This window comes from Vibrio sp. SCSIO 43135 (assembly GCF_023716665.1).
Lineage (GTDB): Bacteria > Pseudomonadota > Gammaproteobacteria > Enterobacterales > Vibrionaceae > Vibrio > Vibrio paucivorans.
The window spans coordinates 1,323,100-1,380,770 of the sequence record NZ_CP071860.1 but is presented as its reverse complement, the minus strand read 5'-3'; the positions used below and the strand labels follow the sequence as shown (position 1 = coordinate 1,380,770).

49 protein-coding genes and 1 pseudogene (1 of these 50 running past the window's edge) are annotated in these 57,671 nt (G+C 45.4%); 24 read left to right on the top strand and 26 right to left on the bottom strand.

What is annotated here, in order from left to right; all coding sequences use genetic code 11:
• Both malF and malG read left to right on the top strand, forming a co-directional pair.
• On the top strand, nt 1–838 hold the 3' portion of the coding sequence (gene malF / locus J4N42_RS20745) for a maltose ABC transporter permease MalF (RefSeq protein ID WP_252031899.1). It extends 737 nt beyond the left edge of the window; the window shows 838 of its 1,575 coding nt (coding positions 738–1,575); the start codon falls outside the window, past its left edge; its stop codon occupies nt 836–838.
• An 11-nt stretch (nt 839–849) separates the two neighbouring features.
• On the top strand, nt 850–1,740 hold the full coding sequence (gene malG / locus J4N42_RS20740; RefSeq protein WP_252031896.1) for a maltose ABC transporter permease MalG: 891 nt from the start codon (nt 850–852) through the stop codon (nt 1,738–1,740).
• A 349-nt stretch (nt 1,741–2,089) separates the two neighbouring features.
• Here malG and J4N42_RS20735 read toward each other — a convergent pair whose 3' ends face one another.
• The 4 genes from J4N42_RS20735 to J4N42_RS20720 form a co-directional block, all read right to left on the bottom strand.
• Nucleotides 2,090–2,335 (bottom strand): hypothetical protein, encoded by a 246-nt coding sequence (locus J4N42_RS20735; RefSeq protein ID WP_252031893.1) that lies wholly within the window; start codon nt 2,333–2,335, stop codon nt 2,090–2,092.
• 120 nt (nt 2,336–2,455) lie between these two features.
• Nucleotides 2,456–4,393, bottom strand: coding sequence for an acyltransferase family protein (locus J4N42_RS20730; RefSeq protein ID WP_252031890.1), 1,938 nt, complete (start codon nt 4,391–4,393; stop codon nt 2,456–2,458).
• A 177-nt stretch (nt 4,394–4,570) separates the two neighbouring features.
• Nucleotides 4,571–5,056, bottom strand: coding sequence for an acyl-CoA thioesterase (locus tag J4N42_RS20725; protein WP_252031887.1), 486 nt, complete (start codon nt 5,054–5,056; stop codon nt 4,571–4,573).
• A 202-nt stretch (nt 5,057–5,258) separates the two neighbouring features.
• On the bottom strand, nt 5,259–5,471 hold the full coding sequence (locus J4N42_RS20720) for a hemolysin E (protein WP_252031884.1): 213 nt from the start codon (nt 5,469–5,471) through the stop codon (nt 5,259–5,261).
• Nucleotides 5,472–5,730: 259 nt separating this feature from the next.
• On the opposite strand from J4N42_RS20720, the gene hcp reads away from it, so the two are divergent.
• A complete protein-coding gene (gene hcp / locus J4N42_RS20715) occupies nt 5,731–7,398 on the top strand; it encodes a hydroxylamine reductase (RefSeq protein WP_252031881.1) in 1,668 nt (555 codons plus the stop codon).
• Nucleotides 7,399–7,462: 64 nt separating this feature from the next.
• Nucleotides 7,463–8,506, top strand: coding sequence for an FAD-binding oxidoreductase (locus J4N42_RS20710; protein WP_252031878.1), 1,044 nt, complete (start codon nt 7,463–7,465; stop codon nt 8,504–8,506).
• A 126-nt stretch (nt 8,507–8,632) separates the two neighbouring features.
• Here J4N42_RS20710 and J4N42_RS20705 read toward each other — a convergent pair whose 3' ends face one another.
• Nucleotides 8,633–9,496: a MurR/RpiR family transcriptional regulator gene (locus J4N42_RS20705; RefSeq protein WP_252031875.1), complete on the bottom strand. Its 864-nt coding sequence runs from the start codon at nt 9,494–9,496 to the stop codon at nt 8,633–8,635.
• A 61-nt stretch (nt 9,497–9,557) separates the two neighbouring features.
• A complete protein-coding gene (locus tag J4N42_RS20700; RefSeq protein WP_252031873.1) occupies nt 9,558–10,832 on the bottom strand; it encodes an amino acid deaminase in 1,275 nt (424 codons plus the stop codon).
• Between the two features lie 176 nt (nt 10,833–11,008).
• Between J4N42_RS20700 and J4N42_RS20695 the strand changes: the two genes are divergently transcribed.
• The 7 genes from J4N42_RS20695 (at nt 11,009) to J4N42_RS20665 (ending at nt 19,770) form a co-directional block, all read left to right on the top strand.
• Complete coding sequence (locus J4N42_RS20695) at nt 11,009–12,442, top strand: N-acyl-D-amino-acid deacylase family protein (protein ID WP_252031870.1); 1,434 nt, start codon at nt 11,009–11,011, stop codon at nt 12,440–12,442.
• 85 nt (nt 12,443–12,527) lie between these two features.
• Entirely contained in the window at nt 12,528–12,920 is a 393-nt protein-coding gene (locus tag J4N42_RS20690) for a RidA family protein (RefSeq protein WP_252031868.1), read from the top strand.
• A 205-nt stretch (nt 12,921–13,125) separates the two neighbouring features.
• Nucleotides 13,126–14,640, top strand: a complete 1,515-nt coding sequence (locus J4N42_RS20685; protein ID WP_252031865.1) for a sodium:solute symporter family protein — start codon at nt 13,126–13,128, stop codon at nt 14,638–14,640.
• 80 nt (nt 14,641–14,720) lie between these two features.
• Nucleotides 14,721–15,671, top strand: a complete 951-nt coding sequence (locus J4N42_RS20680) for a sugar kinase (protein WP_252031862.1) — start codon at nt 14,721–14,723, stop codon at nt 15,669–15,671.
• Between the two features lie 51 nt (nt 15,672–15,722).
• A complete protein-coding gene (locus J4N42_RS20675; RefSeq protein WP_252031859.1) occupies nt 15,723–16,352 on the top strand; it encodes a bifunctional 4-hydroxy-2-oxoglutarate aldolase/2-dehydro-3-deoxy-phosphogluconate aldolase in 630 nt (209 codons plus the stop codon).
• A 194-nt stretch (nt 16,353–16,546) separates the two neighbouring features.
• Nucleotides 16,547–17,242, top strand: coding sequence for an oligogalacturonate-specific porin KdgM family protein (locus J4N42_RS20670; protein ID WP_252031856.1), 696 nt, complete (start codon nt 16,547–16,549; stop codon nt 17,240–17,242).
• 77 nt (nt 17,243–17,319) lie between these two features.
• Nucleotides 17,320–19,770 carry a family 20 glycosylhydrolase gene (locus J4N42_RS20665; protein WP_252031854.1) on the top strand — a complete coding sequence of 817 codons (2,451 nt, stop codon included), beginning with the start codon at nt 17,320–17,322 and terminating at the stop codon, nt 19,768–19,770.
• 189 nt (nt 19,771–19,959) lie between these two features.
• Here the strand turns inward: J4N42_RS20665 and J4N42_RS20660 are convergent, their stop codons facing one another.
• The 3 genes from J4N42_RS20660 to J4N42_RS20650 form a co-directional block, all read right to left on the bottom strand.
• Nucleotides 19,960–21,393, bottom strand: coding sequence for a glyceraldehyde-3-phosphate dehydrogenase (locus tag J4N42_RS20660; RefSeq protein ID WP_252031852.1), 1,434 nt, complete (start codon nt 21,391–21,393; stop codon nt 19,960–19,962).
• A gap of 327 nt (nt 21,394–21,720) precedes the next feature.
• Entirely contained in the window at nt 21,721–22,764 is a 1,044-nt protein-coding gene (locus tag J4N42_RS20655; protein ID WP_252031849.1) for a sulfate ABC transporter permease, read from the bottom strand.
• On the bottom strand, nt 22,757–23,194 hold the full coding sequence (locus J4N42_RS20650) for a hypothetical protein (RefSeq protein WP_252031846.1): 438 nt from the start codon (nt 23,192–23,194) through the stop codon (nt 22,757–22,759). The genes J4N42_RS20655 and J4N42_RS20650 overlap by 8 nt, the downstream gene beginning before the upstream one ends.
• Before the next feature lie 108 nt (nt 23,195–23,302).
• Between J4N42_RS20650 and J4N42_RS20645 the strand changes: the two genes are divergently transcribed.
• The gene (locus J4N42_RS20645; RefSeq protein WP_252031843.1) at nt 23,303–25,942 is read left to right on the top strand and encodes a hybrid sensor histidine kinase/response regulator; all 2,640 of its coding nucleotides are present in this window, start codon (nt 23,303–23,305) and stop codon (nt 25,940–25,942) included.
• A gap of 31 nt (nt 25,943–25,973) precedes the next feature.
• Here the strand turns inward: J4N42_RS20645 and J4N42_RS20640 are convergent, their stop codons facing one another.
• The gene (locus tag J4N42_RS20640) at nt 25,974–26,423 is read right to left on the bottom strand and encodes a dCMP deaminase family protein (protein ID WP_252031840.1); all 450 of its coding nucleotides are present in this window, start codon (nt 26,421–26,423) and stop codon (nt 25,974–25,976) included.
• 1,020 nt (nt 26,424–27,443) lie between these two features.
• Here J4N42_RS20640 and J4N42_RS20635 point away from each other — a divergent pair.
• Entirely contained in the window at nt 27,444–28,472 is a 1,029-nt protein-coding gene (locus tag J4N42_RS20635) for a lactonase family protein (RefSeq protein WP_252031837.1), read from the top strand.
• Between the two features lie 173 nt (nt 28,473–28,645).
• Here the strand turns inward: J4N42_RS20635 and J4N42_RS20630 are convergent, their stop codons facing one another.
• From J4N42_RS20630 to J4N42_RS20615, 4 genes are all read right to left on the bottom strand, one after another.
• On the bottom strand, nt 28,646–29,839 hold the full coding sequence (locus tag J4N42_RS20630) for a DEAD/DEAH box helicase (protein ID WP_252031834.1): 1,194 nt from the start codon (nt 29,837–29,839) through the stop codon (nt 28,646–28,648).
• Nucleotides 29,840–29,963: 124 nt separating this feature from the next.
• On the bottom strand, nt 29,964–30,584 hold the full coding sequence (locus J4N42_RS20625; protein WP_252031831.1) for a 3'-5' exonuclease: 621 nt from the start codon (nt 30,582–30,584) through the stop codon (nt 29,964–29,966).
• Nucleotides 30,585–30,645: 61 nt separating this feature from the next.
• Entirely contained in the window at nt 30,646–32,772 is a 2,127-nt protein-coding gene (locus tag J4N42_RS20620; RefSeq protein ID WP_252031829.1) for an ATP-binding protein, read from the bottom strand.
• A gap of 9 nt (nt 32,773–32,781) precedes the next feature.
• Complete coding sequence (locus J4N42_RS20615) at nt 32,782–33,273, bottom strand: putative pterin-binding protein (RefSeq protein ID WP_252031826.1); 492 nt, start codon at nt 33,271–33,273, stop codon at nt 32,782–32,784.
• Nucleotides 33,274–33,566: 293 nt separating this feature from the next.
• Between J4N42_RS20615 and J4N42_RS20610 the strand changes: the two genes are divergently transcribed.
• On the top strand, nt 33,567–35,117 hold the full coding sequence (locus J4N42_RS20610) for a ParB-like protein (protein WP_252031823.1): 1,551 nt from the start codon (nt 33,567–33,569) through the stop codon (nt 35,115–35,117).
• Nucleotides 35,118–35,311: 194 nt separating this feature from the next.
• Nucleotides 35,312–36,508, top strand: coding sequence for a MerR family transcriptional regulator (locus J4N42_RS20605; RefSeq protein WP_252031820.1), 1,197 nt, complete (start codon nt 35,312–35,314; stop codon nt 36,506–36,508).
• Nucleotides 36,509–36,619: 111 nt separating this feature from the next.
• Here J4N42_RS20605 and J4N42_RS20600 read toward each other — a convergent pair whose 3' ends face one another.
• Together J4N42_RS20600 and J4N42_RS20595 are read right to left on the bottom strand one after the other, a co-directional pair.
• Nucleotides 36,620–37,615 (bottom strand): AraC family transcriptional regulator, encoded by a 996-nt coding sequence (locus tag J4N42_RS20600; RefSeq protein WP_252031818.1) that lies wholly within the window; start codon nt 37,613–37,615, stop codon nt 36,620–36,622.
• A gap of 28 nt (nt 37,616–37,643) precedes the next feature.
• On the bottom strand, nt 37,644–38,417 hold the full coding sequence (locus J4N42_RS20595) for an SDR family NAD(P)-dependent oxidoreductase (protein WP_252031815.1): 774 nt from the start codon (nt 38,415–38,417) through the stop codon (nt 37,644–37,646).
• Between the two features lie 247 nt (nt 38,418–38,664).
• On the opposite strand from J4N42_RS20595, the gene J4N42_RS20590 reads away from it, so the two are divergent.
• Nucleotides 38,665–39,834: an alpha/beta hydrolase gene (locus J4N42_RS20590; RefSeq protein ID WP_252031812.1), complete on the top strand. Its 1,170-nt coding sequence runs from the start codon at nt 38,665–38,667 to the stop codon at nt 39,832–39,834.
• A gap of 106 nt (nt 39,835–39,940) precedes the next feature.
• Here J4N42_RS20590 and J4N42_RS20585 read toward each other — a convergent pair whose 3' ends face one another.
• Nucleotides 39,941–40,321, bottom strand: a complete 381-nt coding sequence (locus J4N42_RS20585) for a winged helix-turn-helix transcriptional regulator (protein ID WP_252031809.1) — start codon at nt 40,319–40,321, stop codon at nt 39,941–39,943.
• A 149-nt stretch (nt 40,322–40,470) separates the two neighbouring features.
• On the opposite strand from J4N42_RS20585, the gene J4N42_RS20580 reads away from it, so the two are divergent.
• Nucleotides 40,471–41,013 carry a nuclear transport factor 2 family protein gene (locus J4N42_RS20580; protein WP_252031806.1) on the top strand — a complete coding sequence of 181 codons (543 nt, stop codon included), beginning with the start codon at nt 40,471–40,473 and terminating at the stop codon, nt 41,011–41,013.
• A 91-nt stretch (nt 41,014–41,104) separates the two neighbouring features.
• On the opposite strand, the gene J4N42_RS20575 is transcribed toward J4N42_RS20580, so the two are convergent.
• Nucleotides 41,105–41,617, bottom strand: coding sequence for a GNAT family N-acetyltransferase (locus J4N42_RS20575; RefSeq protein ID WP_252031802.1), 513 nt, complete (start codon nt 41,615–41,617; stop codon nt 41,105–41,107).
• A gap of 254 nt (nt 41,618–41,871) precedes the next feature.
• Between J4N42_RS20575 and J4N42_RS20570 the strand changes: the two genes are divergently transcribed.
• Nucleotides 41,872–42,132 (top strand): DUF5062 family protein, encoded by a 261-nt coding sequence (locus J4N42_RS20570; protein ID WP_252031799.1) that lies wholly within the window; start codon nt 41,872–41,874, stop codon nt 42,130–42,132.
• Nucleotides 42,133–42,173: 41 nt separating this feature from the next.
• Here the strand turns inward: J4N42_RS20570 and dsdA are convergent, their stop codons facing one another.
• The gene (gene dsdA / locus J4N42_RS20565; RefSeq protein WP_252031796.1) at nt 42,174–43,502 is read right to left on the bottom strand and encodes a D-serine ammonia-lyase; all 1,329 of its coding nucleotides are present in this window, start codon (nt 43,500–43,502) and stop codon (nt 42,174–42,176) included.
• A 258-nt stretch (nt 43,503–43,760) separates the two neighbouring features.
• On the opposite strand from dsdA, the gene dsdC reads away from it, so the two are divergent.
• Nucleotides 43,761–44,693 carry a DNA-binding transcriptional regulator DsdC gene (dsdC, locus tag J4N42_RS20560; protein ID WP_252031793.1) on the top strand — a complete coding sequence of 311 codons (933 nt, stop codon included), beginning with the start codon at nt 43,761–43,763 and terminating at the stop codon, nt 44,691–44,693.
• A gap of 100 nt (nt 44,694–44,793) precedes the next feature.
• Here dsdC and J4N42_RS20555 read toward each other — a convergent pair whose 3' ends face one another.
• On the bottom strand, nt 44,794–45,666 hold the full coding sequence (locus J4N42_RS20555) for a DMT family transporter (protein ID WP_252031789.1): 873 nt from the start codon (nt 45,664–45,666) through the stop codon (nt 44,794–44,796).
• 139 nt (nt 45,667–45,805) lie between these two features.
• Between J4N42_RS20555 and J4N42_RS20550 the strand changes: the two genes are divergently transcribed.
• The 4 genes from J4N42_RS20550 to J4N42_RS20535 all read left to right on the top strand — a co-directional run bounded on the left by J4N42_RS20550 (nt 45,806) and on the right by J4N42_RS20535 (nt 48,776).
• Nucleotides 45,806–46,705 (top strand): LysR substrate-binding domain-containing protein, encoded by a 900-nt coding sequence (locus J4N42_RS20550; RefSeq protein ID WP_252031787.1) that lies wholly within the window; start codon nt 45,806–45,808, stop codon nt 46,703–46,705.
• Between the two features lie 233 nt (nt 46,706–46,938).
• The gene (locus J4N42_RS20545) at nt 46,939–47,772 is read left to right on the top strand and encodes an HNH endonuclease (RefSeq protein WP_252031785.1); all 834 of its coding nucleotides are present in this window, start codon (nt 46,939–46,941) and stop codon (nt 47,770–47,772) included.
• Between the two features lie 98 nt (nt 47,773–47,870).
• Nucleotides 47,871–48,326 (top strand): GNAT family N-acetyltransferase, encoded by a 456-nt coding sequence (locus tag J4N42_RS20540; RefSeq protein ID WP_252031783.1) that lies wholly within the window; start codon nt 47,871–47,873, stop codon nt 48,324–48,326.
• Nucleotides 48,327–48,491: 165 nt separating this feature from the next.
• Nucleotides 48,492–48,776, top strand: coding sequence for a YciI family protein (locus tag J4N42_RS20535; RefSeq protein ID WP_252031781.1), 285 nt, complete (start codon nt 48,492–48,494; stop codon nt 48,774–48,776).
• Between the two features lie 99 nt (nt 48,777–48,875).
• Here J4N42_RS20535 and cscK read toward each other — a convergent pair whose 3' ends face one another.
• From cscK to J4N42_RS20505, 6 genes and pseudogenes are all read right to left on the bottom strand, one after another.
• Nucleotides 48,876–49,802, bottom strand: a complete 927-nt coding sequence (cscK, locus tag J4N42_RS20530; RefSeq protein ID WP_252034117.1) for a fructokinase — start codon at nt 49,800–49,802, stop codon at nt 48,876–48,878.
• 69 nt (nt 49,803–49,871) lie between these two features.
• A pseudogene (locus tag J4N42_RS20525) lies at nt 49,872–50,992 on the bottom strand (carbohydrate porin).
• 105 nt (nt 50,993–51,097) lie between these two features.
• Nucleotides 51,098–52,525 (bottom strand): sucrose-6-phosphate hydrolase, encoded by a 1,428-nt coding sequence (locus J4N42_RS20520; protein ID WP_252031779.1) that lies wholly within the window; start codon nt 52,523–52,525, stop codon nt 51,098–51,100.
• A 68-nt stretch (nt 52,526–52,593) separates the two neighbouring features.
• Nucleotides 52,594–53,973, bottom strand: a complete 1,380-nt coding sequence (locus tag J4N42_RS20515; RefSeq protein ID WP_252031778.1) for a PTS transporter subunit EIIC — start codon at nt 53,971–53,973, stop codon at nt 52,594–52,596.
• A 298-nt stretch (nt 53,974–54,271) separates the two neighbouring features.
• Nucleotides 54,272–55,000: a GntR family transcriptional regulator gene (locus J4N42_RS20510; protein WP_252031776.1), complete on the bottom strand. Its 729-nt coding sequence runs from the start codon at nt 54,998–55,000 to the stop codon at nt 54,272–54,274.
• Nucleotides 55,001–55,230: 230 nt separating this feature from the next.
• Nucleotides 55,231–57,051, bottom strand: coding sequence for an ABC transporter ATP-binding protein/permease (locus J4N42_RS20505; RefSeq protein ID WP_252031774.1), 1,821 nt, complete (start codon nt 57,049–57,051; stop codon nt 55,231–55,233).
• A 247-nt stretch (nt 57,052–57,298) separates the two neighbouring features.
• Here J4N42_RS20505 and J4N42_RS20500 point away from each other — a divergent pair, with 247 nt between their 5' ends.
• Nucleotides 57,299–57,649, top strand: a complete 351-nt coding sequence (locus J4N42_RS20500; protein ID WP_252031773.1) for a hypothetical protein — start codon at nt 57,299–57,301, stop codon at nt 57,647–57,649.
• The last annotated feature ends 22 nt before the right edge of the window (nt 57,650–57,671 follow it).

Genomic DNA, 57,671 nt, shown 5'->3' with positions numbered 1-57,671 from the left:
CTACCAGCCTGTAGATGAGAATGGACAGTTCGTCGGCTCTACTGTTTCTCCAGGCTTCGTCGTGGGTATCGGTACTCACAACTTTGAACGAGTTTGGAAAGACGATGGTATTAAAGAACCATTCATCAGTATCTTCTTCTGGACACTACTGTTCTCGGCAATCAGCGTGGCATTAACCGTGATTATCGGTCTAGTCCTTGCGAGTGTGGTTCAGTGGGAGGAGCTGAAAGGCCGTGCTGTATATCGCGTACTGCTGATCCTGCCTTACGCCGTTCCAGCGTTCATCTCGATTCTTATTTTCAAAGGTTTGTTCAACCAAAGCTTTGGTGAAGTCAACATGGTACTTGAAGGCCTGTTTGGCATTAGCCCAGCGTGGTTCTCAGACCCATTCCTTGCCAAGTTAATGATCATCATCGTTAATACGTGGTTAGGTTTCCCATACATGATGATTTTATGTATGGGCCTATTGAAAGCTATCCCAGAAGATTTATACGAAGCGTCGGCTATCGATGGTGCAAACTTCATTGATAACTTCCGCAAGATCACTATGCCATTGATGATAAAACCGCTAACACCGCTATTGATTGCTAGTTTCGCGTTTAACTTCAATAACTTTGTGCTTATTCAGCTATTGACTCAAGGTGGTCCGAATATGATTGGTACGTCTGAGCCTGCTGGTTACACAGACTTACTGGTTAACTACACCTACCGTATTGCATTCGAAGGTGCAGGTGGTCAAGACTTCGGTCTAGCAAGTGCAGTTGCAACGCTTATCTTCCTATTGGTTGGCGCTCTCGCACTACTCAACTTACGCGTGACTAAAGTAGCTCAGGATTAAGGAGACATAACATGGCAATGGTACAAGGTAAGTCATTAAAATACCGTGTTTGGGCTACTCACATCGCAATGTGGGCGTTCCTAGCGCTGATTATCTTCCCACTATTGATGATCATTGCGATCTCGTTTCGTGAAGGTAACTTCGCTACGGGTAGCATCATCCCAGAGAACCCATCATTGGATCACTGGAAACTGGCATTGGGCATTTCGGTCACTAATGCTGATGGTTCGGTAACACCACCACCGTTCCCTGTTCTGACTTGGCTGTGGAACTCAGTGAAAGTTGCGGGTATCTCATCGATTCTGATTGTGGCGCTTTCTACGACATCGGCTTACGCGTTTGCACGTATGCGCTTCAAGGGTAAGAACACCATCTTAAAAGCGATGATGATCTTCCAGATGTTCCCTGCAGTGTTGGCTTTGGTGGCGATTTATGCGTTGTTTGACAAGTTAGGCCAATACATTCCGTTCCTAGGTTTGAACACTCACGGCGGCCTAATCTTTTCGTACTTGGGTGGTATCGCTCTACACGTATGGACGATTAAAGGTTACTTTGAAACGATTGATAATTCGCTAGAAGAAGCAGCTGCACTGGATGGTGCGACACCGTGGCAGGCGTTTAGATTAGTACTGCTACCACTTTCAGTGCCTATTTTAGCAGTAGTGTTTATCTTGTCATTTATCATGGTAGTGGGCGAGGTTCCTGTAGCATCTTTACTACTTTCTGATGTAAACTCATATACATTAGCGGTTGGTATGCAGCAGTACCTCTACCCTCAGAACTATCTATGGGGTGATTTCGCAGCTGCAGCAGTATTGTCTGCACTACCTATCACTATCGTATTTTTACTTGCGCAGCGTTGGCTTGTCGGAGGACTTACCGCCGGCGGTGTGAAAGGATAATAACGATAAGGGGCGACCGTAAAGGTCGCCCCATTTTGTTCTCAGCTTAACACTTTTGGTTTGGCCGCCGACTCGTTAAGCGTGAGTGCAGATCTGGCGTTACGCATAGCTGGCTGTTAGCTAGATTCCTTACTAATTTCCACTACTAACAGTTTTTGTAACCAAAACCCGAGCTTAGCTTGGGTTTTTTTATGTCTGTTAGGTAACGCTGTTCAGTATAAGCCGTGCGGTAAAACAGCATAGTGGGTAAAAATGGCTGTGCGACGAGGTGTTGAAAGGAATATGCAACCGACATCTCTGTTACATAAAACTGCGAGGTTTATATAAAATTGGCAGGGGAAATAACGGGTTAGAACTCTCGGCTAGAGGGTGCAACGCCAAGATACTGAAGTAATACATAGATACTTTCTTGCTGCAGGGCTACCTTACGGAATAGATCCGCGAACGTATCGTCTCCACCAAAACAGGTACGGATATAGTGATTGATCTCACTATCGTTATAACCTTCAACATACATAGTGCGCACCCACTGATACTCTACTGCTTTTAAATTGTTAATCGTGGCTTCACTTAAGGTGGTTTTTTCCAGACCCAAACTGATCTCCTTTCTCTTTCTTTGAAGGCTCTTATCCGCTAAACGTGGCAAGTCCACGTTGGTGTGCCGAATTAAAGCAAATGAAGATGAAAGAAAAATGACAATCGCTGCCGTGTAGCGTCAGGATGAATTATCTACCCGTGTTGGAAGAGAAGAGATAAACGGTAACAAGAGCTCAGATGAAACATACTGAGAGCCCTTAAGGGACAAATGACCGTAATCCCAAACGATAGGTGTATTCTCAGTATCGATTTTGGCTAAGCAGCCGGTCTGTTTGTCGCACAGAGAGTCGATCAGAGATAAATAGTGCAACTCCTTATCTGTTTGGTAACGCACACTGAGAGCCAGATTTGTTGCTTCGATATCACTCGCCAAAGTTTCGTAAGGGATATGTACCGTTGAACGGTCAAAATACTCGCCTTTTGCAAGTATTCTAGGCAGGCTAGGGCGCCATTGGGGCGTAGGGCCAACCAGCACGACCTCTTGTACCCCTAGAGCTTTAATCGCTTTTGCCAGTTGAGTGAAATCACTTTGTTCGTGAAAGTTGGCCTGTGCTAATACCACGACTTCTGGTTGATATCGCTTTATGAAATTAAGAGCAAATTGATTCGAGGCTTTACACGCTGCGAATTTAGTTCCTTTTAATGCAGAGTTTGCAGCTGCATTTAGGCTCGGTCGGCAAGAAGAAGTGGCTATTTGCAATAGGTTTAGGTCACTCGGTATGTGTCTCAAACCGTATGATATAGCCTGAGCATGAGAATCTCCCCAAAGTAGAACGTTGACTTTTCGGTCGCTAAAATCCGTGCAGTAGCTGGCCAATGATGTTCTGACTCTGTTTGGAGTGCTTTTGTAGTCGAAGAAATTGCATTCGTGACTGTAGGAAAGATATATCTTCTCTCGATAATCATGCGAGGCATAGCGATTAAGGAACTGGCTTTGAGCACTAGTAGAAACGACACGGATATCTGTTGTTATGCCTTTTTGATCCCATACAACAAAGCAGAGAACAAGGGCTGTGCTAAATATGAAGGTCGGTTTGGAAAATAATTGTCGCGTCCATTTGAGATCTTGGTGTTTTCTAAACCTACTTTCTACCAAGGTATAGCTCATGAACCCTAGTAGCACAGATAAAACAATACCGACGGGTATATACCAAGTTGTAGAGACATGTTCTTTGAGTAGTACTGCGATTGACCAATGCCATAGGTAAATAGAGTAAGAGCAAAGCCCAAGGTTTTGGAACAATCGATTGTTTGAAAACCAGTTGTTTTGGATATTCGCCGCGATAACCAGTGCCGTCCCGATTACAGGAAGTAGAGTGAAGTAGGAAGGCCATAGAGTCTCTTTACCTACTAGCAGATAGCTGGCAGCTATCATACACAGACCTACATAAAACAAGCTGTGCTGCTTGTACTTTGAGAGTGCAATTGGGAAGAGGAAAACAATACCCCCCGCTAGCATTTCCCATGCGCGAGTGGGCAATAAAAAATAGCTAGGTGTTGGCCACTTTGCAGAAGCGACAACACTCAAGGCGAAGCTTGAAATAGCAGCAAAAACTAGAAACCATTTAAAGGTTTTGATGGATAGGAAACGCAGAGCCAAGACAACAATGATTGGGTATATAACGTAGAATTGCCATTCGACAGATAAAGACCAAGTATGAAGTAATGCGTTGTATTGTGAGCCAGGGTCGAAATACCCCGAGTTACGCCAGTAAGTAAAATTAGAGGTAAACAGAAGGCTATTAAAAGCGTTTTTTCCTAGGTCGCGGTATTCAACGGGAATCAACATGAACCAGCCATAAATCATCAGGAATATGCAAAGTACGGCTAGGGCTGGAATAATTCTTAGGGCTCGAGAGTGATAAAATCCCAGCAATGAAAATCGTTCTGATTGGTATGCGGTAACGATAATGCTGGTCATCAAGTAGCCAGAGATAACAAAAAAGACATCAACACCAGCAAACCCACCTGAAAGAACGGGTGCATTGAAGTGAAACAGTACAACAGCGATAACGGCTATCGCGCGGAGGCTGTTTAGATCGTTTCTAAATGTCATCTGTGAGTCCTTTCGAAAAGAAATTCAAATCTAATCAGCGGGCTCTTGCGGTCTGAATAAAATGGCCCACCAAGTTGGTGGGCCAAATATTAGTATGTTCTCTCAACATGAGACATCGGGCAAAAAGGTGTTTTAGTAGCTACAAAGTATGGTTTTGGTATTAGGTAATGCAGCGGCTTACTTCAAATACTTAACATGTGCTTCCATCTCTTCGCCGATTTCCTTACGCATGTTCATTAGGCGTACGGCTGAATCGCGAAGTTGAATATCTTCGTCTGTTTCTGGAATCCATTCTGGCACTTTGGTCGGTTTTCCATTGCCATCGACAGCAACCATGATCACGATACAGTGCGTAGTTAAGCGGTTGTTGAGTTCTTTGGGATCACTCGCTTGAACATCAATCGCAATGTGCATAGAAGAGCTACCAGTGTAGATAACCTTACCGGTGACTTCGACCAAGTTGCCGACAAAAATAGGTTCTACAAATCGGATACCGCCAGCATAGGCGGTGATACAGTATTTACCACTCCAACCCGCCGCACAGGCGTAGGCCGCTAAATCAATCCACTTCATCACGGCACCGCCGTGTACTTTACCCCCGAAGTTAACGTCTCCCGGTTCCGCTAAAAATCGCAATGTAATATCGCGTTGTCCACTGCTCATAGTGTGTACATCCTTATTTGTTATCATTCTTGTTTGATAACAAAGTTGTCAAATAACTGCAACATATATATAGAAAGGTAGCCTATATCCGATTAAATATCGGTCAAGCGTAGTTTTTCAGTGGTATCGAGAGACGAAAAAAACGGCTGAACTCGTCAGCCGTTTAGTGGTTTGGGGGAACCTTAAGGAGCAGTCTAAGGTGTTACTTACGCACTTCTTCACATTCGCCTTCAATGACGTTGGCTTGTTGAGGTTGCTCGAACGGAGAAGCGTAACCTTGTTGCTTCATTTGTTTTTGAATACGTTTGCCAGTGATTAGCGCAGCAATTGCGAGTGGAATAGCCATCAACAAGCTGAAGATAAGTGCAAACATACCAGTGACAAGTGCAATGATACCTACAAAAAATCGACTCATAATCTTTACCTCATTTCGTTATGTATAGGCTAACAAAGTCAATATGAATGAAACATGAACAACTCATTGTGAGTCATAAAGACATAATGATGTGCTTTATCCCCTGATTTTTGTAGGTCTATTTGACCTTTGTAAAAATGTGGGAAATAGTCTTTTCATTAAAAATCAGCGAGTTATGTTTTGGCACGCAATATGCCATAGAGGGTTCAGAAATAATCATTGTAAGCCAAGTACTTACTATAATAATTGGAGCCCAAATATGTTCTGTATTCAGTGTGAACAAACTATTCAAACCCCGACTGTTAAGGGGTGTTCTTTTGCGCAAGGTATGTGCGGTAAAACGTCAGAAGTATCTGATCTACAAGACGTTCTCGTCCACTCCTTACAAGGTGTGTCTTTCTGGGCCAATTTAGGCCGTTCATGTGGTGTGATTGTACGCGAAGTAGATGAATGGGCACCACAAGCTTTCTTTGCCACTCTGACGAACGTTAACTTCGACCCTGAGCGCATTATCGAGTTTGCTCAGAAGTCACATCAATACAAGGTTGAGTTAGAAGAAAAAGTACGCGCAGCTGCTTTAGTTACTGGGTTCGAAATTCCAGAGTTATCACCTGCTGCGCAGTTTAACCTGCCGACTGAACCAGAAGCTTTGCTTGCACTTGCCCCTCAAGCGGCGGTAAACCGTGGTAAAGAGTCGCAGCATGAAGATGTCATCGGATTGCGTTTACTTTGCCTGTATGGGTTGAAAGGTGCTGCAGCTTATATGGAACACGCTCGTGTTCTTGGTCAAACTGACGAACAGATTCAAGGTGAATATCACCAAATTATGGCATTGCTTGGGACCGACCCGACAGACCTACAGCAACTGCTCGATACCTCAATGCAGATCGGCTTGATGAACTACAAAGTGATGGAGATGCTGGATAAAGGTGAAACAGACACGTTCGGCCACCCAGAGCCGACGGCAGTGAATGTAAAAACGGTAAAAGGGCACTGTATTCTTGTTTCAGGGCATGACCTACACGATCTAGAGAAGATTCTGCAACAAACTGAAGGTAAGGGCATAAACGTTTACACCAATGGTGAGATGCTGCCAGCACATGGCTATCCAGAACTGAAGAAGTATCCGCATCTAGTGGGTAACTACGGCAGTGCGTGGCAAAACCAGCAGAAGGAATTTGCTAACTTCCCAGGTGCGATTGTGATGACATCAAACTGCTTGCTTAACCCGAATGTCGGCCAATACGCTGATCGCCTGTTCACTCGCAGTATCGTTGGCTGGCCTGGTGTCGCTCACGTTGAAGGTGATGATTTCAGCCAAGTGATTGAGTGTGCGCTAGCGCAGCCGGGATTCCAGCACGATGAAATCGAGCAGATGATCACGGTAGGGTTTGGTCGTAATGCTCTGATGGAAGCGGCTCCGGCTGTTATCGACCAAGTGAAGGAAGGCAATATCAAGCACTTCTTCTTAGTGGGAGGCTGTGATGGTGATAAGTCAGAACGCAGCTACTACACCGACTTTACTGCTCAAGCACCAGAGGACACGCTTATTCTCACCCTTGCGTGTGGTAAGTTCCGCTTCAACAAGAACCAATTTGGCGACATTAATGGCATTCCACGCTTGTTGGATGTAGGTCAATGTAACGATGCATATTCTGCGATTCAGTTGGCGTTGGCACTCTCTAAGGAGTTTGATTGCGGGATCAACGAACTGCCGTTGACTCTTGTGCTTTCTTGGTTTGAGCAAAAAGCGATCGTAATCTTGCTGACGCTATTCGCACTAGGCGTGAAAGGTATTTACACCGGTCCGACTGCGCCAGCATTCTTGACTGATAACTTACTGAAAATTATCCAAGAGCAGTTCGATATGCGAGCGATTTCATCGCCAGAGCAAGACTTAGCAACTATTTTGGAAGCCGTAGCTTAACTCCCCAAAGTAAAGAGCCTCCCATGAGGCTCTTTTCTCCATGAATCATTGAGAGGTTTGCACTATGCAAGCGTGGCTAGACAACGAAGCGCTAGAACTTGTCTGTGTCCGAAAGTGGTATGAAACACCCGATACGGTCAGCCTAGAGCTGAGCAGTAGAAATTCCGATGTCAGGTTTGATTTCAAGCCGGGACAATTCATCACCTTAGGCGTCAATATGCCCGAGAAACTAGACTATCGAGCCTATTCGATAAGCTCTCGTCCGGGGGAAAAACAACTGAAGCTGACCATCAAACGTGTAGAAGGAGGACTCGTCTCCAACTACATGGTTGACCATTTCGATGAAGGTGATGAAGTGGACGTGCTAAAGCCGGCTGGGGCTTTTAATAGCGTAGATTGCCTGCCTTCTAAATCGAATAGAGTCACATTGGTGAGTGCTGGTTGCGGAATCACGCCTGTTATGGCGATGACTCAGCAATGGCTTGCGACCAATGAAAATATTGATATCGATTTTATTCATATGGCGCGCAGTAGAGAAGAAACCATCTACTATCATGAGTTACTTGCGCTGGAAGCAGAGCATGAGAATTTTCATCTTAGGTTGCTGCTTAAAGACGCGAGCAACACACAATGCCCACAAGGTCGATTAGATAAAAACTGGTTGTTGAAACTGAGCCCAGATATTCAAGAGCGTACAGTGTACCTATGTGGCCCAGTTGGGTTCATGCAGGATGTTGAGCGTTACCTCACTGAAATCGATTTTGACATGGCTAATTTCTACCAGGAAAGCTTTACCCCTAAAGCGTCAGAAATTATGGATTCGACAGCCGATACTGGTTCATCGAGTGTGAAAGTGGTGGTGCCTGATTTTGGCGTTGAATTCGCGGCTGACAAAGGCAGTGCTTTGATTGATTCGTTAGAGCAAGCCGGAGTACCGGTTATTGCGGCTTGCCGAAGTGGTATCTGTGGATCGTGTAAGTGTAAGGTGAACAAAGGTGAGGTGGTAAGCAGCAGTACTGAAACTCTCACCGAAGAAGAGATCGCTCAAGGGTATGTACTCGCCTGTTCGAGCCAAGTGCAGTCGGATGTCGAGGTGAGCCTCGGGTAGCTTTGTTTATTGGTGCACTTTGTTTATTGATGCACTTTGAAGCTCATAGTAGAAGTGAAAAAAGAGCCATTGCTTGTTCTAGAATCAGCAATGGCTCATGTGATTTTAGCAAATTATCTTAATGGGTTAGTCGCCCAAAGGCTGCCTGTCACCACCGCCTCGGTGCGAGTCTAACGCTACCTTAAGCCTTCTGAGTTTGTCTCTTGAACGGTTCTTATGATTCACCGCAAGGCCCATTGAAATCACATCGACAAGTGCCAACATGGCGTAACGAGACGCAGACGGCTTATAAATAAAATCCGTTTCCATGTGCTTAATGGGTAGGACAATATCAGCGGTTTTGGCAAGCGGCGTGTCTTGAGGGGTAATTGCGATGACTTTCAAGCCGTACTGTTTGGCAAGCTCTGCTGTTTCGGTAATCACAGGTGTGAAACCCGTCGCCGATATCATCACCATCACGTCACTAGCGTCCGCAGTCGCTGCTACCATGCGAGACATTAAGCCATCGTTATAGGCAACAACTGGATAACCTAAGCGGAACAAACGGTGTTGAAGTTCTTGTGAAGCGATAGTTGAGCCACCACCCATGCCAATAGCGATGATCTGTCTAGCATTATGTAACCAGTGGACTGCTGTCTCGACATCCTGTTCGTTAAACAGAGTTCGATTAATATCTAAGCTTTGCTTAATCGACTCATAAATACCTTGATAGCCCGTTTGATCGACTGGCTCTAAGATGAATCGTTGCCCAACGGTGAGGGTTTGAGCCAACTTAATTTTCATGTCGCGAACATTGCTACATCCGACTGCTTTGGCGAAGCGGGTGATGGTCGCTTCGCTGACCTCTGCACTCTCAGCGAGCTCAGTAATGCTGGCATTGGCTGCGAAATTAATGTCGTCCATGATCAATTTGGCGACTTTCTTTTCTGCATCACGAAGAGCCGGAAATCGTTCCGTTATCTGTGAAATGATGTCTACTTCTAAACTCAAGAATCCAGATCCTTTTTAGGGGGCTATCAAACTAGCCCCAGTATATCGTATTAATGGTGGGTTAAAAGCACGTCTCTACCCAGTGTGTTACTCGGTGCTGGTCATCACTGACTGCGATGTAACGCCATTTATCGAAAGTTAGGCACGGATGCGAAGTAGAAAAGGCAATAACATCGCCAACTTGAATGTCGCTGCTTTCATCAACTTCTACAAATGTGTGTTGATCCATTACGGCGGTTGAAGTGAGCCCATTTACAGAAATCGCTTCACCATTGCGATAGCCGCGTTCCGCGATAGGTAGCCCAGCATCGAACGCAACATCTCGCTTGCCTAGCCCAACCACTAACTTGGTTGGCTCCGGCCTAGAAATAACGTACGCCCAAACCTCAAGCGCGGATTCGAGATCGCCGCCTAATTCGCAGGCGTAACCTTGGTTATTCTGAGCACGCTGCATGACTTTACTTTGTGCATCTAGGTAAATGCCTGTGTCGTGAATCGCATAGCACCCAGGGCGGATGATCGCGACACAGTGAGTTAGGTTAGCCAAACATTCAGCAACAACGTCATACCATGCTGAGCCTGCGCCAGTAATGATTGGTTTTTCATGCACTAGGCCATCAAGAGACAGGCTTTGTACCAGGTTCAACGTCTGATTCAGGAATGCACGGATGTCTTGTTCAGCATTATCACCGTGAATGACGCCTTCATACACTTCGATACCGGCCAAACTAATGGAAGGCATACCTTGAATGGCATCGGCTAGCTCCATCACTTCTTCTGGGGTACGACATCCACAGCGACCGCCTTCAACCCCAAACTCGATCAGTACGTTAAGCGTTTGGTTTCGCTTAGAAAAGAACGAGTCCAGTTGGTCGAGGTTTGCCAACGAATCAACACAGCAATAGAGGTCGACATCAAAGTCATTCATTAATTGTTCAATGATGGCCATGTTGGTTTTACCGACTAACTGGTTGGCCATAATGATGTGTTTAGCACCAGACATAGCAGCAACTTCCGCTTGAGCTGGTGTAGCCACGGTGACTCCCCACGCTCCACCTTGGAGCTGTTGGTGAAAGAAACTTGGTGTCATGGTGGTTTTGCCATGTGGACACAGCTTCACTTGATGATGGTTGGCGAATGTTTGCATCCAACTGATGTTGTTGGTGAGTGCTGATTGTTTGATTACTGCGGCAGGTAGCGAAATTTCTTCATCAACAAGGCTGTAACTGTCGTGATTAGACTGTGATACAGCTCGCCCTTTTTGGCCTTTTTCGACTAATACAAAACTATCATTCTGATAGTTTCTAACATTTTCTTGGGTAGGGTTATGTTTCATTGTTGATTCCTAACATGGTTTAAGTTGTTGTATTTTAATGGTTAAAACTATCTATAACTTTGTTTGTGGTAGAAACTATCACACAATTTAAAATATTTTGTGTGTATTGTCACTGAAAACCGTAGGGGATCTTTTTAAGATGGCCACATCAAAACAGCGGGTTGAGAGAGTGATAAATGTTGTTCGATACCATAATTAAAAACGTAGAGGTGTTTGATGGCACCGGCGAACAAGCGTTTTGTGCAGATGTAGCAATCCGAGACGGAAAAATTGTCGAGATCGGCGAAGTCGATCACGAAGACTGTGGTCAACTTATTGAAGGTGCAGGCTTAGCTTTGGCACCGGGTTTCATCGATGTTCATACCCACGATGACACAAACGTGATTCGTTTCCCTGACTGCCTTCCAAAAATTAGTCAGGGTGTCACAACAGTGATCGTTGGTAACTGCGGTATCAGTGCGTCACCAACGGTATTGGCAGGCGATCCACCAGATCCAATGAACTTATTGGGTAAGAAAGACGATTTCAAATACCCAACCTTTGAAGCTTATGCAAAGGCGGTCGAACAAGCACAGCCAGCAGTTAACGTAGCGGCGTTAGTTGGCCATACCACACTGCGCAACCAAGTGATGGATGACTTACAGCGCACTGCGACTGAAGACGAAATTGCTCTGATGCAAACCAACCTAGATTTGGCGATGCAGCAAGGGGCGCTCGGTTTGAGCTCTGGTTTAGCCTATGCCAGCGCAAAGCAGGCAAACGCAAACGAAGTGATGCAATTGGCAACAGTACTGTCTGAGCATGGCGGTATCTACACCACTCACATGCGCACAGAATTCGAAGAAATTTTAAGTGCAATGGATGAAGCATTTGAGACTGGCCAATACGCAAAAGTACCTGTGGTGATTTCTCACCTTAAGTGTGCGGGTGCCGGTAACTGGGGACGCACTGTCGAAGTATTGGATCTAATGGATAAAGTCTCTGAGCATCAAGATGTGTCTTGTGATTGCTATCCGTATTCAGCCAGTTCTTCAACGCTGGACCTAAAACAGGTGACCGATGACTTCGACATCTTTATTACGTGGTCTGAAACCAAACCTGAGCATGCGGGCAAGACGTTAAAAGTCATTGCGGACGAAATGAACCTACCGCTGATGGACGCAGCTAAAGCCATCCAACCAGCAGGTGCGGTATATCACTGTATGGATGAAGACGATGTGAAGCGCGTACTTAAGTACAAACTGACCATGGTGGGTTCCGACGGTTTACCAAATGACCCTCATCCACACCCACGTTTATGGGGGACGTTCCCGAAAGTGCTTGGTCATTATTGTCGTGAAGAGCAGTTGTTCTCAATGGCTGAAGCCATTCACAAAATGACGGGCATGTCAGCTAAACGCTACAACCTAGCAGGGCGCGGTGAAATCCGCCAAGGTGCGTTTGCAGACTTAGTCTTGTTCGATCCAAACAATATTAAAGACACAGCAACGTTTGAAAATCCTATTTCAGTTGCCGATGGAATTGAAAGTGTCTTTGTAAATGGTGAGTTAACTTACCAAAAAGGAAAAGTTAAAAATAATCGCTCTGGTGTTTTTATTTATCGAAAATAATTGAATTAAATAAAAACAACAAATTAGTTTAAATAAATATATTGGAAATAAGACCAATATAATCTGTAAAGAAGTGGAGTTAAAAATGACTATTAAACGTTACGGTGTTGAAGGCGGTACTGGTACAGGTGGACAACATTTACCATTTGCACGTGCAACGGAAGCAGGTGGTTTCCTATACGTTTCTGGCCAAACGCCAATGACGGACGGTGAAGTTGTTGAAGGCGGCATCATCGATCAGTCTCGCCTAGCGATTCAGAACTGTGTCGACATCATGACTGAAGCGGGATACACACTAGAAGACGTTGTACACGTTAAAGTGGTTCTAACGGATTCACGCTACTTCCAATCATTCAACAAAGTGTTCAAAGAGTTCTTTGGCGCAAACCCACCGGCTCGCATTTGTATGGTGTGTGACCTTGTTGTAGATGTGAAAGTAGAAGTGGACGTAACCTGCTACCGCGAAGACCGTCGCTAATAATCATCTAAATCACAAATACCGATAAAGAGAGTGTTGGGGGATATATATCCCTGTTATTATCCACCAATACTCTCACCCTACATATTATAAATATTGCAGCAAATTCAATTAATACCGAAATAACTCGCTGCATATATATGGAATATAAAATAAATATAATTAAATTCAGGAATGAATTTCATATTTCACTGAGAGGTGTTCAATGAATAGCACGCTATTTCTTACAGGCTTTGGTCTGTATGTCTGTTTCTTAATTTGGTTAGGGTGGTTTGTTTCCCGTAACCAAAAATCTGGCGAAGATTTCTTATTGGGAGGTCGTGGCCTTCCATTATTCCTAGTACTTGGTACGACTGTTGCGACTATGGTGGGCACAGGTTCAAGTATGGGCGCAGTAGGCTTTGGCTATGCCAATGGCTGGGCTGGTGCTCTGTATGGAATCGGTGGTGCTATCGGTATCTTACTTCTGGCTCTTTGGTTTGCTCCAGTTCGTAAAATGAACTTTATGACCATGAGTGAAGAGTTGGCTTACTACGTGGGTGCGAATCGCATCGTGAAAAACATCGTTGGCTTATTGATCTTCATCGCTTCTATCGGCTGGTTAGGCGCGCACATTCTAGGTGGTGGTATGTACCTAGCTTGGATAGCAGATATCGACCTTAACCTTGCGAAAATCATTATCGCCGCAGCCTTTACTATCTACGTTGTTATCGGTGGTTACACAGCTGTAGTTTGGACGGATACGATTCAAGCCATCATCCTATTTGTTGGTTTCATTCTAATGGCTGTTCTGTCAGTTCAACACATCGGCGGCATGGATAACCTGTACGCAGCGATGGACCCAGCAGCGACTAGCTTCTTAGCGATTGAAAAACTTGGCATCATCCCAGCGGTTTCTCTGGCTGTGGTAATTGGTGTTGGTGTTCTGGCGACTCCTTCATTCCGTCAACGCATTTACTCAGGTAAAGATGTATCAACCATCCGTCGTTCATTTGTTGGCTCAGGTATTTTATACCTATTCTTCTCAATCATTCCTGCAATCATTGGTATGGCAGCGCATGCGATTGACCCAACGTTGGACAACCCTAACTTCTCGTTCCCATACATCGCGGCAACGGTACTGCCTGTAGGCATCGGTATGATTGTTTTGATTGCTGGCTTGTCTGCGACAATGTCTAGTGCGAGCTCAGACGCGATTGCGGGTGTATCTATCCTACTGCGCGACGTGTACGTCATGTTCACTGGCCGCGTGCCAAACAAAGAGTCAATGCTGAACTATTCTCGTCTAGCTCTTGTTGTGGTGATTGGTTTTGCACTTCTGTTCGCGCTGACGTCGAACGACATTATCGGCTACATCACTAAGATGATTTCAACGGTTATGTCTGGCATGTTCGTGTGCGGTATGTTGGGTCGCTTCTGGAGCCGCTACAACTGGCAAGGTGCGATTGCAACACTTGTGGGTGCATCGGTAGCGTCTTTCACAGTGATGCTAAATGCGGACTACACAGCATTCTGGGGTAACCCTGTGATTCCTTCATGTCTGTTTGCACTTGCCGCTGGTGTCGTAGTGAGTCTATGCACTCCTGCAAACGACGTGACGCCTGAAATGGCCAAAGCCATCCTTGACGATGAGCGCGCATTGATGGAAATGGAAATGTCTGAAACAGGCGTACTAGACGAAGACACGTCTTCTCAAAAGCCTGCAACTCAATCTAACTAACGATTAACTGTCTCCACAACTTTGGCTCTGCCAAGCAGAGCCGCTTTTTTTGAATTCTCTACATTAAGTTAAGGCTAGCTATGTCTGATTCTAACCTCAATATTGCATTTTTTGGCGAATGTATGGTCGAGATCAGCGGCACTCCGCTGAGCAAAAAATTCGGTGGCGACACCCTCAATACCGCACTATACCTAGCGCGTCTGACGCAACATCAGAATGTGTCGGTACATTATGCGATGGGCCTTGGCCACGATGAACTTTCGCAACGCATGATCGCCAATTGGCAGCAGGAAGGAATTGCTACAGAACTGGTCGAGTACATCGACAACAAACTACCAGGTTTATACATGGTGGAAACGGATGAGACGGGTGAACGTCACTTCCTTTACTGGAGAAATGACGCGGCAGCGAAGTTTTACTTTCAACGCGATGAATTAACCAAATTGGAAGTCGCTTTGGCAGAGAAACAGGTGTCAGCGGTTTACATCAGTGGTATCAGCCTTGCGATTCTTGATGAAAAATCGCGTGAGCGTTTAATGGTAGCGATTACCGAATTTTCGCATCAAGGTGGCAAAGTTATTTTCGATAACAACTACCGCCCTCAGTTATGGACCACAGCTCAAGCTCAGCTTTGGTATGGGCGTTTACTGCCGTTAGTCGACATCGCATTAATTACCGAAGATGACGACCAACTGGTGTGGGGCTCAGACGAAAGCGTTCAGGAACGCTGTTTACGCTTAGGTTGTAAGGAAGTTGTCATTAAGCGCGGCTGTGAGCCATGCAAAGTGATTGAACGTACCGCTGATGGTGAAAAAGAGCACTATGTATCGGCTACCAAAGTCACCAATGTGGTGGATACTTGCGCGGCGGGAGACTCATTCGCAGCGGGTTATCTAGCGGCCCGACTTACTGGTCAAAGTGCACCCGCATCGGCTGAACTAGGCCACAAGTTAGCGTCAATCGTTATTCAATATTCGGGGGCTATCATCCCTGCTAGTGCGATGAGTCACCTAGTGAACGAATCTAAATAGACGATCTCCGTGATTGTCAGTGATTAAAGAATAAGAAATACCGGAAAAATTATGTCTCAAGAAATTATCAATAAACTTAAGCAGTTCAAAGTCGTCCCTGTGATTCAAATTAACAAGGTTGAACACGCAGTTCCACTGGCAAAAGTGCTAGTGGAAAACGGCCTACCTGTTGCTGAAGTAACTTTCCGTACCGACGCAGCAGCGGCTGCAATTCGTGCCATGCGCGACGCGTATCCTGAAATGTGTATCGGTGCAGGTACGGTATTGACGGCCAAGCAAATTGACCTAGCGAAAGAAGCGGGCAGCGAGTTTGTTGTAGCGCCAGGTCTAAACCCAAATACGGTTCGCCGCTGCCAAGAAATTGGTATGCCGGTTGTTCCTGGTGTGAACAACCCAGGCCAAGTGGAACAAGCATTAGAGCTCGGCCTTACTTTCTTGAAGTTCTTCCCTGCAGAGGCGTCGGGTGGTATCAGCATGGTGAAATCTCTGCTTGCACCTTATGTTGATGTCTCATTCATGCCAACTGGTGGTATCGGTAAGCACAACGTGAACGATTATCTAGCGATTGATCGTGTTATCTGCTGTGGCGGTACTTGGATGGTGTCTCCATCTTTGATCGAGAACGAGCAGTGGGATGAAATCGGCCAATTAGTGAAAGAAGCTGTAGCATTAGTTAATTAATACCCAATATATTCCCAAAACAGTGGGTGTTAACTCTAATAAAATAGCCACTAATATTCATTAGTGGCTATATAAAAATAACAATAATAAGTCAGAACAAAAGGTAGTCTCCGTTTTTTAATTATCTAAGTGGTAACAATCTGCGCAATAAATATTGTGCGGAGGGTTTTTTATAATCTTAATATCGGTGAACTATGAAAAAAATAATCCCCCTAGGCCTTTTGACTTTATTACCTATGACCTCAATTGCTGGTGGTTATGTTGATTTAAGGGCTGAGTATCGCGATACAACCGATCAATACCGAAGTCGCTTCATTGTTGGTCATCACTTTGACAACGGTTATGGTCTGGAAACACTGACAAACGTTCGACATGCCGCTGGTGCTTACGACGAAACGAAAGTGATCAATACCGAGTTTACGCATTACTACACTCACGCGATAAACGACAATTTCACGCTTAACCCAGGCATCGTAATGAACTTCCAAGGTTCAAACACGTTCTTAATGCCTTATTTAAAGCTGAATTATAACTTCGATAATGGGCTGTTCGTTCATGGCCGTTACCGTTACGACTTCTCAACCGAAGCTTTGGTGAACGACTACGGCAATGAGGAAACGGCGAAGCGTAATCGATATGATATCTGGACAGGCTACAACACAGACAAGTATATGATTTCTTATGCATTCACGTACTTTGATCAGATCACGCACCATACAACAGAGCTAGCGACAGGCGATCTCAATGCCAGAGAGCACACGGTAAAAGCAGTATATAAATGGAAGCCTACAGTAAGACCGTATGCGGAAGTGGTGGACGCCGACAAAGTGGCAAGTCACGACTACAAAACAGACTGGCGTTTCCGTGTAGGTATTAACTTCTCATTTTAATTCAACTGGGCGTATTCCAGAGTGTGAGTACGCTCGGATAAACAAAATTCAATCAAATTTATATAGGAATATTAATAATGAAAAAAACTATATTATCACTATTGATTTCAGGCTCCGTAGTGACACCAATGGCTTTTGCAATGGCTCCAAATACTGATCTAAATTTAATGCCTTACCCACAATCGGTGGAATTAAAACAAGGGCAAGTGAATGTAGATGGTAATTTCAAAGTTTATATTAAAGGCTTTAATTCCGATCGTGTTGAATTCACCGCCAAACGATTTATTGAACGTCTAGAGCGCCAAACTGGTGTACCAATCTTAAACTGGCAAGTGGACAACGCTAAAGACGCTAACTTAATCATTGATATCAAGCGTGCTGCGAAGTCTGAAGTGCAGAACATTGATTCTGAAGAGTCGTACAAGATCACCACTCGCGGGGATCAAATAACTCTTAGCTCACCAAGCCCTTACGGTGCAATCCATGGTATTGAAACCATTCTGCAATTGGTAGAAACCACGGCGCAAGGCTACCATATTCCAGCAGTGACTATTGTTGATGAGCCACGTTTCCGTTGGCGTGGTGTTTCTTATGATACATCTCGTCACTTCATCGAGTTTGACGTGTTGTTACGCCAACTTGATGCGATGGCATCAGCAAAAATGAACGTCTTCCACTGGCACTTCTGGGACGATCAAGGCATTCGCATTCAAACAGACAGCTGGACGCGTCTATGGTCAGAAACGTCTGATGGCAACTACTACACCAAAGACCAAGTCCGCTATTTGGTTGAGTACGCGCGTAACTTAGGTATTCGAGTGATCCCAGAAGTATCGCTACCGGGTCACTCATCAGCTGTGGCTTACGCGTACCCACACCTGATGTCTGGTGGAGAAGGCCAAAGCTACGAGCAAGAGCGTGGCTGGGGCGTGTTCAAACCGCTTATGGATCCATTAAACCCAGAGTTATACGTCATGCTGGGCGATATCTTTGATGAAATGGTCGAGCTCTTCCCTGATGAGTACTTCCATATCGGTGGCGATGAGCCAGACTACGAACAGTGGATAAACAGCGAGAAGCATCAGAAGTTTATCAAAGACAATAATATTGATGGCGAGCGAGGCTTGCAGTCTTACCTCAACACAAAAGTAGAAAAGATGCTTTCTGAGCGCGGTAAGAAGATGACGGGCTGGGATGAGATTTGGCATAAAGATCTTCCTACTTCGATCGTTATTCAAAGCTGGCGTGGGCATGACAGTATTGGCCGAGCAGCAAAAGAGGGCTACCAAGGGATTCTTTCAACGGGTTACTACCTCGATCAGCCGCAGCCAACCAGTTACCATTACCGTAACGACCCAATGCCAACTGGTATCACTGTTGACGACAAGCTGCATGCAGGTGAGAAGTTCGTTACCTACGATTGGGTGAAACCACGTACCAAAGGTGGCCCGCGTACTGGTACATTGACCATTATTGAAGCAACAGACGGTACATTCCGCGCGTTTAGCGACTACAACGGTAAATCACGTGAAGAAATCTTCATTCTAGATTACGTACCAGGCAAGAAGTTTGTTGGCCACTTCGACAACTTCATGTCGTACACTGAGTTCAACCTAAAGCTTGATCAAAACGGTTTGGCAGATGGCAGCTACCAGTTGATTGGTAACGTACGCTGGCCTACAACGGGGGAAATCATTGCCAGCAGCGACATTGAAGGCAGCGTCATTCCTGAGCCAAATGGTGGCTATCCAGCAGAGCTGACCGAGAAAGAAAAAGAGCTAATTTTAGGTGGTGAAATCACCATCTGGCTTGAAATGAAAGACAGCCATACTGTTGAGCAGTACTTGTGGCCTCGCAGTTATGCAATTGCTGAGCGTTTTTGGTCGGATGCTGAGCTTACCGATGAGCGCAGCATGTATAAGCGTATGAAAGTAATGGACACTTGGTCTGAAGTATCGGTCGGTTTGCGTCACCACGCAAACGCAGATATGTTGCTGAAGCGCTTAGCGAAAGGGCAAGACATTAACGACCTACGCTTGCTTGCGAAGTACACTGAGCCAGCGCAGTACTATGCGCGTAACTGGGAGAAGTATATTTCTACTGAACCAAAAGGCACGCTTTACAGTCAGTACGAACGTCTAAACCGTTTTGTAGATGCACTGACGGTAGAAAGCTACGCAGTGTATGAAATGGAAGATTTGGTACGTGAAATCAGTACTGGTAACAAGCAAGCTCTTGAAAGCTTAGCAGAGCATTACCAGCAAGCTAAGGCTGGAGCAGTTGCGTCCAAGCCAATCTTTGCTAGTCATGTTGCGTCGGTAGACACTGTCGTAGTGGCAGAGAAAACCGAGCAAATCGCAAATCTAGGCTTGTCTCTGATAGCTAAAGCGCAAGCAGGTGAAACTATTCGTAAAGCCGATGTTGCTGCGTATCAATCTATCTTAGATGATGCAGCAATTATCTACGACGAAGCCATCATCGCGATTGTTCGTCCTACCGAAATGCTGCTTAAGCATATGAGCCAATAAATACCCCCAAACGTTGACTCTAAGAAAACCGCCTGCTCCTGGGCGGTTTTTTATTGGCGACAAAAAAGCCGCTTAACTCAGAGCTAAGCGGCAAGCACGGGGGTGTAGATATTATGATTATAAGAGTCCGAAGACTCGGGTGTTGTGGAGTCTAATTTTGTTCTCTACATCAATAGCGCTGTAGCGCCATTATGCAGGGTAAGTGGTGTAACGAACGCCCATCATTTGTTCCATACAGTGAACAACCTGACAGCTGTAGCCGAACTCGTTATCGTACCAAATGTACAATACACAGCGGCTATCTTGAGCAATCGTTGCCGCACCATCAACTACGCCAGCATGGCGAGATCCAACGAGATCGCTTGATACGATTTCAGTTGAGTCTGTGTAGTCAATTTGCGCAGCCATGTTTGACTTAAGTGCCATTTCACGAAGGTATTCGTTCAGCTCTTCTTTGTCGGTGCCCTTTTCAAGGTTTAGGTTCGCTACCGCCATAGATACGTTTGGAGTTGGCACGCGAATCGCGTTACCGGTTAGCTTGCCAGCTAGTTCTGGCAGTGCTTTTGCTACCGCTTTTGCCGCGCCAGTTTCAGTCAGAACCATGTTCAGTGATGCACTGCGACCACGACGTTCACCAGAGTGGAAGTTATCGATTAGGTTTTGATCGTTAGTGAACGAGTGAACTGTTTCAATGTGACCTGATGTTACACCGTACTTATCGTTAATCGCTTTCAGTACTGGTGTGATCGCATTAGTTGTACAACTTGCTGCAGAAATGATGGTGTCTTCTGCTTGGATAACGTCTTCGTTAACACCAAATACCACGTTCTTAATGTCGCCCTTACCAGGTGCTGTCAGCAGTACTTTCTGTGCGCCATTACATGCAACATGTTGGCTTAGACCTTCAGCGTCACGCCATACACCAGTGTTGTCCACGACGAGTGCGTCGTTAATGCCATAAGTGGTGTAGTCTATTTCTTCAGGTTTGTTTGCGTAGATAATTTGAATATAGTTACCGTTTGCAATCAGTGCTTTACGCTCTTCATCAACAATGATACTACCGTTGAATTGGCCGTGAACAGAGTCGCGACGAAGCAAGCTTGCACGTTTCTCCAAATCACCTTTTTTACCACCACGTACGACAATCGCACGTAAGCGAAGTGGGTAGCCTGGGCCGCTTTTCTCAATCATTAAGCGAGTAAGTAGTCGACCGATACGGCCGAAACCGTATAAAACAACATCACGAGGTTCTTTAACGGTCTGACCGTTCATTGCACCCATGAGTTTTGTGTGTAAAAAGTCTTTTAAACCGTGCTCATCATCGCGGTCTTTCCAGAATTCGTGAGCTAGCTGACCAACATCAACGCGACATGGAGACAGTTCCATTTCGGTTAAACATTTGATGATTGGTAGTGTTTGTTCTGGAGATAGTGCGTCACCTGTGTAGCGGCGAGCGATGCGGTGAGTCTTGATGATATCGATAGTTGCAGCGTTAACCAGTGTTTTTCCGAACAGGATAACTTCAACGCCTTTTTGACGATATAGCTGACCAAGAAGAGGGGAGATGGATTCGGCAATCGTTTGGCTAGTTTGCCAGTCTAGGAGATGTTTCTCTGGACTCATTGTTGCTTTGGACCTTTCACGTTTTGGGGGCTGAGCTGATATTTCTCTTGTAGGGGGAAGAAATTCAGCAGTGTATTTTTATTGTGTTTTTTATGTGGCGAGATTGTAATGGCTGAAGTGTTATTCTGCTAGAAAAAATAATGGCGAGATAAAAGCCTGCTATTTTTATCTTTACAAGAGTTTATAGGAACTTTTCGTGTTACAAATGAGTATTGACTTTTGAAAGGTAGCTAACTTAATTCGCGACGATATGTGTTTTTATGGCAAATAACCGATTGTGTTGAATTCCTATTGCATAAAAAATGAGATCTTTAGCTATTCTTCAACTTAAAAAGTAAACGATAAACCGAATGATACGACCTCAACACTATTCTCTATTGGTAGTAGAGGATTCTGAGGCTGGGTAAAGTGACCATTGATCACACTTTCGCGTCCATCGATTCTCTGCCACTCCAAATTGAAGTTGAAATTGCTCAGCAGATGATATTTTACGCCGAGTAAATAGCTCTCACTTTCAACATTTTTTCGGCTTTGTCCATATTGTAAATAAGGCTGCCAGTCACCTATTAAATAATCTAACCCTGCATACCAATTGGCATTGAATTCTTGTGAAAGAAGCGTTTCTCCTTGAAAGTGCAAATTGTCCCAGTAGTAGCTAAGACCGATGGAATACAGTTTGAGTCGATAGCTAGATTCTGCACCAACAAATCCAAGTTTTGATATATCTGAATAGAGGTAGGCAAATCTAAGCTCATTATCTTCAAACAAGATTTTACTGGTAAGCCCGACACTGAAATCAGCTTCGATATTAAATGCTTGGCCATAGACGGTTAGGTCGTTTTCGGTGGGCGTTGACACATAAGGGGATAGCACCAATACCGACTCATCCGCCAAATCAATTCGGTAGTCGATAGTGGCTCCTTCATAGTGGGTGATACCAAGTAGCTGACTGTAAACATCGACCGGTAAGCGTAGCCAAGGGTACGCCGAGGACACGTAATAGTATTCCGACATAATAAACATTGGAATGCGTAGTCGTCCTGCTTGTATCGACACGCTGTTATTCGAGTATTCAACAAACGCTCGCTCTACTTTTGGGCTGGAGAAGTGGTCTTGCGGTCGTTTCACTAACTGCAATCCTGTGCGCCATTGCGGGGTCATTTCCCAGTCCGCTTGGAGCCCAAAGGTGCTATCGCAATCAAAACACCAGTCATCGGTAATATCGCGCGTAGAAATAACTGGAACAGAGCTATTGCTCTTTGCTGCCGAGAACGTGCCAAACCCGCTAATACGAACTGAATCCGTAATATTGATTTGGCTGCTTACCAGTGGCGTATATAAGAGCACCACCAAACTTATCCATTTAGTCATACCTAGCCTTACTGTTTGTTTTATATAGGATATTCATTTCTTTCGTCACCTCCTCGGAAGGAAGGTATGCGATTCCATTTTCGTTCTCTCTTAGCCAAATCAGCACGGCCTCGTTACTGCTGGAATCAAGCTCAAAAGGAGCTGAGGCTTTGCCTGAAAAGCTCAGGCGAGCCCAGATAGCATTCATTTGCGATGGAGACTTTCTTAGAATTTGGTAGTAAAACGCTTCGCGATCTGGGGAGTTAGAAGGTAAGTCGGCCAATTTAGGTGGAACCCCCTGAATGGACGTTAGCCTCCCCCGGTACAACATTTTGATTTCGCTAGATTTGAGCTCTGTAAGCGTAGGGTTTAAGGAGACGACAGAAAACTGAGCGGCTTGGCATAAGGCGCTCTGGATTAACAGAACAAAGAAGAAAACGGCTCGATTCAAGTCATTCCTTTTCACTGATGTCTATGGCTTATGGATAGCAATAGAACAATTCTCGGCTACTATTAAACATAGGCTAGGAAGCGGTAGTTACAAGGAATGTAAAACAACATGCTACTGACTAAAATATCAATAAAGTTTAGGCTGATTGTCCTGTGTATTATCCCTATGGCGGTAATTTGCGGGTTTGCTGTTCATGCCATTCTTTCCATCCAAGAGCGATTGCACACTTACACCGTAATCACTGAAAAAGTACACTCGTTGAATACTTTCAATACCATTTCACAAAGCTTCTATGATCTGCTGGTCAAACGTCTAACTCGTGAACAATCTGCGGATCTTTCCCAACAAGTGGAGTTATTGCAGGCAGAATTGAATCGGTTAGCTCAACAAGCCCACACTGAACTTCATACTCACCATGGCGTAGTGGCCACCAACATTGTTCTACTGCAGATTGATGATCTTCGCTATTTAGTTGATGACATCCAAAATGCAGAAAGTAGCGAAATTGTGGACCTTGGAAATTTAGTTTTCGATGTATTGGTCGAGCTATCAGACGAGATCCACAAAATCTCCAGCCACACCGTTGAGCCAACGATTCACCAGCTAGATTTGGTGTATTCCGATTTGAGCTGGTTTTTGTTTTGGATGAAGAAAGAAGCGTGGGTCGCACAGAGTGTGGCGCGCAAAAATATCGCCTTTCAGCGCTATGCACCGGACTATTATCAGGCCACCGAACGCCAACAGTATTACCTCGACAAGTTCATTGTTGGAGCTGATAACGAGCAACTAAAAGCGCTCGTGTCTCTGTTTGCTCAAAAAGAGTTTAGGCAAGGTAGCGTGGTAAAAGAACGCATGTTGGTTAACAAAATATCGCCAGCGGAGATTGGCCAATACATTGTCAATCTTGAGCAACGTTACGTAATGGTCAGCAATCAAATAGGCTTATTTACCCAGCATATGTCTGACCAACTGGCGACGACCATTTCTCAAAACCGGAAGGATGTATTCTATATATCTGGTGCAGCGATTGCGGTGACTTTGTTCTTGGTGATCTGGGGCGCGAGTACGCTGTATCGAATCAACTCTAAACTGCATAAAATCCTCGCTACCATGGGGCGAATTAGTAGCAACAACGCTAAGAAAATCGATATCGATGGCCGAGATGAGTTCAGTCGATTTGCCCGAGGGCTAAACAGAATCATCTCCGAGCAGAAACGCTATGAGCAAGACCTAATTGATGCCAAAGAGTCCGCCATTGCCGCTAATAAAGCCAAAAGTGCCTTTTTGGCGAATATGTCACACGAGATTCGAACTCCGTTAAACGGAATCATTGGTATGACAGAAATTCTGTCTGAGAGCCATTTAAATTCAAGCCAGAAAGATGTCCTGCAAGATATCGATACTTCTTCACAGTCTCTGTTGGTTTTGCTCAATGACATTCTCGATTTATCCAAAATCGAATCGGGCAATCTTGTGCTTGCTCCGAATGAAATCGACCTAAGAGAAGTTGTTTACGATTCGGTGAATATGGTGAGTGCCAAAGCGTTAACCAAACATATCGAGTTGACGGTCGATATCGACGAGTCGATGCCTGCTCGCGTAAAAGCCGATGAATTTAGGGTCAAGCAAGTACTGATGAATTTGCTGTCTAATGCGGTGAAATTTACAACAAATGGATTCATTACCACCAAGGTAGAGTACAAAGAATCGCCTCTGTCGCCTGCAATAATCTTTAGTGTTATTGACTCTGGGGTAGGGATAGACAGTGACAAATTGGCCACAATCTTTAAACCCTTTACTCAAGAAGATGGCAGTATCACCCGACGCTACGGTGGCACCGGGCTAGGGCTTACGATTTGTCGTCAGCTGATTGATTTAATGGAAGGGGAAATACAGGTTGAGTCGACCAAAGGGCTCGGAAGCTGTTTCTCTTTTACCGTGCCAGTTAAAATACCGTTGGATCAATCGCCGCAAACAAGCCTCGACTTGTCTGCCTTGATTGTGACTCATGACTCGGTATACAGCGATTCGCTTGCTGCTGAGTGTCGACGTTTTGGCGTAGACGTAGCGCTCGTGTCCAGTGTCGATGAACTGTACGATGGAGCGTTTGATGTGGTGCTTTATTGCCAAGTCCACGAGAAAAGCTCGCGCAGGGATATACACACCTTAAGAGGGCGTTACGGTAGCGCTGAAATCATAGCCTGCCAACACCACTTATTTATCTCTCCAGAGGTTGCATCGCTGGTTTCGGCCACCATCATTCTGCCGGTGCTAGGCCAACGGCTACTTAAAACCCTTACTAAGATTACTCGCCGAACAGAGTATGTAGATACCCCAATCGAGGTCAGTACTGAGCTACCAGCGCCACCGTGCAAACGAATATTGATTGTGGAAGACAACTTAATGAATCAAAAGATTGCGAGTTTCTTCCTTGATAAAATTGGTATTGAGTACAGCATTGCGAGTAACGGCCAAGAGGCGTTAGATGCAGTGACCAGTGGTGGAGAATACATTGCAGTGTTGATGGATTGCATGATGCCGATAATGGATGGCTTAACCGCAACCAAGAAGATCCGTGAGTGGGAAGCCTCGAACGGTAAAGAGAAACTGCCGATCATTGCGCTGACCGCCAGTGTATTAGATGAAGAGATAGAAAGCTGCTTCGCTGCCGGAATGGATGCTTACTTACCCAAACCCTATAAATCTCAGCAATTATTTGATGTGTTTAATGAACTCAAACTGGCTTAAAAAATTGGCCGCTTAACGAAGCAGCCAACGATTAAACTTGTTTGATGTCTTCCAAAGGGAGCCAATTCACTTTGACGCCAGCTTGCAGGAACATATCTTGGCTTACTTTGATCTTTTCACCCCAGCGAGAGAGAAAGTCTGCGGTTTGTTCTGGACAGTGCACGGCAGAAATACCAGTTTGGATGATTTTCGCTGCGCAGTTCGGGCATGGGAAATGAGTTACCCAAATTTCACAACCATCGAGGTCTCGTTTGGCGAAAAGAATGGCATTCTCTTCTGCATGAAGTGTTTTCAAATACTTCATATCGCGATCATCTGTATCGGCGCTATCGGAAATACCATGTGGGTAGCCATTGAAGCCGACCGAAACAATTCGATTTTGTTTGGTAATCACCGCACCGACTTGAGTCGAAGGGTCTTTACTCCAAGAGCCAACAAGTTCAGCCATTTGGTAAAAGCGTTGCGCCCATTTTGAAATCATTTGAGGTTCCTCAGTTAATTGCCTAGGGTTTCTGACCCTATTCATAATCATGCTAATTTTTTTGAGCTGAGTCCAGTGAAATTAGGGCTTCGCAGGGTTTTAGCAAGGTTATTTAGAGGTCATCATCGAATGGTATGTGTTGTTAATCACATTGAAGAGCGTGTAGGTGAGTAGCGGTAATTTCCGATTTGCTATTTGGCTTGTGCGAGATCTCGCACAAAGCCGTGAGACACTAGCAGTTTACTGTTGCGGTAATTGGAGAGTTTTGATTGTAAGGTATTGAATAGTAAGTGTATGTCTACTTTGTGTTCGCTTTTGAAGCTGAGAAAAAGGGCAATTTCGCTATTGTGACAAGCCCATATTCGCGTAATCTTAATGGTGTCAGCAGGATGCAGACACGGAACAGGAAAGACCCAAGGATAGGTCATCTTCAGGACGAAGATTCGATTGTTAAGGATTAGCAGTCGGCATGGATAGCAAAGGACATTGGCTGGACGCTTGTAACTAGGATGGTTACGCTATGGAAAGTTAATGGACGCTTAAAGGACTAAGGCAAATTCTATCAGGATGATAGATTCAGGACACCGCTTAAGGAAAAAGTGATGTGAGTTGGCGAGGATTGCTAACGGGCTGGATTGCCGAGGACACCGCTAGGAAGGCGATGATAAGGAAAGTGCTGAAGGAATCAGCGTACTATCATGGATTAGATGCAGGGAGCACCTATTAGTAGCCGGATTGCTGCGAGTAAGAACTGAAACCCCACTAGGCGAGAGCTTAGTGGGGTTTTCTCTTTTTAGGCTATCCCACGTATCCGTATCTCTCGTATCGCATTATTCAAAGCACTGAACTCTGCAGCTTGAAGTCATTTGGGTATATCAGTTCACACTTTAGAGCAACATCACTTTTGGGCACTACTCAGGTGGTTAGATTTATTCGACAATAAGCGCTGTATCTCGTTGCCTAATGGTAGGCACTCAACAAGCCACAGTTTTACGGGTTAAGCCCGCTACAGGATCACAAATGCAGGATATGGATCTGCTGATCGGATGCTACACCGATAGCACCCAGCAACATGGAATATTTAAAGTACGTCTGAACCTCTCTGATGGTCAGCTATCACAGCCTGAACCATTGATTGCGCGACCAAATATGTCTTATGTCATTCGCACAGGCATTGGTGCTTACGCAGTAAGTGAGCAGTCGCAAAGCGAACAGCCTCATGTGGTACGCATGGACCAGCACGGAGAAGTTACCTCTGAAGAGGCTATTAAAGGGGCGCATCCATGCCACCTTGCGATAGACCCACAAAACAAGTTTCTGGCGACGGCCCAGTACTCATCTGGCAATGTTGAAGTGTTCCGGTTAACCGAGACGGGAGAGATTGAGTCCAAAATTGCAACCTTGGCCCTTTCTGGCAGTGGCCCTAACAAAGATAGGCAAACAGGTCCGCACGCGCACCAAGTCTGTTTTTTGGCAACAACTGAGTTGGCCGTTGTTGACTTAGGATCAGATTCTATCCACATGTTTAATGTCAACGTACAGGGTGAAGAGTGTCATGTGCAGCCTTCTCAGCGTATTGCTCTTCCAGCGGGAAGCGGGCCTAGGCACATGGTGTTGAGCCGAGATAGAAGCCGAATCTATGTGGTATGTGAGCTTTCTGAAACGGTTCACTTGCTGCGAGCAAAAGAAAATGAGTGGCAAGTCTGTCAGTCGCTACAGCTATTACCTGATGAAGAAAAAGGTGAGGCGGCATCTGCGATTCGATTATCGCCCAATGAGGACTTCTTATATGTGTCTTGCCGTCACCAATCTAAACTGGCGTGCTTTTCTCTAGATGAAGTCAGTGGAGAAATGACGGCGGTAAATAGCACAGAGACACAAGGCGCGTTTCCAAGGGACTTTGCCATTACACCCGATGGTGAATGGGTTATCGTTGCTAATCAACATTCCAATAACGTAGTGACGTTTAAGCGCGATGCGAGTAGTGGTGCGTTGGCGGCAACAGGTTCCAGCGTCGCATTGAATGCACCGGTTTGTGTGAGCATCTAGTCTACAAGAGTGGGTTCCTGCCGTTACGAATCGCAGAACACAATAGAAACTCCTACTAAAAAGGGATGACACTTTCACCGTAAACCACAGGTGAATGTGTCATCCCTTTTGTCTATTTGCTTTTAGGCTCTCGTCTAGTGAACTAGAGTTTCAAGCTATAAATGTATTGAGAACTAATCTTCTTGTTTACGTTTGTGTTTCGGTACGTAGTTAAGAATTGAAATCGGAACTTCTTTACGTGGTTTGAACCCTTCGATTTCTCTGCGCTCGATGAGGTGACCTAAACGGCTTTCGATCATGCACAGGTTCTTGAAGTTATCTTTCGACACAAACGAAATGGCTTCGCCTTGTGCGCCCGCTCGTCCGGTACGGCCAATACGGTGAACATATTCGTCGGCAGGGTAAGGAAGGTCGTAGTTCACCACTCGTGACAGTTCCTGAATGTCGATACCACGTGCCGCGACACCGGTCGCAACCAAATACTTAATATCACCCGATTTAAATCGTTCTAGCAGCTTAGCGCGAATATCTTGGCTTCGGCCACTATGGAACGCTTCTGCAGCAATTCCGCGCTTTTCTAGCTGGCTAACAAGCTTGGCTGCACCGTGTTTAGTTTCGATGAAAATCAGCGCTTGATCCCACTGGTTTTCATTGATCATATGGCTTAGCAGCGCAGACTTTTTGTCTTTGTCGACAGTGACTAGCCATTGTTCGATATTGGATTTTGATGCGCTATGCTTAGCAATGCTTATCTCGACTGGGTTGTCGATAGCGCTTTTCGCTAGATCTCTCACTGGGTTTGACAGTGTCGCTGAGAACAATAGGTTCTGAATGTCTTGCGGTAAGCGGGCGATGATTTTGTTGATGTCTTCGATAAAACCCATATCGAGCATTCTATCGGCTTCATCCAACACCAATACTTCGACTTCTTCGAAATACACAGCACGCTGGCCATATAAGTCGATGAGTCGACCCGGAGTGGCAACAAGAATGTCTACACCTTCGATTAGCTTTTGCTTTTGCGCTTTATCGTCGACGCCACCAAACATCGCCATCGACGTCAGGTTCAGGTGCTCGCTGTAGCGTTCAATATTCTGGTTAACCTGAATGGCTAGCTCTCGAGTAGGAGCCAAGATTAGGGCGCGAATACGCTTCTTACGTTGAGTTTCACTATGGCGTAGTTTTTCCAATATCGGTAATACAAAACTCGCGGTTTTACCTGTACCCGTTTGGGCTGCAGCGATTAGGTTTTTACCAGAAAGTACAATTGGAATAGCTTTTTCTTGGATAGTGGTAGGCTTCTCGTAGCCTTGCTGTGTAACGGCTTTGACGATCGAATCGCTTAATCCAAGTGTAGAAAATGACATGTTTTATCTCGGGTGGAATCATTAGAAAAGCCGACAATCGTCGGCTTCATTTCATTAGCGATATTCTAGCACGCCTTGGTATGAAAGGTGAGAATAATGCGCGGCCTTGTACAAACGGCGAACGCTATGTCGCTGAACTTTGTAAAAGTTTACCAATAGCTGATTTACTGGTTTTACTTATTTTCTGCATTAACGCAAAACTTGGATTAATGATTTGCTGCGCGCGCAGATCGTCGAGCATCACCATCCATAACTTGGCCGTCATTTCTGCATCCGCTAACGCACGGTGAAATACACCATCGTTTGGAATACCTTTGAATCGAACCAAGTCGCCCAATTTGTGGGTCGGTGAATCTTGAATAAGGCGGCGAGCAATCAGCATTGAACATGCGAATTGTCCGGAATAACGAGCATTAACTTGTTCTAATTCAGCGTCCAAGAATCGCTTATCGAATGAGGCATTATGCGCAACTAGATGGCTGTCACCGATGAAGTGGGCAAAATCGGCCATTACTTCTTCGCAGCTTGGCGCACCACGCAACATATTGTTGGTGATGCCCGTGTAACCTTCGATAAAGCCAGAGACTCGAAAGCCAGGGTTCATGAGTTGCTGATAAGTATCGACGACGACGCCGTCTTCAAGTTTTACCGCACCTATTTCAATCGCACGATCGCCCATGTTTGGAGATAGGCCTGTGGTCTCGAAGTCGAGCACAATAACGGAATGAGCAGGGCTGGTTAGCATAATCTTGTCTTAGGTTGGAAAGCTGTTCGGGCGGCAGTATATCAGTGGCTCAAGCGCAACACTATGAATGCAGCATTTTATTACCAAGGTGCTTGATTAAAGTTTCTCGCATCGACTCGAGCTGGAATGGCTTGGGGATGACATCGTGAAACCCAAGCTGCAGGTAATGATTCACATCGCTTTGGAACACATTGGCGGTGAGGGCAATAATTACCGAGCGCTCCGCTAAGCTGCCTTGCTGAATGTGTTTTAGTGCTTCAACGCCATCCATCACTGGCATTTGGATATCCATTAGGATTAAGTCGTAGTGATTAAGCTTTAGTTCATCGAGGCATTCTTGTCCGTTTTCAACAGTTGTTGCCGTCAGTTGCATCTGTTCGAGTGTTTTCTCGGCCACGATTTGATTGAGTTTAATGTCCTCAACCAGAAGAACTTTGAGCTCTCGAATAGTATTCAAATCTGAGTCGGAATGAGTAGATTCAGAAGAGGAATCTACCTGTAAGCCGTCTAGTAAAGAGTAGAGGTCATAAGGTTTAGGCAGTGTTGCAACATCGGGGATCAACGCTTGTTGTTTAATGTTGCAAAGCGCGATAAATGCATCGCCATATTTGTGTTTCAGCTGTTCGGTTTTACGTTCAATATCACTGCTGTAGTCGTGGTAGTAGATGGCTGAAAAGGCCTCTTGGTCGTAGAGGTCGAGACGGACTAAATCATCGATAATTGCTTGGCGCATCGAGGCATTATCCGAAATGACATTAACCGGTTTAATCGTGTGGTTAGTTGCAATCAGAGGGTGTCTGTCGAGAATACGAATCGGGACTGTTATTGAGATTTGTGTGCCAACACCATGCTCGCTCGAGATAGAGATTTCACCCGAAAGCAAGTCAACTAAAGACTGCGTAATCGATAAGCCTAACCCTGTACCGCCAAATTTGCGTGTGGTTGAGTTATCGGCTTGGGTAAATTCGTTGAACACGATCTCTAGTTGTTCTTTGGTCATGCCAATTCCGGTATCTGCGACCGTAATCGTTAATGACTCGTTTGGTGTTTCTTGGATCTCGATGGTGACTTCGACTTTACCGTGAGAAGTAAACTTGAAGGCGTTATAGCCAATGTTGTTGATGATTTGGCTAAGCTTAGTGAGGTCCGACTCGATTGTGAAATAGTGAGTTTTAGGCACCGTAATTAGGATATCGACATTTTCTTTTTCATCAATATTTAGAAATACACTTCGCGTCGATTCGACCAACTGCTTCAACTCAAATTCGTGGTTATCGATTTGCAAAGCGTTACGCTCGATTTTGCTCAGATCCAGTACGTTGTTGATCAGGTTTAACAGATGATTGCCGGCGTCATGAATCATCGAAATATAGTTTTTAGTTTGCTGGTTAGCTCCGTCATGTAGATTGGTGTGGCTAAGGCCAATGATGGCATTGAGTGGTGTTCTCATTTCATGAGAAATATTAGCTAAGAACTGGGATTTTGCTTTGGCACTTTCGTTCGCTTTGTTCCGCGATTCTTCGATTTGGACTTTTTGCATCTCTAGGTTTCGAGTCAGCTTTATCTGAGTTAAATAGAGATACGATACAACCAAGGTTATTGCGAACGTAATCGCAATGATGATGCCTAAATAGAGGTACTGAGTTGTGTAAAACTCGTCTTTTTGATTCGAATAGACCATCTGTTGTTGCTGTACTCGAGAGATAAACAGCGATAAGTAATTGTTCATCTCTCGATAGGATTTATCGAGTTGCTTGATGGCGGCTTGAATTTGCTGATGTTCGGGTTCATTAGGTTTGATCGATTTAATCCCATCGTAAGCGATGGACAATTGATTAATGAGGCCATCAAGCTGCTTTAAATCGCCAAATTGCTCATGAACGGCTTTAGTACGTGGGCTACGTAAGTCCTGTAATATACTCGATTTCTGTACCCTAGCTTTAAACTTGAGTTTGGTTAATGCCTTGGGGGTTGGAGCGGTAAGGTAGGTTTGGAGCTCATTGAGCGTAAGTAGAATTTTTGTTTTCGCGCCAATATTGTTATTCACAATTGCTACATAGGGTTGCGGTGGTATATCGCGAAACACGGTCAGCGTATAGAACACGTACGCGACCATACAAATCAGGCTGAGACACAGCGCCGACACCAGCCATCGAAAATATTTGCTGCCAGAGTTTGCTTTAATCATCACGTGAACTTACTCGACTACAATTTCCATCACCTGCCAGACAGACCAATTGTAATAAAGGTCGTTTTGAAGTTCGGGGTAGTCAGTAAATGGGAAGACCACAAACAGAGGGCCTTTGCCGTCTATAGTCATGCGTTTGTCGTTTTCATGGGTTGCCAGCAATACACCGTATTTGTCGATATCCGCAATCGGTATGGTAACGACATAGTCATCCCAAGCGATCACTTTAATGTGTTCACCTTTAGCGCCTACTGCCTCCAAAATCGAAGAAATTTTTGGCCCGCGATAGCTAGTCACTTCTTCGACGACGTGGTTGTTGGTTTTGACTTCGTTTTGCTCGAGGTCATCAATCATCGCCAGATCAAATTCGGCACTGCTGTCTATGTTGGTGACGCCAATATTGCCATTCACCCACAACACAGTGTCGCCTTCAGGAGCAGGCAGAGCGAGCGCAAGGGTAGAGAAAACCAGTGTTGCTAGGGCGAAGAATCGAGTCGGCATAGGAGCCCCCATGTAAGTAATGAAACAGACAACAGAACGTATTGATAAGAATAGTATAGTCACAAGTTTCAGAACTTTACGTGTCATTGTGGAAGCTTTGGAGGCATCTTATTGGTGTCAGGTTTTTAGAAGATGCAATGCGCTACTTGTGCGGCGAACACAGCGAGAAACACCTTGTTACACCCATAATTAAAACTGTCATAGAAGTGCGACCGAGCCGTCATGTGCCAGATCGTATATTGCCGTTCTGACTTTAACTCACGATATCACTTAAGTTCTAAGCAAATAACGTTATGAAAAAACTCCTCTTATTATCTCTATCGATTGCAGCGTCAATGCCGTTGCACGCGCAGGACAGCACTATCACCGTCGGTGATGTACTCAAGGTTCCGCTGGCGGATTTAAAACCAACTCAGCCTTCGATTGGCTATGACCAAGTATTCTACAAACTGGGTCGTTACCAATTCGATGTCGAAAAGCAGTTTGATGAAATCTGTGAAGCTCAAGGCCAAAAAGGTGTTAAACATTTTTCCGAGCATTCTGTACCGAGCTTGGCCGCTTCTTTCAGCTGTGAAGAACCTGTCGCTTCACGCGCCAAAGACCTAAAAACGGTAGTGATTGGGCCTGATGATGCGTTGTACCTAACCGATGGCCACCATACTTTTAACACCTTCTATCACATGAACGGTGGTGGCGCTGGATTCAATGTTCAAGTTCGCGTAGATGGTGATTATCGTCAGCTAGAATCCATGGATGAATTCTGGCAAGCGATGGAAAAAGATGGCAATACTTGGTTGTACGACCATAACAATGTCGCGATTCGCTACAACGATTTACCTAGTCATTTGGGCATGTACAACTTCAATAACGACGTATACCGTTCACTCATGTACTTTTCGAGAGATATTGCATGGAACAAGCCGAAACAGCCAGTACCGTTTTTGGAGTTCTATTGGTCTAAGGAATTACGCCAGCTCACAGATGCTCAACAATACGATTTGAACTCGATGCAGGGATACAAACAAGCCCTAGAGGATGTAGGTAAACATCTGCTATCCATCGATTCAGATAACGTGGGCGGTTCAAAGCTCAGCGCCGAACAAATGGGCATCTATCCGTCATTCAAACAAAAAGGCTTAGACAAAGTCAGTCGCGAGAATGGCAAACTGGATTATATGCTGCGTTACAAAACCTCTTCGACAGGCAACGGCATTGCTTACGACTCAGCGGTGATCTCGCCAACATATCTAAAGAAAGTGGATGATTTCACTCTCGAGATGAAGCGCAGTTTTACCGATTTCCCGCCTTCAACCGATGGCAATACCGTTAACGCGATTGTTGAAATACCTACTGGCACATCTGCGAAATGGGAACTGAGTAAGGAGAACGAAAATCAGCTGATTTGGGAATACAAAAACGGTGCGCCTAGGGTTGTTGAATACTTAGGTTACCCGGGCAACTATGGCACCATTCCACAAACCGCATTACCTAAAGAGCTTGGTGGAGACGGCGACCCATTGGACGTTCTTGTTCTAGGGCAAGCAGTCCCAAGAGGAGAGGTCGTCTCTGCTCGTTTAATCGGTGTGCTTAAGATGCTCGATGGTGACGAACAAGACGATAAATTGATTGCGGTGCTCACTAATGATTCTCCTTTCTCTGGGGTTGAATCATTGACTGAACTGGATGAGCGCTTTATCGGTGTGAAAGATATTGTGAAAATCTGGTTCGAGAGCTACAAAGGTAAAGACGGCGGCATGGAAGTGATTGGCTGGGGCGATGAAAAAGAAGCGGGCGCTATCTTGAATCAGTCGGAATCGGCTTACATCACGAGCAATCCATCATAGGGCTTGACCTTAAGGTTCGACAAGCCGTCAAACAAAAAGGATAGCCAATGGCTGTCCTTTTTTGTATTCACACTTACTGGCTCCGCGAGTAAAAAACGTATTTTAATTTGAGCAAAACCATCAAATAGTATTTGACCTGTCTACGGCTTTATAGTTTAAATTTCTTCACCATCAGAGCACACAGGTTACTCATCATGTATCGAATATCCGAACTCGCGGCGAAAGTCGGGTTGTCACGAACCGCGCTGCTTTATTATGAGAAGCAAGGACTTATCTCTGGCAAGCGGCTAGATAACGGTTACCGGGTCTACAATGATGATGACGTTCAACATGTGTATCTGATCCAGCAGCTTTTGGCTGGGGGGCTGACACTGAAAGAGTGTAAACAGTGCCTAGAAGCCAAAATCGATAAGCAGATTCTACAGAATCGTTTAACTGCGCTGGATGAAGAGATTGAGCAGAAACAAAAGTCGCGTCACGTCCTAGCCGCTTTACTCGGGCAGGGCGATCTCACCGCTTGGCATGAAGGGTTAGACAAAGTCGCACCAGGGGCTCATCTCGATTGGTTAATGAAGCAAGGCTTTAGCGAAAAAGAAGCTTTGCGAGTGAAATGGTTATCAAAAGACATGAACGAACACGAACTATACATGGCCGACTTTATGAAAGTCTTCGAAACCTTAGAACGCTGGGGGCCAGGCAGCGAAACTGACACACTCAATGCACTAGAAGCATTAGGCATCGAATCCGATTTACACCTGTTAGAAATTGGCTGCGGCAAAGGTTTGGCCACTCAAGTATTAGCCGACAACCTATTGGTACCAAACAAGGGAGCCAAAATCACCGCCATTGATAACGAGCAGTCGGCACTGGATCGGTTAACTGAACGTTTTGAACAACAGGGGATCCAATCACAACTTAACACCGAGTGTGCAAGCATGACGGATCTACCGTTTGCTAAATCTAGCTTTAATGTCATCTGGGCTGAGGGTAGTGCGTACATCATGGGCGTGCAGAAAGCATTGCAGCAATGGAAGCCACTACTTAAGGAACAAGGCTATATCGTGCTTAGTGATATGGTATGGAAAGTCGACTCGCCAAGTGCTGACTCAGTTGAATTCTGGAACAAAGAGTACCCAGATATTCAAACGGTACCTGCGAGATTGAAGCAGATGGAAAAAGCGGGTTATCGAGTGGTAGAGCACTTTGCTCAAAGCGAACAAGCGTGGCTAAACTACTATGCACCGCTTCAGCAGCGCATTACCGAGCTTGAGCAAGAAATGTCGGGCTCAGCAGCGTTCAAAGACATTAAGCATGAAGTGGAACTGTGTACTCAGCACGCTAACGAGTTTGGTTACCACATGTTTGTACTCGAAAAAGTATCAGCGAGTTAACTGGCTATTGGCAAACCAACTTAACATTTAAGTCTTCGGCCAAAAAATGAAGCCCAATTGCAGCACCATCTGGCAATTGGGCTTTTAAGTGTCTTATATCCGCCATTATAGTCAGTGGTGACAGGCGTTTCGAGCTTGGGTTGGCGAGTTACCTGTCCAACTGCTGTAAGCGCGGATAAAGGAATTAGATTCTTGAAATCCCAGCAAGAAAGAGACTTCCAGAATAGGTAGTTGGGTTTGCTTTAGGTAGTGCTCGGCCAAGTTATAACGTACTTGCTGCAACACGGTTTGAAAACTTTGTTCCTCTGCGGCGAGCTTGCGCTGCAGCGTTCGTTTGCTAACCGCCATTTGCGCCGCTACGCCTTCAATACTGCTTTCGCCTTGTGGCAGTGAGCTGGTTAGGATTCGCGATACTCGATTGGTCACAGAGTCATCTTGTTGTAGTGCTTCCAACTTTTGATTCAGCTCTTTATCGAACAGTGCCAGCATCGCTTGATTGTCGGTTAGAAACGGCGCGTTGGCATCTGAAGTGCGAAATTCTATCGTCGCTAGGTCGCCTTGCGTGATTTTGCATCCCAAATATTCTTCATAACCTTTGAGATTATTTGGTGGTTCGGGAAGCGTAACGCGAAGTGGCTCAATGCGTTGACGAGTCGCGATTCTAGCCAGTTGAGTAAAGAACACTATTTCAACTAAGCTCAGAATTTTCGGTAGCTTACCGTTGTAGCCATAGCACCCCAAAGTAAGGTGCGTTGTCGATTGGTTCGCATCTATATCCAGTATCATAGGGCCAATCAAAGGCTTGTATTCTCTTAGCCGCTCCAAAGCCGCGTTCAAATTTGGGCTGCAAACCGCAGCGTAAATTGGCACGTCGCACGATTCCAAACTAAAGGCATCGGCAAACTTGAGCGGCATTTTATCACCATAGGCGGATTCAATGCCAAGCCAAAACTGAAAGTACTGCTCTGTTGTGAGCTGCACCTTGTCATGATCGAATAGTCCGCTAGGCAGCCCCGCATGAGCGAGCACCTGATGGACCTCGATACCGAGGTCGTTAAAAAAGACCTTCCAGTTTGGGGGAATAGTAAATCGGCTTGCTCTTCTCATATTCGTGCGTGACTCCGTTTTCTCTCGGCTACTTTTCCATAAATCGACGAGAAATTTTAAGAACTGTTTTACGTGGCAAGAGTGGAATGACCCAATTTAATAAGAATTTTAGCGGAGCTTCGTTAAATGCCACCAGTTGCCCTCTCTGCATAGCTTGATAACCGCATTCGGCAACCGAGCGCGCAGACTTGGCGTTTTTCCACACGTCTACGCCCTCTAAATTGCCAGCCGCAACAAACCCTGTATCGACAGCTCCAGGGCAAAGAGCGGTTACAGTGACGTTGTGCTGCTGGACTTCTTCGGCCAATGCCTGACTAAACGAAGTCACGTATGCTTTGGTTGCGTAATACACTGCTTGCAGTGGGCCAGGCATAAAGGAAGCCGTTGATGAAACATTAAGGATCTGTCCCTCTCTACGCTCAATCATGCCTTTAACGTACAAGTGGGTAAGATCGGTGAGCGCCGCAATGTTCACTTGAATCATCGCTTGCTCATCGTGCAGTTCGCGTTTGGCGAATTCGCCGTGGCCACCAAAGCCTGCATTGTTAATCAGCGTGTGTACCTTTATGCCCATTGCTTCTGTTTGCTCAAAAATGGTTTTTGCGGCATTAGGTTTTGCCAAGTCTGCGGCAATGACTTCGACGCTCACAGAGTGTTTTGCTTCTAGCTCTTGTTTAAGTGCAACCAACTTGTCTTCAGAGCGAGCAACAATCACAAGGTCTTTACCTTGCTCTGCATGGATTTTTGCGAGTTCCAATCCAATACCGTTAGAAGCGCCAGTCACTAATGCTACGTTTTTCATCTTGTTTTCCTTTTGGTTTGCTGCGGTCTCAGTTGTATATTACAAAGTCAGCAGCAATTCGTGACATCCAAACACGACAGCATGTCATCCGATTGTGCCAATTGTTATTTTTGTTGTCAGCTATACCTTGTGAAGGATGTGAATTAACCAAACAGAGATGCTATCTCAATGTCGAATTGTTTGGTTCAGATTACATTCAGGTTCTGAATTTATAATGAACTCAGTTCGATCTGTTAGATGGTTAACCATGATAAAAAAATTCGCCCTGTTTCTGCCGTTACTGCTTACTGCGTGTGCCTCAAGTGATACTCACCCTTTGTATACGCCCTCTTCTGTCAAGGTGCTCACTGACTACGACTCTTTTGAACAATATGTGCAGGAGACTGAGCAACAGCTAAAAGAAAACCGCTATTTCCTTACCAGTGATCATACTGAGGAACTTGCGGCCAATATGCCGTCAGAAATCAAGCCTAAAAGTAATACTGAACCGACCAAAGGAGTGTTATTGATTCATGGGCTAGGGGACTCGCCATACTCGTTTGTCGATATTGCTCAATCACTCAGTGAACAAGGTTTGTTGGTGCGTACGGTATTGCTACCCGGTCACGGCACCCGCCCAGCAGACATGTTAGATGTGGATTATGAACAGTGGAATGCTCTCGTAGAGAAGCAAGTAGAATTGCTTAAACAAGACGTGGATGAGGTTTACCTTGGTGGTTTCTCTACTGGTGGTAACCTCGCTTATTCCTATGCGGCGCAAGATGAGGCCATCGATGGCTTAATGCTGTTTTCGCCGGGGTTTATTTCTAATGAGCCACTTGCCTTCATGACGCCATGGATTTCAGGTATCAAGCCTTGGTTAAGAGATATGAATCCTGACAATTTCACCAATTACACTCGCTATCTCATGGTGCCAACCAACGGTTTTGCTCAATACTACAACTCAAGTAAACAGGCGACGAACTTGTTGCACGACCAAACTTTCGACCGACCAGTGTTTATGGTGCTGACTGAGCACGACAGTGTGCTCGATACCGTGGCAATTAAACAAGTATTTGATACTCAGTTTACCAACCCAAACAATAAGTTAGTTTGGTTTGGTTCTAAGCCAAGCGAAGTGGACGGAGACACCCGCTACATCTACAGCCGCAACGAAGAGCTGCGGATCAGTAATATGTCTCATATGGGCATACTCTATTCACCGAGCAACCCTTATTACGGTGTGAATGGGAGTGAACGTATTTGCCGAAATGGCTCCGACATGACGGCAGATGAAATTAGCCGTTGTAATGCGGGGGAAGAAGTTTGGTATAGCGCTTGGGACGGCCGAGCTAATGAACATATTCACGCAAGGCTTACGTTCAATCCATGGTACGACACCATGGTGTCTGATCTTACTCAAGCATTGGATTTGTAAAACACAAAGCAGCGAGATCTGAATATTATATTCTTGCTCTGAAATCTAAGCCCTTCGATGTTTTCGAAGGGCTTTAAATTTAGTCTCGATTTAACAAGTGGTTAGCTTAGTTTCTATCATCGTAAGCTTTGCGAGCCCGCTCAATATCTTCCTTATGATCGCCCGCCCAAGTTACCAACTGATACAACGGCTTAACCAGATCTCGCCCCATTTCTGTTAAACAGTACTCCACACGAACGGGAACTTCAGGATAGACAGTTCGATTGACGTAACCTTCTCGCTCTAAATCCCTCAGTGTTTGGGTCAGCATTCGCTGTGAAATCCCTTCTACTCTTGATTTTAGTGAGTTAAAACGGTCGGTTCCATCGACCAGTGCGAACAGTATGAGTAGTGACCATTTATCGCCAATTTGTGCAACGACATTACGAACAGGGCATTCTTCGTTGTTGTAGAAAACCCTTCTTTCTGGCTGAGATTGTGCTGCCATTCGCGGCTCCTTTTTTAACTCAATAGGCTTCATAGGTAACCAAAATGTGACTAGCGAACATTTCGGTGCCTTCTTGTTATGTAGGTTACTATTAAATACTATAGTGATCAATGTATACCTAAGGAAGAGTAGAACACTAGGAGCCAATTATGTTTAAAGCGATCACTGCATTCATTTTATTACTAATGACTACAACCGTTTATGCGCAAGCCGCAGATAAGCTCGTCGTTGATTTAGATGGACTGAAAAAGCCAAGTTGGTCTGAGCAAGAATTAAAAAATGCAGAGCTCATTACTGACTTTGTTCAACATTTGATGAACGACCACGATTTTGACTATGTACTGAAACACTACAACGACAGTGCTTATGTTCAACACAACCGAAACTTACCCGACAAGGTGACTGGGCTAGTGGGCTTTTTGCAAGAGTTTGTAGAGGAATACCCAGATTACACCTACGATGTGAAGCACATCTTCGTTGATGGTGATTACGTGATTTTCCATTCCCACGCGACGCTGAATAAAGAAGATAGAGGTAATGACCAAAAAGGCATGAACATCATTGATACTTGGCGAATTGAAGACGGACGAATTGTTGAGCATTGGGACTCAATTCAAGCGCTGGACTTCTCCATGCGTGTCTACTCTCTGATAAGCGGTGGTGATATCCAAAACGAGAATGGCGTGTTTTAAAGAGTTTCGGCAATGAAACAAAACAGAGGAGCATTGTGGCTCCTCTTTTTTGCATAAGGTTCTGACAAAAACGCTTCGGTTAATCGTTGGCTTAACCTGTAAACGCAGCATGGAAAGTGATGTCACCCTCTGGCGCCGCTTCATCTTCTTCAAGAAGTAGTGCAAGCACATATTCCGCCGGGACTCCCGGTAGGGTTAGGTTAGTGCGCTGTTTGAAACCAAAGCGGCCATAATATTCTGGCTCACCAAGTAGAACGATGCCTTTCGCGCCTTGTGATTTCAGTTGTGCTAAACCTTCGCGCACAAGCAAACTACCGATCCCTTTGCCTTGTTGGTTAGGTGCCACAGACAACGGCGCTAGGCCGTACCAACCTGATGTTTCCTCACCAATTTGTACTGGCGAAAATGCAACGTGCCCTAGAATCTGTTCGTTCTCTTCTGCAACGAGCGATAAGGACAATGCGTTGTCTTGGCGTAACCTATTGATGATTAGGTGTTCTGTCGGTTTTGCTCCCACTTCATGATGAGGGTGATTTTCGAATGCAGCATAAGTGAGGCTTTCGATGGTTTTAATGTCGGATTCGATTTCAGTTCTGATTTTCATAAATTGTCTTCTTAAGTTTCTAACCTATGTGATGAACTCTAAACTATAAAGCTGTAGACAGGTCAACAGATAAATTGACCTTTGATATGAGGGAATGACGGATGTGTGGACGATAGTGTTGGGCGCTAAGAGGCGGGATAAACTATGAGACGGGATAAATATTACGGGATTTGTCAGTTTGAGACGCACATAAAACCGTTAATTTTCAACTTGGGTATACTCAGGTTGATAGTCACTAAGGAGGATGCCGAAATATGTCTAAAACCGCGAAACTCAATAACGAAGACAAACTAGTAAAAAAGGCGTTAGAAATTGGCGGTAAGATGGCCAAAATGCAGGGCTTCGACTTACCTCAGTCACCTCAGCCAGTTAGAGTCAAAGCGGTGTATCTGTTTTTAGTTGATGCAAAGCAAATCTCCCCGTTACCGGAAAGTAAGCTCGATGGCGCGAACATCAAACACCGATTGGCGCTGTGGATTCATAAAGCATTACCAGATGATGATCCTCTAAAATAGACACAAAAAAGCGAACCGTTCGGTTCGCTTTTTTTGTTCTATTAAATGCCAGATTTCGCGAGATACGACGCCATTTCTTCTTCTGGCACCATGCCTCCGCCTGTCGCCCAAACTAAGTGGGTGGCATTGTTCATCTTGTCTGGGCTGAACTGCATGCGCTCCATGTAGTCACTCTCGCTTGCCAGTATTACAGGGCCAATCATACCTGCTAACGCTGAGGGTTCTAATTGAATGCTTTCCGATTGATTGAGTTGCCCTAACAAGCGATACATTCTCTGGTCGGAAATGGTGAAGTAGCCATCCAATAACCTCTCCATAGCGCGGCCTACAAAACCAGAAGCGCGGCCCACAGCTAGGCCATCCGCGGCAGTTATGTTATCAATACCGATATCTTGAACGCTGATTTCATCGTGAAGCTGAGTGTGCACGCCAAGAAGCATGCATGGGGAGTGGGTTGGTTCGGCGAAGATACAATGCACATGATCGCCAAACGCTAATTTGAGCCCGAATGCCACCCCACCAGGGCCACCGCCAACACCACAGGGTAGATAAACGAATAATGGATGTTCGGCATCGACTTGGACTCCACTGTCTTCAAACTGTTTCTTAAGCCGTTCGCCCGCGACGGAGTAGCCCAAAAACAGCGAGCGAGAGTTTTCGTCATCAATGAAAAAACAGTTGGGATCTTTCCCGGCTTCTTTTCGCCCTTGTGCGACTGCGACGCCATAGTCTTGCTCGTACTCGACAACGTTAACCCCATTGGAGCGTAGTTTGTTTTTCTTCCATTCCTTGGCGTCGGCAGACATATGAACACTGACTGAAAAGCCCAACTTGGCGCTGATGATACCAATCGACATACCAAGGTTGCCAGTAGAGCCTACTGCAACACTGTATTGTGAGAAGAAATCACGAAATGTATCGCTGTCCAATTTACTGTAGTCGTCACTCTTACTCAGTAACCCAGCCTCGATCGCAAGTGTTTCTGCCAGCACCAAAATTTCATAGATCCCACCACGCGCTTTGATCGAGCCGGAAATCGGCAGGTGGCTGTCTTTTTTCAGCAGCAAACGCCCGCAGATTGGCTTTTGGTATTCTTGCTCCAGCAAGCGTTTCATCGCAGAGATTTCAACGACTTCAGACTCGATAATGCCGTTGGTTTTAGCGGTTTCTGGAAACACTTGTTCGAGATAAGGCGCGAATCGCTTTAGTCGATCACTGGCGTCTTTAACATCATTGGCATCGAGTCCCACGTAGGGCAAACCTTGTTCTAGGCTCGTGATAGATGGATTAAACCAAGCGGTTTCCTCTAGCGCGATAAGCTGATTTAGCAAAGGGTATTGCTTGGTCAGTGTGTGGACATCAATCGTCATCGTAAATCCCTGTTGGTGAGCACTATGGTGAGCTAAGTGAATTGCTAAAGCCGCCCATAAATCGCTGGTGGCTTAGTCCTATTAGACCTATGCGAGTAAACGATGACAACTGATGATTTTTCACTTTAGTGTGAATTATATTGAATCAAAATATACCTATAATTCTTCTTGTGTGAATTTGTGTCCGGTATAACGCCTTTGAGCCGTTCATTGATTTACAATCACACGCTACTTATTGATCAAAGCTGAATTCAAACCATGTACACAAAAGAGAACCTATTTTCTGGGCAAAGCCGTGTTAACAGCTTTCAACTTTCCAAACTTCATACCTTTGAAGTGGCGGCGAGACACGGCTCGTTTTCGTTGGCGGCGGAAGAGTTATCGCTTACACCCAGTGCGATTTCGCATCGAATCAATAAGTTGGAAGTAGATATAGGTATTCAACTGTTTAAACGTACTCACAGGAAGATAACCCTGACAGAAGAGGGCGTTCGCATTTATCAATCGCTGCAAAAAGCGCTCAATGAATTGAACCAAGAAATCTTTGATGTTAAGAGTGGCGATGTATCTGGCCCACTAACGGTTTATTCACGGCCGTCCTTTGCTCAGTGTTGGTTAGTACCGCGGATACACGACTTTAACCAGCGTTATCCAGATATAGAGCTCAGACTATTAACCGGGAACGAGAACGTTGATTTTCAAGGTTATGGCATCGATGTGGCGATTTACTTCGACGAACACAGGCCAAAGAAACTGCATTGCGAAACTCTATTTCAGGAAACGATAATTCCTGTTTGTTCCAGTGAGTACGCCGCAAGGTTTGATTTGCATGGATCAATTCATAACCTAGCGAACACCACGTTACTGCATGACAATCAGGCGTGGGATTACGACTCGAACGATGATGAATGGCAAGGGTGGGCAAAGGCTAACGGGATTAAAAGCTTGTTGAGCCAATCGAGTATTGGTTTCGACCGTTCAGACTTAGCCGTGGTGGCTGCGACTAACCATGCTGGTATTGCCATGGGGCGTTGCAGCTTGGTGCAAAACCAGCTTTTATCGGGTGAACTCATTACGCCATTTACCGGTACGGAAGTACCATGCAAACAAAGCTATTATGCTGCAACACTACCGACAAGGCGCAGTGAGAAAGTGACGCTGTTTATCGAATGGCTGAAGTCTCAAACGTAGCAATAAAAAAGGCGTGTTGAAAGGGTTAGCTTTAACACGCCTTGAATGTTCATGGATTACCAATCAGGCGAAGCGGATTGAGTTTTCTATCTCAACGCCATTATTCGGCGTTGGCTGTTGAAGTATTGTTTTGCTTCTTTTCGTTTCGAGCTAACCAGATAAGCGGCACCACGATCATTGCTGTGCCAATCACCATGGCTAAATCGGGCATTTCACCAAACCAGATCAAACCTACGCCAACTGCTCCAAGCAAACCGCTGTATTCGGCACTGGCGATTTTATTGCTTTCTGCCGAGCGGTACGTCACCACGCATATTGCCGCGTAAATAAGAATAAAACTGCTTGAACCCGCGGCGGTGATCAGCGGTGACCAATCCCATTCACGGCCCTCCCAAATAGCAAGCCCAAGTGAGGCCGGAATTCCTGCTAAATTGGTGAGCAATAATGTTTGCGCCACGGTTTGGTGCTTAGGCAGTTTACGGATCAATAAGTTATTGCTGGCAATGGTTAACGCTACGATAAGCGCTGCAATGGCAGCCCAATCGAACTCGGTTGGACGAATGATGACAAGAACGCCCAGAAAGCCAAATATACCCGCCGCGATGGAGTAACGGTTAAGCTGTTCTTTGAAAAATACCAATGCTAACGGCAGCATCATCAAAGGTGCAGCATAGAAAATGGCGTTGGCCGTCGCCAATGGCATTGCATTGATGGCAAACACCATAAAGATCGCGCCCAGCAACCATATGTGCGCGCGCAGGGCGTGCCATTTCAGTCCATCAGTGAAACTCTTTTTACTCACGCCATAACAAAAAGGCAGCAGAATCAGCACAGCCGTTAACTGTCTAAAAAAGACAAATTGAAACACAGCGGTGTCTTCGCCCAAGGTTTTAATTAAGGCATCAGAGAAAACCGCAATAAGGTTACCGACAATGAGTAAACCCATTGCCATTCCAACAGACATTGTAGGCATGACGAAGCTCCTATCATTGACTGACGCGTGTTCAGTGTGAGTGAAAAAGAAAGTAAAGAACTATGATGGCGTAAGCTTAATGCATAAAATCGCTTCATATATAATGATAAAAATTTACTTAGTATGAGCTCAACTAATAATGAAATTACCTCCTCTGAGAGCAATACAATGTTTCGAATCGGTTGCTCGTTTAAACAGTTTTTCTCAGGCCGCGATAGCGCTTCACGTAACGCAAAGTGCGGTGAGTCATCAGGTTCGTTTGTTGGAAGAATACCTAGGTGAAACCTTGTTTGTTCGCCAAGGAAGAAACTTGTCGCTAACCCCAATAGGCGAGCGTTACTACGAAGAGGTATCCCATTCTTTGCAGAACATCGCGCAAGCGAGCCACCAGATTCGCGAAGGAGAGAGCGGAAAAATCCGCTTGGCCATGTACAGTTCTTTGGCGGTGAAATGGTTGGTGCCAAGGCTGGAAAATTTGCGCCAGCAGCATCCAGAAATCGACTTGACTCTCACCATGGTGGCTGATGAACCTGAGTTTTCGGATCAAGTGGCCGACTGCTTTATCACAGCCTATCCGCCAAAGAAAAACTATGTGAGCGATTTTCTCTATAAAGAGCAGTTGTACCCGTTCTGCAGCCAAAAGGTGTGGCAGAGAATTGAAGATAAACCTTTGCCAGAGGCGCTATGGGATCAGCCGCTACTTTCAGTAAGCTCGATATTCAAGGAAAGCGGTGAAGCGAAAGACTGGCTTCAATGGTGTGAACGTGGTGGTTTCAGCCTACCGAGCGATGTGAAAATCAGCCAATTCAGCCATATGGTGTTGGCCGCCGAAGCAGTCAAATATCACCAAGGCATTGCGTTTTTGAACGACTACTTCCTTAACGACCAAGACCTCCAACAAAACCTAGTTCGCATCCCAATGCACGATTTACCGACCGGCGACAATATGTACTTTGTTTACAAGAAATCGAGAGCCAAACAGTTCGAAATTAAAACGTTAGGTCACTGGCTAAAGCAACAATGTTTTGATTATGAGTAAACAGTAATATTGACGAAAATCGACTTTCGTAACACTCGCTCAAATAGAAATGGGTGCGAGATAGAGAATCTATACATTGGGCATTTTGGGGCAGTGTGAGCCAGCCTAAGTTACTGTTAATATTGGTATGGTACGAAGTGTGGTTTAAGTGCCTAGGGAACTAGACAGAATAATTCTGCATTTAAACGCAGAAATATTCTGTCTAATAACTGTTAGGCTATTGGGAGAGTTCATTGTTCGAAGTTGGTAAAATCTATAACCGTCGCTCTGATATTCACGGTGTATACAAAGGTCAACAGTATGGGGGGATCGCTACGCCAGCTAATCATCCTTATGTATTTATATTTACCAGTGATGCTGGTGAAGAGTTCGGCTATTCCGATGGTTTTGGCCCTGATGGTACGTTTAGGTATACAGGAGAAGGCCAAGAAGGTGATATGCAGATGGCAAAAGGTAATTTGGCAATCTTCGAGCACCAGGAAAACAAAAAAGAAATCTTGTTGTTTGAGTCGACGACAAAAGGCTTTGTGCGTTTTGTGGGAGTATGTAGCTACATTGAACATCATATCGAGCAGCGACCTGACAAAAACGGTCAACTTCGAGATGCTTTAATTTTTCACTTGGATGTACTTCCGCAATCAAGGCTTCCGGGAGTAGTAAATGGAAAGGCTCTTTATTTAACCAAACCGACTAAAAGCAAATCACTTAAACAATTGCGCGATATTGCTACAGCTGTGACCCCGAACGATGTGGACGTAAAAGAACAAATTGCTCATGTCCGTTATCGCAGTGAGGCTATAAAGTTATATGTTAAAAAGCGCGCAAATGGGGTTTGTGAAGGTTGCAGAAGCAAGTCACCCTTTGAAACTAAGGCTGGACCTTATCTGGAAGTCCATCATTTAACTAGGCTTGCTGACGGTGGTGCTGACTGCCCGGAAAATGTTATTGCTCTATGTCCTACATGTCATAGGAGAGCGCATTATTCAATCGACAACAAAGAATTCAACGATCAGTTGTCAAGAATAGCCCTTAGCATTGAAGAAAAAATCGCTCAACAAAGCATTTAAGAGTAATTCGCAACGCTTGGCAATTTCGCTTCGCTCAAGTATAGCCAAACGCGGCTCACACCTTAACAGGACGTTATCTAAATGGAGAGAAATCAGCAATGAAGTTTAGAAAGTACAATCCGAAAGACAAGCAAGCATTAGTCGATATTTTGCTATCAAATTGTCCTAAATACTTCATAGAAAGTGATCAATCGGATTTAATCGACTTCTTAGACAATTATGCTGACGACAACTATTTAGTCGTTGAAGCTCAAGATCAAATCATTGGATGCGGTGGTCATTACACCAAAGGCAATATCCATGGAATCGCTTGGGTTATGTTTCGTCATGGATCTCTTGGGTATCGTCAGTTGTTACCAACAGTAGACGCATTTTATCGAGAAATTGACAGTCGCATACGAGCAGAGGGCAACTTGTATGACATCCACATATCCACCACTCAGCTGATGGAAAAGTTGTTTAATCGTTATGGTTTTAAAACAGTTTCAGTTATCAAAAATGGCTTTGGTTTAGGGTTGCATCAGTACGATATGGTTAAGTCGTTTACACGTTGAGAAATCTGCCAACAAAAGATTTTAGAGTGATCCCCAACATTTGGTGTTTTTTGCTATGTGTCGCGTGTTTAAGACGGTATGAAGAACCTTTGATATTGTGTTGCTCATCTCATGATGTCGCTTAATGTGTTATTTTGCCGTCGGGCAAGAATACAAGGATTATCTATGTTTATCGTCTCTTTGACCTATCAGGTGCCTCTAGAACAAGTCGATGCTTTTATTGCTGAGCATGTGGAATACCTCGATGAGCAATATGCAAAAGGCCACTTCATTCTATCTGGCCGCAAAGAACCAAGAACAGGTGGTATTATCATTTCCACAGTTCGCGACCGAAATAAATTGAATGAGGTACTCGCTCAAGACCCTTTTCACAGGGAAGGCTTAGCAAGTTATGAGGTAACAGAAATGGTGCCAACCAAAGCGTCAGAAAGATTAGGGTTCCTCGTTTAGCATTTGGTGTATAACAAAAGACTACAGCAACCACTCTCGAACAATGAAAAGGCGAACCGTATGGTTCGCCTTTTGCTGGTTAGTACTCAGCTGTGATGATTACTTGCCCAGTAATGCCAATAGTTCATCAACAGAGGGTAATGCTGTCATGGCACCTTTTTGAGTGGTAGCGAGCGCGCCGCAACCATTGCCCCAACATATCGCAGCTTCAATATCATCCCACGAGCGCCATTGCTGAGTTTGAGACAGCTTTGCCAGTAAGCCACCGACAAATGCATCGCCGGCACCAGTAGTATCAATCACCTTGTCGATTTTCGAACCTGAAATCAGCCTACGTTCGCCACCAAACAAGGCTAATGCACCTTCAGGGCCTAAAGTGATCAGCACTAATTTGTTGGTTTGCTTTTCAAACATGGCTAATGCCTGTTCAAGCTCGCTCGTATCTGTAAGAAACAAGAGCTCTTCTTCAGAGAATTTCACCACGTCGGCAAGCTCTACGGCTTTCATTACTGCTGGCTTAATTTCAGCTTGGTTAGGCCATACTTCGTCACGTAAGTTCGGGTCGAAGCTGACGTAACCGCCCGCCGCCTTGATACGGTTCATGGCTTCAAAGGTTGCACCGCGAGAAGGCTCGTTAGCCAATGCAATGGAGCAGCTGTGCATCCATTGATTTGCTGAAAACTCAGGGATATCTTGCTCGGCAAAGAACTGGTCGGCACTGGGTTTGACCATAAAGGTAAAACTGCGCTCGCCAGTGTCGTCCAAATCCACGATGACTGTCGAGGTGCGTTGTTCGTCGTCGAGTAGCATCTTGTCTGTGCAGACTCCCTCGGTTTTTAGGGTTTCTTTCATGAAGCGTCCAAGCGGATCTTGCCCAACACGGCCGAAGAAGGCAGCATCACCTTTTAAGCGAGCGATCGCGACAGCAACATTGGCTGGTGCACCGCCAGGGCATTTTAAGTAACTGCTGTCGTCTAATGGGATAAGATCGACGACTGCATCGCCCGTAACCCAAACCTTGTTCATTTTCATAGTGTGACCCTTAACCTTGAGTGTCTTGAAGTTAGAATGCTTATCGATGAGCGAGGTAAAGACTTAGAATTCGTAGAATAGGCGAATTCGAGCACCAAAGTCATCTTCTTCTGCGAAGTTGTCTACACTGGCTTGTTGGGTGAGCTTATTGTCGACCGTAGTATAGTAAGTGCCCCAATAAGATTGAGAAATCTTGTATCTCTAGCACGTCATTGAACGCATACGACGCATACCAAGTCGAAACGTTCACATCACCTTCAGCCCAACCTGCGAACTCTTTGTTCTCGTATTCGTTCATTGAGTGGATGTAGCCAAGGCCAATATTGTTCCAAAGAGCATTCGCACCGAACGACAGGTTGTTCTCATCTACCGCATCTAAGTAAGCCACGTTCGCGTTAACTACCCAGTCACCGCTGGTCCAGTTACCTGTTAGGCCATAACCTGTACGGTCTGAAATATCCACACCATTTGGCAACAATAGCGTCTGACACTAGGTTAGTTTCAACAGATGCTGCAATACGGAAATCGTTCATCTGGTACGCAACCACTGGGCGGACTAGGAATGAATCTTTCGCTGAATCGATGGTTTGGCCGTGGTAAGAGCCGCCAACACCGCCATCGAATAGGTTAGAGCGGTCGCCCAGCATAGCACCCACTTCTACATACAAGTTGCCGAAATCTTGGTAGTACATGATTTGGCCATCAGAGCCGCGGCCACGTGCTTCTTTCGCTTGGTAAGTGTAAGCCGAGCCATCGCTGTACAAGTCGTTTGCAGTGTCGCCAGAGTACTCTAGGAATACATCCAAGCCGACAGGGAACATGTCGTAAGCTTCAAAGCGACCTGCTTTGATTGCCCAAGACTCTTTCTTACCAAATTCAAAGTACGCGTCATCGAGTGCGATATTGCCTGTACTTTCAAATAGCGGCTGGGCTTTAACCCCAACGAAGTGACCGTTGCTCGAGTACTTCTCTCCGGCAAATTCAATCAGTACACGGCCGTCTTGGTTAAATTCACTGTTGTCTGCGGCGTTTGATTCGCGGTCTTGGTAGTTGAAGTTTAGCTCTACGTTACCGCCGACTGAAAAATTCCCTTCTTCGTTATCTACGATGCTGATCCCTGCATTTGCCGTCATTGCGGTTGAAACGAAAATAGCTGCTGCTGAAAGCTTAAAGGTGTTTTTCATGAGGATACCTATGTTTAATCGTTGGCCCTTATTCAGGGCCTTGGTTTGGCTGTTGAAGTGGTTCTAATGCCACTTATTGTTGTGGTATTCGGCTAAGCGACCGAATTAGAAGCATTGAATTGGAGACAAGTAGTGCAAGGTTGCGCTGGCGTCTTCAATTTCTAGCGTGTTTAAATCGTCAATAAAGATGCGAGAGGTGAACACGGTTTTGCCGCTGTCTGCGAAGATCTCAATCGCTGAGTTATCTACGAAGATACGAATGCGTTGCGCCTGTTCTACGCGCTGGGCGTAACGAACGGTGCCATAAGCTTCTGCGTGAACGTGAGAGACATGGGTCCTGTCTAAAGTAAACTCTTCACTGTTACCGCTAAACACCATGCGCTCGCCCGCTGCGTTAGCAAACGCGACAGAGAATGTTTCGTTAACATCCAGCTCCAGTTCAAATGCGCGTGAGGTTAGCTCTACAGATTCGTTTACCGTTTCCGTGCTGCTGCGCAGAGCTTCTAGCTCTTTTAGCGGAGCTTGGATCAGGTAGTCGCCTTCGATGGTCAGCTCACGAGGTAGGGTGAACATGTGCGCCCAGTTGTTTTTGTCGGTTGGGTAGTCACTCTTAGAGTTACCTAGCCAGCCAATTAGGATTCTGCGCTGTTGGTTGTCTAGATAGGTTTGCGGCGCGTAGAAGTCGAAGCCTTTATCTAGCTCGCGATAACCTTGGTTGTTGAACTCTTGAGTATCGAAGTTGATGCGATCACCCACCATGTACACCACAGAGAAAACGTTCTTGAGATCGTATTTGTTATCTGAGCTCACGCCTTGTGGTGAGAAGATGTAAACGCCTTTGTCATCTTGCTCGTAGTAGTTCGGGCACTCCCACATGAAGCCAAAGTCATTCAAACCTACATCAATGTTGCCCACGTATTCGTAGTCATTAATCGCATTGCCACGGTAGTAAGCCAATTTGCCTTTTTCGTCATGGCCTTGAGCGCCAATCAGCATGTGGTATTCGCCATCGCGGTCAACCAAGATAGGGTCGCGGAACTCAGACGTGTAAGACTCGAAATTCACATCAACCACAATGCCTTTTTTGTCTATCTTGCCGTCTTTGTCCATCACTGCCATCACTTGTGTTGGGAAGCGGTTCTGCTCGTCGTCCAGTAGATTCGCGGTGTAGAACAAGTAAAGCTCGTCACCTTGTGGCACCGCAACACCTGTGTAGCAGCCATGGTGGTCGTATGTTTTATCTGGATACATTGCGATGCCGCGATCGGTAAAGTTCACAAAGTCTTTAGTGGATACGTGGTACCAGTGTTTTAAACCATGTACTGGGCCCAAGGGGAACCATTGATAAAACAGGTGGTGTTCACCGTTGAAATAGCTCAGGCCATTTGGGTCGTTCAACAAACCGTGTTTAGGGGCAACGTGGTATGTTGGATAAAATGGGTCGGTTTGTGTCGTGCGTTCGATTTCCGCTAGGTACTCAGAACTGACTTCATCGATTCGTACAAAACGATTCTGACGGTTAGAAAAATCCATAGAGACTCCTAGGAGAGCAGGGCTCTCCCATCAAAAAACAGTATAAAAAGGAATGAGTTAGGTTCTGATTACTTGCTAGCTAGCGTTTCTGGTTCTTTGTAGAACAGCTTGGTAAGAGCAAACGCGGTAATTGCGCCAATCAGCATGACAACAATGTACATACCTAAGCCACCACCAAGATAAAGTAGGATGCCCGGCAGCATAGTTGCGCCTGTACCTGCTGAGCCAATGCCCGCAATAGCGCCGATACAGCCACCAATCGCACCGCCCACGCAGCCGTATAGGAATGGTTTAACGCGTGGTAGCGTCACCGCAAACATGGCTGGCTCTGTGATACCAAATAGCGCGGGAAGCGTGGCTCCAAACATGCCTGAACGTTTGACTTTATTGGTTTGCATAGTCACTACAGCCATCGCTGCACCAAACTGACCAGCGATTGCTGCCGTGCCTAGTGGGTTGATGAAGTCGAAACCTGTGTCTGTCACCATCGCTATAGTGATTGGCACGATGGTGTGGTGCATACCGGTTACGGCCATAAATTGGATTGCGCCACCGTAAATTAGGCCGCCAATGCCGTATGGAATCTGCAAGAAGTATAGGACGGCTTCAGTGATCAGTTTTTCTACGCCAAGAAGAATCGGGCCAACGAACACTAAACCTGCAATTAGCGACACCAACAGAGTGATGAATGGGGTAAGGATAAGATCCAATACCTCTGGAACGTATTTGCGAGAGGTGCGCTCAACCATCGCGGCAAACCAACCCATAAACACCGCTGGAAGAATTGAGCTTTGCAAGCCAGTGACGGCAATATCAAAGCCCATAAACGGAATCATCAACGCTTCAGCGTTACCAAATGCGACGTCCCATTTGCTGGCGAGTTGCGGTGCTACGAGCATCAAACCAAGCACGATACCGAGAACAGGATTACCGCCAAACACACGCATGGCCGACCATGTGACCAATACTGGAATGAAGATAAAGGCGGTGTCGGTCAGAACCTGAGACAAGATGTTTAGTTGAGGTGAAAGCTCAACACCAAACCCATTAACTAGCAGGCCACGTAAGCCCATTAGCAAACCAGTTGCGACTAACGCTGGGATGATTGCGACGAAAATATCAGAGAATGTGCGAGTGACTGCTTGGAACGTGCTGACTTTGTCTTTTTTCTCTTCAGGCTGAGCCGTTTCTTCGGTTGGGTTATTGCCTTTCATGATAGCGAACACTTTGCCGACGAAGCCTGTACCCAAGATCACTTGGTGCTGGCCGTTTTGAAAGAAGTAACCGTGCACTCCTTCTGTTGCACTGAGTCCTTCAGCGTCTACTTTCGTATCGTCCTTGGCGACAACACGCAGCCGTGTTGCACAATGATTAAGCTGAGCGATGTTCGCCTCTCCACCGAGTAAGGCCATAACGGTATTCGCTACAACGTTCGCATCTCGCGCCATAAATTTCGTCTCCTAAGAGTGCAAAGAAATATCAACCTGTATTTAACTTGTATTTACGATAATACAAGTTAGATACAGGTTGTATTTTTCCTTTCCATTTTTTGTCATTCGTCACACTTGTTATTGTTCAAAAATGCATAAGGTTGCTTACTTTTTTGGAAAGAGCTGGTTGTTCCGTTGCGTCATTCACCCCGAACACCCGTCACTATGCTACGAATCCTGCTTTTTGAAATCGCTGGATATATCACTGTCGATAAATAAAAAAATAGCCCACATTTGTGGGCTATTAAGTGTTCAATTAGATTCGAGCGGTGATTTCAAAGTCATACAAGCTCGATTTGTAATACACGATGGAGTATTCGTAGACCTGCCGTTCTTCACAGAAGTTCTGCGATTGGTTAATTAATATGGGCTCTAGCTTATCGGCCGCTAACAGGCGTTGAGCATCGGTATCGGGCAGGGAAGGAATGAGCTTTTGTTGGGTTTTAACCATCTCAATTCCATGGCGGTTTAAGTACTCAAATTTAGAGCCTTCTAGGTCTTCTTTAGTCAGATTCGGTAGTAGAACACGAGGAATGTAAAATTCTTCATAGGACACCACCTGATCTTCGATTAAGCGCAATCGGCGCGCGAAATTCACAGGTTCACCTTGTTGAATGTTCAGCTTTTCCGCCACAAGATCCGACGCTGGCATAACCTGAAAGTCATCCACAATGTTTTGCGCCTCTAAACCAGACCCTGCCGCTTCTTTGGCAAAGCCAGACATAGATAGAAAGTCGTGCCTCAGTTTGTTGGGTTTTACAAAGCTGCCTTTGCCTTTTTCGGAGAAGATGTAGCCAAGTTCAGTCAGTTGCTGCAGCGCTTTGCGCACCGTGACACGGCTAACTTCAAGCACTTCCACCAATTGATTTTCAGAAGGCAGCTTACTCCCTGCAGGGTAGGTGCCTTTGTCTATCTCTTGCTTAATTTTTTCGGCAACTTGTACATACAAGGGCTGGAGATTTTTTTGGTCGAATAGCTCAGTCATAATGGTGTGTAAGCAATCGCTCCCTAGCGAAAAGTGCTCTAAAAACAGAGCGCTGAAGATCTTATTGTAATGAAATCATGTGCGATAAGCCACGGGAGATATATCGGTATGGAGCCCAGTTGGCGCAATTACACATGGCCCGTATCCCGAGCTATATGGATGGCTACACCAAAGAGAAGACATAAAACAAAAGGCGAACCTCATGGTTCGCCTTTTCTGATAACGCAGTACTAATCTCTTAGATGTTTAAACTGAAGCTCAACCAAGCGTTGGTAAAGTTCGCAGCTATTGATTAGCGATTGGTGGTCGCCGACGTCGACCAATTGGCCTTGGTCGAGCACGGCGATTTGGTCGGCGTGCTTGATGGTTGATAAGCGGTGGGCAATGATAATCGTTGTTCTGCCGCGCATCAGCTCTTCCAGTGCTTGCTGCACGTGGTGTTCGCTTTCACTGTCTAACGCGCTGGTGGCTTCGTCTAAGAGTAGGATATTAGGGTCTTTTAATATGGCACGTGCTATGGCGATGCGTTGGCGTTGGCCACCAGAAAGTCTTACGCCGCGTTCACCAAGAAAGCTGTTATACCCATCTGGTAGGCTTTGAATGAACTCATGAGCGTGCGCCTTTTTTGCGGCCTCGATAACTTGTTCATCCGTTGCATCTGGGTTCCCGTAGCGAATGTTATGAAACACATCGTTACTGAACAACGCTGGCTGCTGGGGAACAAGGGCCATCTGTTTTCTTAGTTCATTCGGATCGAACTGATTAAGCTCGATACCACCTAACGTTACTTTCCCTTCTTGTGGGTCATAGAAACGTTGCAGCAGTTCGAATAGGGTGGTTTTACCTGCGCCAGAAGGGCCAACTAGCGCTAACACTTTTCCTTCATGTGCGGTGAGTGTCAGGTTGCGCGTTGCTGGTTGATCTGGCCGCGATGGGTAGCAGAAAGTCACTTCATTGAACGCGACTTCTGGCGTTAGGTTTTCTAAAGACGTTGGGTTTTCTACTGGGGCAATGATATGGCTTTCCACTTGGAGGATCTCGACCAAGCGTTCGGTTGCGCCTGCTGCACGTTGTAGCTCGCCCATGACTTCAGAAATTGTACCGAGTGAGGAAGCAACCATAATCGCGTAGAAAACAAACGCCCCCAAGTCACCAGCAGACATAGTGCCGTTGATCACATCGCTGCCACCCACCCAGAGCATGCCAGCAATGGCACTGAATACGATGATAATTACTCCGGAGATAAGAATCGCACGTTGTTTTACTCGCTGGCGGCCAATTTCATACGCCTTTTCTACTTCAAGGGCGAATGATGCTTTTTCTTGGGGTTCTCGGCTATAACTTTGTACCGTTTTGATGTGCTCAATGGCTTCGCCAGCATAAGAACCGACGTCCGACATGGAATCTTGGCTTTGGCGAGATAACGCTCTAACGCGGCGTCCAAATACCAAGATTGGAATTAAGATAAACGGCACGGAGGCGAGCACAATTAAAGTGAGCTTAATATTGGTCGCAAAAAGCATAATGATTGCACCCGCACACATAAGTGCGCTGCGCATCGCCATAGAAAATGATGAACCAATGATGCTTTGAAGCAAGGTGGTATCGGTGGTGATGCGAGACATGATGTCGCCACTACCATTGGTTTCAAAGTAGCTTGGGTGCAGCGTGACGATATGGTTGAACACCGATAAGCGAATATCGGCGCTGACGCGTTCGCCAACAGAAGAAACCAAGTAGAAGCGAAAGAAAGTACCTATTGAAATCAGCACAGTGACCAGCATGATAAATTGAATCGCGCTGCCTAGATCTGATAGGGATTGCTGGCTAAAGCCTTCGTCGATAAGCAGACGAATACCGTGGCCAACCGATAAGGTTAAGCTGGCGGTAAAGACCAATGCAAACAGAGCAGCCACTACGCGGCCTTTATATGGCTTAATGAATTTGAAAAGCTCTAACAGAATGCCGAGGCTTTTTTTCTCGGGCTTGGCGTTTGAGTCGCCGGAACCTTGCTGTTGAGCGCTGAGCGTAGAAGAGACATCGTTTTGCATATGATGGCCTTAGATTGCTTGTCACCTTATAATTGAAGTTATTAAAGCATTTATTGCCCACTAGTGCAGCATAGGAAACAGAGTTTCCAATATTTCCTTATGCAAAAGCGCGTAAGGGGATCGAGAAATAAAGATGAACAGAAGTCAGTCGTTTTGAAATCAATCACTATGATAAGGAAGTGAGTAGTAGCCGCTGGATGGAATGTAGTATAAAATCGAACAGTGTTTTATATTTTTCTGGTTTCTAATGATGTACAGATATTCTTTTGCTTTATTTGGTCTAGCGGCTTCTTTAATTGGTTGTTCTTCAACGAGCGCAGTGTCTGAGCCCGAAGAAGTGATTATCCAAGCGCCTCAAACGGTTGAAGAAGAAGTTGTTGAAGAACAAGTGACTGAGCAAGAAATGACAGAGCAAGACGCGGATCAACAAGAAGTCGTTGAGCAGAAGCTGGTTGAGCAAGAACCAAAACCAAAAAGTATCGATGGGCGAGTACTGCTAGAAAACGAACCGACTAGGCAAGTATTGGGAGCGATAGAAAGCGTGACCGATACGCTCAATGTACTTAGCTTCGGTATTTTTGCGGGTTCGAGAACATAGCTCTTACTCTTCGCACCAAGGT

Coding starts and splice junctions, on each gene's coding strand:
- malG (WP_252031896.1), top strand. CDS start 850: ATGGCAATGGTACAAGGTAAGTCATTAAAATACCGTGTTTGGGCTACT.
- J4N42_RS20730 (WP_252031890.1), bottom strand. CDS start 4,393: ATGACATTTAGAAACGATCTAAACAGCCTCCGCGCGATAGCCGTTATC.
- J4N42_RS20725 (WP_252031887.1), bottom strand. CDS start 5,056: ATGAGCAGTGGACAACGCGATATTACATTGCGATTTTTAGCGGAACCG.
- J4N42_RS20720 (WP_252031884.1), bottom strand. CDS start 5,471: ATGAGTCGATTTTTTGTAGGTATCATTGCACTTGTCACTGGTATGTTT.
- hcp (WP_252031881.1), top strand. CDS start 5,731: ATGTTCTGTATTCAGTGTGAACAAACTATTCAAACCCCGACTGTTAAG.
- J4N42_RS20710 (WP_252031878.1), top strand. CDS start 7,463: ATGCAAGCGTGGCTAGACAACGAAGCGCTAGAACTTGTCTGTGTCCGA.
- J4N42_RS20700 (WP_252031873.1), bottom strand. CDS start 10,832: ATGAAACATAACCCTACCCAAGAAAATGTTAGAAACTATCAGAATGAT.
- J4N42_RS20695 (WP_252031870.1), top strand. CDS start 11,009: ATGTTGTTCGATACCATAATTAAAAACGTAGAGGTGTTTGATGGCACC.
- J4N42_RS20690 (WP_252031868.1), top strand. CDS start 12,528: ATGACTATTAAACGTTACGGTGTTGAAGGCGGTACTGGTACAGGTGGA.
- J4N42_RS20685 (WP_252031865.1), top strand. CDS start 13,126: ATGAATAGCACGCTATTTCTTACAGGCTTTGGTCTGTATGTCTGTTTC.
- J4N42_RS20680 (WP_252031862.1), top strand. CDS start 14,721: ATGTCTGATTCTAACCTCAATATTGCATTTTTTGGCGAATGTATGGTC.
- J4N42_RS20675 (WP_252031859.1), top strand. CDS start 15,723: ATGTCTCAAGAAATTATCAATAAACTTAAGCAGTTCAAAGTCGTCCCT.
- J4N42_RS20670 (WP_252031856.1), top strand. CDS start 16,547: ATGAAAAAAATAATCCCCCTAGGCCTTTTGACTTTATTACCTATGACC.
- J4N42_RS20665 (WP_252031854.1), top strand. CDS start 17,320: ATGAAAAAAACTATATTATCACTATTGATTTCAGGCTCCGTAGTGACA.
- J4N42_RS20660 (WP_252031852.1), bottom strand. CDS start 21,393: ATGAGTCCAGAGAAACATCTCCTAGACTGGCAAACTAGCCAAACGATT.
- J4N42_RS20655 (WP_252031849.1), bottom strand. CDS start 22,764: ATGACTAAATGGATAAGTTTGGTGGTGCTCTTATATACGCCACTGGTA.
- J4N42_RS20645 (WP_252031843.1), top strand. CDS start 23,303: ATGCTACTGACTAAAATATCAATAAAGTTTAGGCTGATTGTCCTGTGT.
- J4N42_RS20640 (WP_252031840.1), bottom strand. CDS start 26,423: ATGATTTCAAAATGGGCGCAACGCTTTTACCAAATGGCTGAACTTGTT.
- J4N42_RS20635 (WP_252031837.1), top strand. CDS start 27,444: ATGCAGGATATGGATCTGCTGATCGGATGCTACACCGATAGCACCCAG.
- J4N42_RS20630 (WP_252031834.1), bottom strand. CDS start 29,839: ATGTCATTTTCTACACTTGGATTAAGCGATTCGATCGTCAAAGCCGTT.
- J4N42_RS20625 (WP_252031831.1), bottom strand. CDS start 30,584: ATGCTAACCAGCCCTGCTCATTCCGTTATTGTGCTCGACTTCGAGACC.
- J4N42_RS20620 (WP_252031829.1), bottom strand. CDS start 32,772: ATGATTAAAGCAAACTCTGGCAGCAAATATTTTCGATGGCTGGTGTCG.
- J4N42_RS20615 (WP_252031826.1), bottom strand. CDS start 33,273: ATGCCGACTCGATTCTTCGCCCTAGCAACACTGGTTTTCTCTACCCTT.
- J4N42_RS20610 (WP_252031823.1), top strand. CDS start 33,567: ATGAAAAAACTCCTCTTATTATCTCTATCGATTGCAGCGTCAATGCCG.
- J4N42_RS20605 (WP_252031820.1), top strand. CDS start 35,312: ATGTATCGAATATCCGAACTCGCGGCGAAAGTCGGGTTGTCACGAACC.
- J4N42_RS20600 (WP_252031818.1), bottom strand. CDS start 37,615: ATGAGAAGAGCAAGCCGATTTACTATTCCCCCAAACTGGAAGGTCTTT.
- J4N42_RS20595 (WP_252031815.1), bottom strand. CDS start 38,417: ATGAAAAACGTAGCATTAGTGACTGGCGCTTCTAACGGTATTGGATTG.
- J4N42_RS20590 (WP_252031812.1), top strand. CDS start 38,665: ATGATAAAAAAATTCGCCCTGTTTCTGCCGTTACTGCTTACTGCGTGT.
- J4N42_RS20585 (WP_252031809.1), bottom strand. CDS start 40,321: ATGGCAGCACAATCTCAGCCAGAAAGAAGGGTTTTCTACAACAACGAA.
- J4N42_RS20580 (WP_252031806.1), top strand. CDS start 40,471: ATGTTTAAAGCGATCACTGCATTCATTTTATTACTAATGACTACAACC.
- J4N42_RS20575 (WP_252031802.1), bottom strand. CDS start 41,617: ATGAAAATCAGAACTGAAATCGAATCCGACATTAAAACCATCGAAAGC.
- J4N42_RS20570 (WP_252031799.1), top strand. CDS start 41,872: ATGTCTAAAACCGCGAAACTCAATAACGAAGACAAACTAGTAAAAAAG.
- dsdA (WP_252031796.1), bottom strand. CDS start 43,502: ATGACGATTGATGTCCACACACTGACCAAGCAATACCCTTTGCTAAAT.
- dsdC (WP_252031793.1), top strand. CDS start 43,761: ATGTACACAAAAGAGAACCTATTTTCTGGGCAAAGCCGTGTTAACAGC.
- J4N42_RS20555 (WP_252031789.1), bottom strand. CDS start 45,666: ATGCCTACAATGTCTGTTGGAATGGCAATGGGTTTACTCATTGTCGGT.
- J4N42_RS20550 (WP_252031787.1), top strand. CDS start 45,806: ATGAAATTACCTCCTCTGAGAGCAATACAATGTTTCGAATCGGTTGCT.
- J4N42_RS20540 (WP_252031783.1), top strand. CDS start 47,871: ATGAAGTTTAGAAAGTACAATCCGAAAGACAAGCAAGCATTAGTCGAT.
- J4N42_RS20535 (WP_252031781.1), top strand. CDS start 48,492: ATGTTTATCGTCTCTTTGACCTATCAGGTGCCTCTAGAACAAGTCGAT.
- cscK (WP_252034117.1), bottom strand. CDS start 49,802: ATGAACAAGGTTTGGGTTACGGGCGATGCAGTCGTCGATCTTATCCCA.
- J4N42_RS20520 (WP_252031779.1), bottom strand. CDS start 52,525: ATGGATTTTTCTAACCGTCAGAATCGTTTTGTACGAATCGATGAAGTC.
- J4N42_RS20515 (WP_252031778.1), bottom strand. CDS start 53,973: ATGGCGCGAGATGCGAACGTTGTAGCGAATACCGTTATGGCCTTACTC.
- J4N42_RS20510 (WP_252031776.1), bottom strand. CDS start 55,000: ATGACTGAGCTATTCGACCAAAAAAATCTCCAGCCCTTGTATGTACAA.
- J4N42_RS20505 (WP_252031774.1), bottom strand. CDS start 57,051: ATGCAAAACGATGTCTCTTCTACGCTCAGCGCTCAACAGCAAGGTTCC.
- J4N42_RS20500 (WP_252031773.1), top strand. CDS start 57,299: ATGATGTACAGATATTCTTTTGCTTTATTTGGTCTAGCGGCTTCTTTA.